This is a genomic window from uncultured Kordia sp. (assembly GCF_947489565.1).
Lineage (GTDB): Bacteria > Bacteroidota > Bacteroidia > Flavobacteriales > Flavobacteriaceae > Kordia.
The window spans coordinates 173,015-230,685 of the sequence record NZ_CANLEA010000004.1 but is presented as its reverse complement, the minus strand read 5'-3'; the positions used below and the strand labels follow the sequence as shown (position 1 = coordinate 230,685).

At 33.3% G+C, this 57,671-nt stretch carries 56 protein-coding genes (1 of these 56 cut by a window edge); 39 read left to right on the top strand and 17 right to left on the bottom strand.

All coding sequences use genetic code 11. The features are described 5' to 3' along the window. The first annotated feature begins 236 nt into the window (after positions 1 to 236). From Q0845_RS07060 to Q0845_RS07035, 6 genes are all read left to right on the top strand, one after another. Positions 237 to 1,958, top strand: a complete 1,722-nt coding sequence (locus Q0845_RS07060; protein ID WP_298511148.1) for a Calx-beta domain-containing protein — start codon at positions 237 to 239, stop codon at positions 1,956 to 1,958. Between the two features lie 28 nt (positions 1,959 to 1,986). Beyond that, positions 1,987 to 2,349 (top strand): hypothetical protein, encoded by a 363-nt coding sequence (locus tag Q0845_RS07055; RefSeq protein ID WP_298511146.1) that lies wholly within the window; start codon positions 1,987 to 1,989, stop codon positions 2,347 to 2,349. Positions 2,350 to 2,364: 15 nt separating this feature from the next. Continuing rightward, the gene (locus Q0845_RS07050) at positions 2,365 to 4,230 is read left to right on the top strand and encodes a cellulase family glycosylhydrolase (protein WP_298511144.1); all 1,866 of its coding nucleotides are present in this window, start codon (positions 2,365 to 2,367) and stop codon (positions 4,228 to 4,230) included. 15 nt (positions 4,231 to 4,245) lie between these two features. Beyond that, on the top strand, positions 4,246 to 5,490 hold the full coding sequence (locus tag Q0845_RS07045; protein ID WP_298511142.1) for a T9SS type A sorting domain-containing protein: 1,245 nt from the start codon (positions 4,246 to 4,248) through the stop codon (positions 5,488 to 5,490). An 87-nt stretch (positions 5,491 to 5,577) separates the two neighbouring features. Further along, positions 5,578 to 7,167, top strand: coding sequence for a solute:sodium symporter family transporter (locus tag Q0845_RS07040; RefSeq protein WP_298511140.1), 1,590 nt, complete (start codon positions 5,578 to 5,580; stop codon positions 7,165 to 7,167). 11 nt (positions 7,168 to 7,178) lie between these two features. Continuing rightward, entirely contained in the window at positions 7,179 to 8,993 is a 1,815-nt protein-coding gene (locus Q0845_RS07035; protein WP_298511138.1) for a T9SS type A sorting domain-containing protein, read from the top strand. A gap of 140 nt (positions 8,994 to 9,133) precedes the next feature. Here Q0845_RS07035 and Q0845_RS07030 read toward each other — a convergent pair whose 3' ends face one another. Continuing rightward, positions 9,134 to 10,612, bottom strand: a complete 1,479-nt coding sequence (locus tag Q0845_RS07030) for a hypothetical protein (RefSeq protein WP_298511136.1) — start codon at positions 10,610 to 10,612, stop codon at positions 9,134 to 9,136. Positions 10,613 to 11,187: 575 nt separating this feature from the next. On the opposite strand from Q0845_RS07030, the gene Q0845_RS07025 reads away from it, so the two are divergent. Together Q0845_RS07025 and Q0845_RS07020 are read left to right on the top strand one after the other, a co-directional pair. Continuing rightward, on the top strand, positions 11,188 to 11,337 hold the full coding sequence (locus Q0845_RS07025; protein ID WP_298511134.1) for a hypothetical protein: 150 nt from the start codon (positions 11,188 to 11,190) through the stop codon (positions 11,335 to 11,337). Between the two features lie 350 nt (positions 11,338 to 11,687). Further along, positions 11,688 to 11,849 (top strand): hypothetical protein, encoded by a 162-nt coding sequence (locus tag Q0845_RS07020; protein ID WP_298511132.1) that lies wholly within the window; start codon positions 11,688 to 11,690, stop codon positions 11,847 to 11,849. A gap of 1 nt (position 11,850) precedes the next feature. On the opposite strand, the gene Q0845_RS07015 is transcribed toward Q0845_RS07020, so the two are convergent. Further along, a complete protein-coding gene (locus Q0845_RS07015; protein ID WP_298511130.1) occupies positions 11,851 to 12,276 on the bottom strand; it encodes a hypothetical protein in 426 nt (141 codons plus the stop codon). A gap of 206 nt (positions 12,277 to 12,482) precedes the next feature. Here Q0845_RS07015 and Q0845_RS07010 point away from each other — a divergent pair, with 206 nt between their 5' ends. The 4 genes from Q0845_RS07010 (at position 12,483) to Q0845_RS06995 (ending at position 15,487) form a co-directional block, all read left to right on the top strand. Then, positions 12,483 to 13,865, top strand: coding sequence for a hypothetical protein (locus Q0845_RS07010; protein ID WP_298511128.1), 1,383 nt, complete (start codon positions 12,483 to 12,485; stop codon positions 13,863 to 13,865). Between the two features lie 62 nt (positions 13,866 to 13,927). Continuing rightward, on the top strand, positions 13,928 to 14,497 hold the full coding sequence (locus Q0845_RS07005; RefSeq protein ID WP_298511126.1) for a PoNe immunity protein domain-containing protein: 570 nt from the start codon (positions 13,928 to 13,930) through the stop codon (positions 14,495 to 14,497). Continuing rightward, entirely contained in the window at positions 14,497 to 15,243 is a 747-nt protein-coding gene (locus tag Q0845_RS07000; RefSeq protein WP_298511124.1) for a hypothetical protein, read from the top strand. Before Q0845_RS07005 ends, Q0845_RS07000 begins: the two co-directional genes overlap by 1 nt. A gap of 73 nt (positions 15,244 to 15,316) precedes the next feature. Beyond that, positions 15,317 to 15,487 carry a hypothetical protein gene (locus Q0845_RS06995; RefSeq protein WP_298511122.1) on the top strand — a complete coding sequence of 57 codons (171 nt, stop codon included), beginning with the start codon at positions 15,317 to 15,319 and terminating at the stop codon, positions 15,485 to 15,487. A gap of 1,708 nt (positions 15,488 to 17,195) precedes the next feature. Here the strand turns inward: Q0845_RS06995 and Q0845_RS06990 are convergent. After that, positions 17,196 to 18,515: a site-specific integrase gene (locus Q0845_RS06990; RefSeq protein WP_298511120.1), complete on the bottom strand. Its 1,320-nt coding sequence runs from the start codon at positions 18,513 to 18,515 to the stop codon at positions 17,196 to 17,198. Positions 18,516 to 19,169: 654 nt separating this feature from the next. Between Q0845_RS06990 and Q0845_RS06985 the strand changes: the two genes are divergently transcribed. The 11 genes from Q0845_RS06985 to Q0845_RS06935 all read left to right on the top strand — a co-directional run bounded on the left by Q0845_RS06985 (position 19,170) and on the right by Q0845_RS06935 (position 32,778). Beyond that, positions 19,170 to 20,444, top strand: a complete 1,275-nt coding sequence (locus tag Q0845_RS06985; protein ID WP_298511118.1) for an alginate export family protein — start codon at positions 19,170 to 19,172, stop codon at positions 20,442 to 20,444. 2 nt (positions 20,445 to 20,446) lie between these two features. Continuing rightward, entirely contained in the window at positions 20,447 to 21,043 is a 597-nt protein-coding gene (nrfH, locus tag Q0845_RS06980; protein WP_298511116.1) for a cytochrome c nitrite reductase small subunit, read from the top strand. A gap of 11 nt (positions 21,044 to 21,054) precedes the next feature. Further along, positions 21,055 to 22,557, top strand: a complete 1,503-nt coding sequence (gene nrfA, locus Q0845_RS06975; RefSeq protein ID WP_298511114.1) for an ammonia-forming cytochrome c nitrite reductase — start codon at positions 21,055 to 21,057, stop codon at positions 22,555 to 22,557. A 74-nt stretch (positions 22,558 to 22,631) separates the two neighbouring features. Next, positions 22,632 to 25,754 carry a cytochrome c biogenesis protein CcsA gene (ccsA, locus tag Q0845_RS06970; protein WP_298511112.1) on the top strand — a complete coding sequence of 1,041 codons (3,123 nt, stop codon included), beginning with the start codon at positions 22,632 to 22,634 and terminating at the stop codon, positions 25,752 to 25,754. A 33-nt stretch (positions 25,755 to 25,787) separates the two neighbouring features. Continuing rightward, positions 25,788 to 27,626, top strand: coding sequence for an SLC13 family permease (locus Q0845_RS06965; RefSeq protein ID WP_298511110.1), 1,839 nt, complete (start codon positions 25,788 to 25,790; stop codon positions 27,624 to 27,626). Positions 27,627 to 27,642: 16 nt separating this feature from the next. Continuing rightward, positions 27,643 to 28,812 (top strand): acyloxyacyl hydrolase, encoded by a 1,170-nt coding sequence (locus Q0845_RS06960; RefSeq protein ID WP_298511108.1) that lies wholly within the window; start codon positions 27,643 to 27,645, stop codon positions 28,810 to 28,812. Between the two features lie 21 nt (positions 28,813 to 28,833). Beyond that, entirely contained in the window at positions 28,834 to 30,117 is a 1,284-nt protein-coding gene (locus Q0845_RS06955; protein WP_298511106.1) for an acetyl-CoA hydrolase/transferase C-terminal domain-containing protein, read from the top strand. A 171-nt stretch (positions 30,118 to 30,288) separates the two neighbouring features. After that, the gene (locus Q0845_RS06950) at positions 30,289 to 30,648 is read left to right on the top strand and encodes a hypothetical protein (RefSeq protein WP_298511104.1); all 360 of its coding nucleotides are present in this window, start codon (positions 30,289 to 30,291) and stop codon (positions 30,646 to 30,648) included. 17 nt (positions 30,649 to 30,665) lie between these two features. Further along, on the top strand, positions 30,666 to 30,914 hold the full coding sequence (locus Q0845_RS06945; protein WP_298511102.1) for a hypothetical protein: 249 nt from the start codon (positions 30,666 to 30,668) through the stop codon (positions 30,912 to 30,914). Positions 30,915 to 31,010: 96 nt separating this feature from the next. After that, complete coding sequence (locus tag Q0845_RS06940) at positions 31,011 to 31,967, top strand: ROK family protein (RefSeq protein ID WP_298511100.1); 957 nt, start codon at positions 31,011 to 31,013, stop codon at positions 31,965 to 31,967. Positions 31,968 to 32,049: 82 nt separating this feature from the next. Then, positions 32,050 to 32,778: a hypothetical protein gene (locus Q0845_RS06935; RefSeq protein WP_298511098.1), complete on the top strand. Its 729-nt coding sequence runs from the start codon at positions 32,050 to 32,052 to the stop codon at positions 32,776 to 32,778. Between the two features lie 550 nt (positions 32,779 to 33,328). On the opposite strand, the gene Q0845_RS06930 is transcribed toward Q0845_RS06935, so the two are convergent. Next, complete coding sequence (locus tag Q0845_RS06930) at positions 33,329 to 33,967, bottom strand: hypothetical protein (protein WP_298511096.1); 639 nt, start codon at positions 33,965 to 33,967, stop codon at positions 33,329 to 33,331. A 77-nt stretch (positions 33,968 to 34,044) separates the two neighbouring features. Here Q0845_RS06930 and Q0845_RS06925 point away from each other — a divergent pair, with 77 nt between their 5' ends. After that, positions 34,045 to 35,067 (top strand): trypsin-like peptidase domain-containing protein, encoded by a 1,023-nt coding sequence (locus Q0845_RS06925; RefSeq protein WP_298511094.1) that lies wholly within the window; start codon positions 34,045 to 34,047, stop codon positions 35,065 to 35,067. 93 nt (positions 35,068 to 35,160) lie between these two features. Next, entirely contained in the window at positions 35,161 to 35,991 is an 831-nt protein-coding gene (locus tag Q0845_RS06920; RefSeq protein WP_298511091.1) for a universal stress protein, read from the top strand. A 76-nt stretch (positions 35,992 to 36,067) separates the two neighbouring features. On the opposite strand, the gene Q0845_RS06915 is transcribed toward Q0845_RS06920, so the two are convergent. Continuing rightward, positions 36,068 to 36,493 (bottom strand): TerB family tellurite resistance protein, encoded by a 426-nt coding sequence (locus Q0845_RS06915; protein ID WP_298511090.1) that lies wholly within the window; start codon positions 36,491 to 36,493, stop codon positions 36,068 to 36,070. Positions 36,494 to 36,654: 161 nt separating this feature from the next. Here Q0845_RS06915 and Q0845_RS06910 point away from each other — a divergent pair, with 161 nt between their 5' ends. Then, positions 36,655 to 37,713 carry an adenylate/guanylate cyclase domain-containing protein gene (locus Q0845_RS06910; RefSeq protein ID WP_298511088.1) on the top strand — a complete coding sequence of 353 codons (1,059 nt, stop codon included), beginning with the start codon at positions 36,655 to 36,657 and terminating at the stop codon, positions 37,711 to 37,713. Between the two features lie 81 nt (positions 37,714 to 37,794). Here the strand turns inward: Q0845_RS06910 and Q0845_RS06905 are convergent, their stop codons facing one another. Genes Q0845_RS06905 through Q0845_RS06895 form a run of 3 tightly spaced genes read right to left on the bottom strand, consistent with a single transcriptional unit; the run spans position 37,795 to position 39,930 of the window. Then, positions 37,795 to 38,490 carry a hypothetical protein gene (locus tag Q0845_RS06905; protein ID WP_298511085.1) on the bottom strand — a complete coding sequence of 232 codons (696 nt, stop codon included), beginning with the start codon at positions 38,488 to 38,490 and terminating at the stop codon, positions 37,795 to 37,797. Between the two features lie 56 nt (positions 38,491 to 38,546). Further along, positions 38,547 to 39,692: a hypothetical protein gene (locus Q0845_RS06900; RefSeq protein ID WP_298511083.1), complete on the bottom strand. Its 1,146-nt coding sequence runs from the start codon at positions 39,690 to 39,692 to the stop codon at positions 38,547 to 38,549. Beyond that, a complete protein-coding gene (locus tag Q0845_RS06895; RefSeq protein ID WP_298511081.1) occupies positions 39,676 to 39,930 on the bottom strand; it encodes a potassium channel family protein in 255 nt (84 codons plus the stop codon). Before Q0845_RS06895 ends, Q0845_RS06900 begins: the two co-directional genes overlap by 17 nt. 507 nt (positions 39,931 to 40,437) lie before the next feature. Here Q0845_RS06895 and Q0845_RS06890 point away from each other — a divergent pair. Continuing rightward, positions 40,438 to 41,649, top strand: coding sequence for a site-specific integrase (locus Q0845_RS06890; protein WP_298511079.1), 1,212 nt, complete (start codon positions 40,438 to 40,440; stop codon positions 41,647 to 41,649). A gap of 4 nt (positions 41,650 to 41,653) precedes the next feature. Here the strand turns inward: Q0845_RS06890 and Q0845_RS06885 are convergent, their stop codons facing one another. Together Q0845_RS06885 and Q0845_RS06880 are read right to left on the bottom strand one after the other, a co-directional pair. Beyond that, positions 41,654 to 42,214 (bottom strand): DUF6705 family protein, encoded by a 561-nt coding sequence (locus tag Q0845_RS06885; protein ID WP_298511077.1) that lies wholly within the window; start codon positions 42,212 to 42,214, stop codon positions 41,654 to 41,656. Between the two features lie 10 nt (positions 42,215 to 42,224). Next, the gene (locus Q0845_RS06880) at positions 42,225 to 43,712 is read right to left on the bottom strand and encodes a hypothetical protein (protein ID WP_298511075.1); all 1,488 of its coding nucleotides are present in this window, start codon (positions 43,710 to 43,712) and stop codon (positions 42,225 to 42,227) included. Between the two features lie 186 nt (positions 43,713 to 43,898). On the opposite strand from Q0845_RS06880, the gene Q0845_RS06875 reads away from it, so the two are divergent. From Q0845_RS06875 to Q0845_RS06850, 6 genes are all read left to right on the top strand, one after another. Further along, complete coding sequence (locus Q0845_RS06875) at positions 43,899 to 44,369, top strand: JAB domain-containing protein (RefSeq protein ID WP_298511073.1); 471 nt, start codon at positions 43,899 to 43,901, stop codon at positions 44,367 to 44,369. A 413-nt stretch (positions 44,370 to 44,782) separates the two neighbouring features. Then, the gene (locus Q0845_RS06870; RefSeq protein ID WP_298511071.1) at positions 44,783 to 45,307 is read left to right on the top strand and encodes a hypothetical protein; all 525 of its coding nucleotides are present in this window, start codon (positions 44,783 to 44,785) and stop codon (positions 45,305 to 45,307) included. A gap of 12 nt (positions 45,308 to 45,319) precedes the next feature. Beyond that, positions 45,320 to 46,129, top strand: a complete 810-nt coding sequence (locus Q0845_RS06865; RefSeq protein ID WP_298511069.1) for a hypothetical protein — start codon at positions 45,320 to 45,322, stop codon at positions 46,127 to 46,129. A gap of 90 nt (positions 46,130 to 46,219) precedes the next feature. Then, positions 46,220 to 46,489 (top strand): helix-turn-helix domain-containing protein, encoded by a 270-nt coding sequence (locus Q0845_RS06860; protein ID WP_298511067.1) that lies wholly within the window; start codon positions 46,220 to 46,222, stop codon positions 46,487 to 46,489. Positions 46,490 to 46,492: 3 nt separating this feature from the next. Continuing rightward, a complete protein-coding gene (locus Q0845_RS06855) occupies positions 46,493 to 46,762 on the top strand; it encodes a hypothetical protein (RefSeq protein ID WP_298511065.1) in 270 nt (89 codons plus the stop codon). Between the two features lie 210 nt (positions 46,763 to 46,972). Beyond that, complete coding sequence (locus Q0845_RS06850) at positions 46,973 to 47,335, top strand: DUF3768 domain-containing protein (RefSeq protein WP_298511063.1); 363 nt, start codon at positions 46,973 to 46,975, stop codon at positions 47,333 to 47,335. Positions 47,336 to 47,366: 31 nt separating this feature from the next. On the opposite strand, the gene Q0845_RS06845 is transcribed toward Q0845_RS06850, so the two are convergent. The 4 genes from Q0845_RS06845 to Q0845_RS06830 form a co-directional block, all read right to left on the bottom strand. Beyond that, a complete protein-coding gene (locus tag Q0845_RS06845; RefSeq protein WP_298511061.1) occupies positions 47,367 to 48,740 on the bottom strand; it encodes a type IV secretory system conjugative DNA transfer family protein in 1,374 nt (457 codons plus the stop codon). Then, the gene (locus Q0845_RS06840; protein ID WP_298511059.1) at positions 48,737 to 49,405 is read right to left on the bottom strand and encodes a hypothetical protein; all 669 of its coding nucleotides are present in this window, start codon (positions 49,403 to 49,405) and stop codon (positions 48,737 to 48,739) included. Before Q0845_RS06840 ends, Q0845_RS06845 begins: the two co-directional genes overlap by 4 nt. Before the next feature lie 27 nt (positions 49,406 to 49,432). Beyond that, the gene (locus Q0845_RS06835; RefSeq protein WP_298511057.1) at positions 49,433 to 50,104 is read right to left on the bottom strand and encodes a hypothetical protein; all 672 of its coding nucleotides are present in this window, start codon (positions 50,102 to 50,104) and stop codon (positions 49,433 to 49,435) included. A gap of 96 nt (positions 50,105 to 50,200) precedes the next feature. After that, complete coding sequence (locus Q0845_RS06830; protein ID WP_298511055.1) at positions 50,201 to 51,211, bottom strand: hypothetical protein; 1,011 nt, start codon at positions 51,209 to 51,211, stop codon at positions 50,201 to 50,203. A gap of 321 nt (positions 51,212 to 51,532) precedes the next feature. Here Q0845_RS06830 and mobC point away from each other — a divergent pair, with 321 nt between their 5' ends. Both mobC and Q0845_RS06820 read left to right on the top strand, forming a co-directional pair. Continuing rightward, positions 51,533 to 51,880 (top strand): plasmid mobilization relaxosome protein MobC, encoded by a 348-nt coding sequence (mobC, locus tag Q0845_RS06825; protein ID WP_298511053.1) that lies wholly within the window; start codon positions 51,533 to 51,535, stop codon positions 51,878 to 51,880. Further along, a complete protein-coding gene (locus Q0845_RS06820) occupies positions 51,870 to 52,943 on the top strand; it encodes a relaxase/mobilization nuclease domain-containing protein (protein ID WP_298511051.1) in 1,074 nt (357 codons plus the stop codon). The genes mobC and Q0845_RS06820 overlap by 11 nt, the downstream gene beginning before the upstream one ends. On the opposite strand, the gene Q0845_RS06815 is transcribed toward Q0845_RS06820, so the two are convergent. Then, entirely contained in the window at positions 52,861 to 53,232 is a 372-nt protein-coding gene (locus Q0845_RS06815; protein WP_298511049.1) for a hypothetical protein, read from the bottom strand. The genes Q0845_RS06820 and Q0845_RS06815 overlap by 83 nt on opposite strands. Before the next feature lie 46 nt (positions 53,233 to 53,278). Here Q0845_RS06815 and Q0845_RS06810 point away from each other — a divergent pair, with 46 nt between their 5' ends. The 3 genes from Q0845_RS06810 (at position 53,279) to Q0845_RS06800 (ending at position 54,521) form a co-directional block, all read left to right on the top strand. Continuing rightward, positions 53,279 to 53,944 carry a hypothetical protein gene (locus tag Q0845_RS06810; RefSeq protein ID WP_298511047.1) on the top strand — a complete coding sequence of 222 codons (666 nt, stop codon included), beginning with the start codon at positions 53,279 to 53,281 and terminating at the stop codon, positions 53,942 to 53,944. A gap of 15 nt (positions 53,945 to 53,959) precedes the next feature. Beyond that, entirely contained in the window at positions 53,960 to 54,259 is a 300-nt protein-coding gene (locus tag Q0845_RS06805; RefSeq protein WP_298511045.1) for a hypothetical protein, read from the top strand. Between the two features lie 64 nt (positions 54,260 to 54,323). Further along, the gene (locus Q0845_RS06800; RefSeq protein ID WP_298511043.1) at positions 54,324 to 54,521 is read left to right on the top strand and encodes a hypothetical protein; all 198 of its coding nucleotides are present in this window, start codon (positions 54,324 to 54,326) and stop codon (positions 54,519 to 54,521) included. 143 nt (positions 54,522 to 54,664) lie between these two features. On the opposite strand, the gene Q0845_RS06795 is transcribed toward Q0845_RS06800, so the two are convergent. Together Q0845_RS06795 and Q0845_RS06790 are read right to left on the bottom strand one after the other, a co-directional pair. Next, positions 54,665 to 55,525 (bottom strand): restriction endonuclease, encoded by an 861-nt coding sequence (locus Q0845_RS06795; RefSeq protein ID WP_298511041.1) that lies wholly within the window; start codon positions 55,523 to 55,525, stop codon positions 54,665 to 54,667. Between the two features lie 139 nt (positions 55,526 to 55,664). Beyond that, complete coding sequence (locus Q0845_RS06790) at positions 55,665 to 56,336, bottom strand: hypothetical protein (RefSeq protein ID WP_298511039.1); 672 nt, start codon at positions 56,334 to 56,336, stop codon at positions 55,665 to 55,667. 196 nt (positions 56,337 to 56,532) lie between these two features. Here Q0845_RS06790 and mobF point away from each other — a divergent pair, with 196 nt between their 5' ends. Further along, positions 56,533 to 57,671, top strand: the beginning of a protein-coding gene (mobF, locus tag Q0845_RS06785) for a MobF family relaxase (RefSeq protein ID WP_298511037.1). It continues 1,474 nt past the right edge of the window; the window shows 1,139 of its 2,613 coding nt (coding positions 1-1,139); its start codon is at positions 56,533 to 56,535; its stop codon lies beyond the right edge, outside the window.

Genomic DNA, 57,671 nt, shown 5'->3' with positions numbered 1-57,671 from the left:
CAAAACATCAAGATCAAATCATTAATTTGAGTTTACTTGTGTACATTCCGTAAAGAAGCTTTTGAAAATTACATCGTTTTCGACACTTTTGAGAATTCTACAAAAAACACACCCAAAAATCGTCAAATGCTTAATTTTAGGGTAGTTCTGCACGCTAAACAAACGCTATTTGACAATAATCGAACCTATAAAATCATTTTTTTAATCAATTTTACACCATCAATTTATAACGAATTATGAAACCAATCAAACTATACATCTCATTCGTTTTTTTACTCATCATTTTTTCTTGTAATGATGATGAAGAAAATTTTTCTGGAACTGGAACGGTGAATTTTTCACTTGAACAACTTCAAGAAGTAGAAAATGCAACCAGCGCATTGGCGATTAATATCGGAGTCGATAATTTTAATCACGCAGGCGGAACAATCTCAGTAGCAATTTCTGGAGCAACCTACGGAACTGATTATGAAACAAGTTCAGGAAGTGACAATTTTACTTTAACGATTGGAGAAGGCGGATTGATTACAAGTTTTTCTATTCAACCCATTGATAATGATGCAATAGAAGCAAATAAAGAACTTACCATCACATTAACAGATGCAACTGGCGCGTTGATTCTTGGTGAAAATACAACACTTTCTTTTACGATTTTAGAAGACGATGATCCATTAGTTGCGGTAATTGCTTTTGAAAATGCAGCTTTGACAATTCAAGAAAATGTAGCATCGGCAACAACAATTTTTATTCCTTTTGACCAAGAAACTACTGAAGGAGGTACAATTACGATTGAAGCCACAGGTGATGCCGTTTTAGGAACAGATTATACCATAACAGGACAAACAACAACTACATTTACACTTCCAGTTTCAAGCAATGCAACCAATGTAAGTTTTGAAATTACAGCGATAGACAATACTGTTTTTGAAGCAGACAAATCGGTCGTTTTTACCATTACAGAAACTACTGGAGGACTTACTATCGGAAACATTCCTCAACTCACTGTTAGCATAGAAAATGACGATTCCCCACCAAATCCCCTAATTGATTTTGATGCAGCAAATACGCTTACGTACAATGAAGATACAGGCACAATTACGCTGAACTTTGAATTGAGCAATACAACAACCTCAGACGCAGCGGTTGAATTGACGACTTCTGGAACAACAGATGCAAACGATTTTAATTTTGGCGGAAGCAACGCAAATCCGTATAGTTTTACAATTCCTTCTGGAAGTAGTGCAGGAAGTGTTGCGATTACGATTACAGATGATGCTGTGGTTGAAATGGACGAAACACTCACGTTGACAATTACAAATGTTTCTGGAGGATTGGACGCAGGTGTAAATTTACAACAACAAACACTTACCATTACGGATAACGATGCGATGGCGTTTAGTTATGTAGAAGATTTTGAATCTGGAACCGATTTAGCAACTCTTGGCTTTGAAAACATTCTAAACGGTCAAACGGTTGATCCTACTAAAATTATAAGTCTCATCACCTCTAACGGAAATTTTTCAGATGTAAACAACGTCAATGGTACTTCTAATAACGGACTCAACATGTTTTACAATGCAGGAAGTGGAACTACTACCACAGAACTTCTAGACAACGTATTGGTATCTCCAATAATGAATGCTTCTGGTAATATGGAAGTTATAATAGACAACAGTTATGCGTTTTTTAACCAAAATTCAGGAACAGTTACCTATTACTGGTCGCAAACGTATAATGGTTCAGGAACATTTAATGAAGCGGATTGGACTGTGATGGGAACCGAAACTGCGGCAAATATGAATGGCGAAGGTTTTGGAAACAATACGTATAAACAACAACAATACAATATCAATCCTTCGGCGAATTTCTACATAGCAATCCGAGTTTCACAAACTATGGACGCAAGTAGTTACAGAACTAGATGGCGTTTTGATAATTTAAAAGTAAACTCTTTATAACAAGTAAATTAACATTAAATATAACACAATGAAACAATTCCTATGTACATGTATTATCTTTTTAAGTCTAACGATGATTGCTGTTGGACAAAACAAAAAGATGGTTGCGAAAGCAGAAAAGAAGATTGAAAAAATTAATACGCAAATTACAAGTATTGATGCTTCTTTAGCACTTTCAGAAGCACAAAAGAAAGAAATAATAGCGATTGAAATCAAAAAACTAAAAGCGATTAAAGTAGCTCGTAAAGAGATGAACGATAAAGATGCTTTGAAAGCAAAAGTTAAGGAATTGAACAAAGCCGCAGGAAAAGAAGTTTCGCAAAATGTACTAACTAAAGAACAGCGAAAAGCGAGAAGCAAAGCAAGAAAACAGAAAAAAAATAAAAACTAATTCACAACTCACAACATGCGTTTCATTTTTTACATATTTGTATTTTGTTTGACACTTCCTGTGTGTGTCTTTGCACAAGCGACTCCACAACAAATGGTGGCTAGCATGGGCAGAGGTATCAATTTGGGAAATGTATTAAGCGCTCCGTATGAAGGGAATTGGGCGCCTGCAGTTGAAGAAAGTTACTTTGATGATACTGCTGCGGTAGGTTTTAAAACCGTTCGTATTCCGATTCGTTTCGACAAGCAAACGACTACTTTAGCAAGTGTAGCATATACAGACGCTATCACAGGAAACTATATTGGTTCAGATACGGATTATTCAGTAAATACTTCATATTTGGACAGAATTGAAGAAGTAGTTGATTGGGCATTGAGTAAAGGCTTGGTAGCAATTATTGATGTACATGGCGATCACTGGTTTTGGGAAAGTTATGATGCTTCAAGTTCGCATTACAAAACTGGAAATGACCGTTTGGCTGCTGAAGATCGCTTTCGAGCAATTTGGCGTGATATTTCAGTACGATTTCAAAATAAATCTGAAAACCTCCTTTTTGAAATTATGAACGAAGCCTACTTTAGCATGTCAGCGACAGAAGTTGATGTTGTAAATGCAGACATTCTTTCAATTATTCGTACTACAAATTCAACTCGAAATGTGATTGTAAATGGTGGTGGACTGAACTCATGGGAAGCGCCTTTGCAAATGTCTAGTACATTTTTAAATAGTGATAATTATTTAATTGCGACTTTTCATTACTACAAACCATTCAGTTTTACAAGTTCTTCCAAACCACAACACAACAATTTTTCTTGGGGAACTACGGCTGATAAAAACTCCGTCGACACACATTTTGACAACGTATTGACTTGGTCGCAAACCAACAATATTCCTGTGTTATTGGGTGAATTTGGAGCAGATAATGAAGGTGGATACAATTATTTCAACCAAACTTATGGAACAGATGGCGGACCCGATAATGCGTCACGTGTAGCTTATCATGAATATGTGGCAGAAGCAGCAATTAATAGAGGTTTTGCCTTTACTGTTTGGGATGCTGGTGAAAAATCTAATAAAACTATTTACAAAGTAACCAACAGGAATTGGGTTACTGACGTACGAAATGCAGTATTGGGAATTGATTGTTTGACTTCGGGAATTATTGCAAATGCTGATGTTGAATGCGGATTTAACAATGATTGGAGTATATGGACACAAACTGCTGTAACTGCTTCTCTAACCAATGCAGAAGCTGCACAAAGCTATAATAGTAGCACTTCTTTAAAAGTGGATGTTACCAATGCAGGTTCAGGATTTGGGCAGGCAGTTCTGAGAAACCAAGTGGTTTCTGATGCTTCTTTAGCAGGAAAAACATTTACTTTTTCATGCAAAGCAAAAGCAAGTACCAATACACAACAATTTAAAATACGTCTCAAAGCAACAGTAAACGGAGCTTCGCAGTTAACAACATCTAACACTTTCGATTTATCTTCAACGGCGTATGGAATTCATAATTACACATATACCGTTCCAGCAAATACGACTGCTTTACAATTTCAAGTTTTAGTTGGTAAGGATACAGGAAATTACTTCTTTGATGATTTTCAAGTACAAGAAGTGGAATCGCAAGTATTATCAATTCAACACATAGACAACCAAAACACGCTCATTATTTACCCAAATCCCGCACGTGATTATTTGCATATACAAACAACTAAACAACTTCTAAACCTAGAATTATATACTATTGAAGGCGAAAAACTAATAACAACAAGGACTACGTCTTTTAGCATAAAGAACTATTCAAACGGATTATACATTCTTAAAGCAACCTTTATTGACAATTCAAGTCAATGCCAAAAAATACTCATCAAAAAATAATTAATAGACTTCATTATGAAAAAAATTACACTTTTATTATGCATACTTGTACCACTTTTTGCCTTTTCGCAAAACGTTGTCTACAACTTTAACACTACGGGTAATGTAGAAGGATTTACGCAAGGAGGAATCGGTTCTTTCGACGTTCCAGCACCTGGCGGATCGTTAGATTGTACTGGTTGGACAGGCGGATTTCAACAAATTCGTACTCCAGACGGATTAAACCTTGTAGAAGCAAATTATACCATTCTTCGTATTGTAGTAGAAAATGCAACCAATAATGATCTTTGGCAAGTTATTAATTATGATACAGGAAATCAAAGTGCTGGTCAAGGAGAACGTACTGATTTTACCATGCCAATAGTAACTTCTGGATCAGGATTTTCTACCATCGATTTGCCAATTCCAACAAATCCTGATAACATGGGAACGATTGATAGAGTGGGAATTCGCGTAAAACAAGGAAATACGTTTGGAATGAGTGGAACGTTAAAAATAGATCAAGTTATTATTTTAAACACGATTGTAGAAGATATGTGGGTAAGTAATCCTGATTTTGAAGCGTCTTCTAGTTGGACAGCTTCTGGTGGAGAGGCAGCGGCTTCTTTTTCAACAATGTCTCCGCAGGAAGGAACGCAATCTGGTGTATTGACTTTTACTGCTGACCAAACTGCTAATCAATTTTTAGAAAATAGTATATATGATTTTGGTATGGAAGTAAACCCTCAAGAAATCAATAGTACATTTTGGGTTCGCGCTAGCAGAGCTGGTATACAAGTACAAATTACGTATGATTTATTTGATGCTGCTGGAGTCAAAATCACAGGAAGTAATACAGGAACTTATACTATTACAGCAGCTGATGCTTGGGAAGAAGTGAGCTTTAACAAACCAATTACAAATACATTTAATCAAATTCAATATCGACTAAAAGTACGTTCGGCATCTAATGCTTTAACTGGTGATGTTGTAATGTTTGATAATGTTACGGCAAGCTTTACATACACAACTTTAAGCAATGCATCATTTGAAAGTGCACCAAGCTTTACAATGTATCCAAATCCCGTAAAAAACGAATTGTTTATCTATAGTGAAAATAATATTAAAACTATTGAAATCTTCAATATCACAGGACAGCGAGTTATAAACACAACGAATAACTCAAGCATCAATACTTCCAGCTTACGTACAGGAATGTACATGGTGAAAATTACAACAAATAGCGGTGGAGTTTCCGTTAAAAAGCTCATTAAAGATTGATTTTCTGATAGTTAATTGCCCCCTGATAGCAGAGATTCCTTGGTAATAATCTCTGCTATCTTTTTTTAAATCTTAAATATTTAGTACATGCTTCAAATACTTTCTTTTGTTGGTTTTACAGCTTTAGTAGCAATTATATCGTATTATGCAACGCGTTCAACGGACGAAACTTCTTCGGATGGTTATTTTTTAGGAGGAAGAAGCCTTACGGGAATCGTGATTGCTGGTTCGTTACTATTGACAAATCTTTCTACAGAACAAATTGTAGGACTCAATGGTTCAGCATATAAAGAAGGAATTTTGGTTATGGCTTGGGAAACTTTAGCAGCTATTGCCATGGTACTTACAGCGATATTTCTTCTGCCAAGATATCTAAAAGGTGGTATTGCAACGATTCCAACATTTTTAGAACGTCGTTACAACAAAACGACCAAAGCATTAACTTCTGGATTATTTTTAACAGGATATGTAGTTGTACTATTACCTATCGTATTGTATTCTGGTGCATTAGCAATTAACAGTATGTTTGATGTCCCGGAAATATTGGGAATCTCTAAAACAGCTGCGCTTTGGGGTACTATTTTTTTTATTGGAATTGTGGGTTCTATCTATGCTATTTTTGGCGGATTAAAAGCGGTAGCCGTTTCTGATACTATCAATGCTGTTGGATTGCTCATCGGAGGTTTAATGATTCCGTATTTCGGGCTTACCTATATTGGAAATGGAAGTCTATCTGAGGGAATATCAACTTTACTGGCTGAAAATCCTGAAAAATTCAATGCTATCGGAAATCAAGAATCATCCATCCCATTTGCAACAATCTTTACAGGAATGATGTTGGTTCAATTATTTTATTGGGGAACCAATCAAGCAATCATTCAACGTGCATTAGGTGCTAAAAATTTAAAAGAAGGACAAAAAGGGTTAATCTTCGCGTCATTTATAAAAATATTAGGCCCTTTAATTGTTGTTGTCCCTGGAATCATTGCATTTCACATCTTTCAAGGAAACTTAGCAAATGCTGACGAAGCGTATCCTGAATTGGTGACAAAAGTATTGCCAGCATCATTAGTTGGTTTCTTTGCTGCTGTATTATTTGGTGCAATTTTGAGTTCGTTCAACAGTGCATTAAACAGCTCAGTAACACTTTTTGGAGTTGATATTTATAAAGAATTCATCAACAAAGAAGCCAATGAAAAACAAATTGTAAAAGCAGGTAAACTATTTGGCGTGCTTTTGGCAGTATTGGCAATGGTTGTAGCACCATTCATTGCATACGCACCTAATGGTCTTTTTGGATATTTACAAGAAGTTAATGGTTGTTATAGCATTCCTATTTTAACGATTATCATTGTAGGGTATCTTACAAAGCACGTTCCTGCAAAAGCGGCAAATATTGCTATTATTTTAGGAGCAATTTTGTATATTATAAGTCAATTCGTATTAAAACCATACGTTTTTGGAAAGAATAACTATCCACATTTTTTACATGTTATGGCAATACTATTCATCATCAACATTGTTATTATGTTGTTGATTGGTAAATTTTCGCCACGTGAAATTGCTTACGAACAAAAATTTACAAAAGAAGTAGACATTACACCATGGCAATATGCTAAACTATTTGGAGTAGCCATTATTTTTATTGTAATTACAACCTTTATATATTTTTCTTAATAAAGACTATTATGAGTACTATTAGCATAAAAAACCTAATTACCTTATTTTCTCTTTTGTGTTTGATAAATAGTTATGCACAAACAAATTATTACGTAGACCAAGAAAATGGCAATGATTCCAACAATGGATCAACGCCTGCAACTGCTTTCAAAAACATAAACAGTACTGTTTTAGGATTACTTACTGGCGGAGATACACTTTTTATCATTGGAGAATATTCCAACACAAGTTACAACGAAAGTTATGCGTATAATGCTCCAAACGACCCACATTTGTGGCATGCTGAAAATACAATATTGATAAACAATTTAGACGGAACGCCACCAATGAATGGCGAACCTGCAAAATACATCACTATCAAAGGATATGATAGCAATACCATACTAAAAGGTGATGGAGGTAATATATTTAGAATGTTCAATTCGAGTTATGTTATCATTGAAGATTTAAACATTCAAGGAAATAGCAACATTCCATTAACAACAGCAAACGCCCTACAATTTGTATACATTGATGGGGATACAACTGCTGATGTAAATGCTCCGTTACTATCAGATATCAAATACAGAGATCAAGATTGTGTAAGCAATTGTGTCGCAAACTCTGTGGCTGACGGAGAAATCTACACTGATATTGGTGGAATGGATGTTAAAAGACCCTCATACATTGATACAAGAGGTTTGTATGCAAGCAAAGTAGAAAATATTATTATTCGTAACAATACGATTAGTTATATGCCTGGTGGTGGATTACGAATTGCAGATGCGGAAGATGTAGATATTATTGAAAATGAAATTAGTTACTGTTCTAGAAGATCGTATTCGGGTACGCACGGCTTGGTCGTAACAAAGGCTACAAGTACCAGAGTAGGTGACGATTACAGAATTCGAATTTTACGAAACAAAGTACATCACAATTTTAATGAACAATTTTCTTGGGCTCCAACAAAAACGGTCATTACACCACATATTGATGAAGGTAAAGGAATTTCACTTCAACGAAATGAAACGACATACAACACTGATGGTTCTATTAAAGTAAATTGGGAAAATGGAAGAATTTTAGTGCAAAACAACGTATGTTATTACAATGGTTTTAGTGGTGTTCATAGCAATGATGGAAACAGAATAGATATTATCAACAATACGTGTTATTACAATTCTTACACAAAATCTATTACAGAAGGTATTACTTCTAGTAATAATGGTGGAAATATTGGAATTAGTGCCAATGGCGGTGTTGATGTTAAAATTTTGAATAACATTAGTATCATAGATTCTAATTTAAGCAAATCTGCCATTGCTTCGCCTATAACGGCTGCAGAAGGTTTGGTTGTTCGTGATAATATAATTTATGGAACTACAGGCACTATTAACGAAAATGCAAATGTAGCATCGTTGCAAGTCAACACACAAATGGTAGATCCTTTATTTGTAGATGCAACAAATTTCGATTTTAACTTACAAGAAACTTCTCCAGCAAGAAATCCTTCTACTGCTTTACAAGACACGCCAACTGTTGATTTCTTTAATACAACAAGAGATAGTAATCCAGATATTGGCGCAATTGAATACACTGCAACACTTACGCTGGAAGATGAAGAACTAAAAGCCTTTTCTATCTACCCAAATCCTGCGACTCATCACATTTCGATTGAAGGAATTCAGTTTGATATTACAAAAACTAAAATATACAATATGTTGGGACAGGAAATAAGTAACACTCAATTCATTTCTAGCAATACAATAGATATAAGTAACTTGTCTTCAGGGATGTATTTCCTTGCTGTTCAGGGAACTGTCAAGAAGTTTTTTAAAAAATAAGCAGAAAGAATATCTTTTTTAAGCATTATTTAGAAATTTCCTTAGACTTCTCTATCCGTATAATTTAAAATAAAACACTTTATTTTTATTTGTAAAGTAAGTCTGTTTAGCTTTTTTTAAGTATCATCTTAATTATATAATTAAGATGATACTTTTTCAATATATAACTCAATAACACTCTTAGAATTCTTTAGCTTTTTAATAATCTTAGCAGTATAACTATTCTTTATTTCATTATAATTATTCTCACTAAAACTAACATTTTCAAAATTATGCTTTTCAGTGTAGAAGTTTTCAGATCTATACTCAATCTGATCATTAATAATTTCAATTCCTTTTTGTAAATCTCCTAAGGGTCTATAATTTTGAATAACAGTATGGTATTTATTAAATGAATATTCATCAGGAAGTATATCTTTTAGCGTTGATATTTGGTAATGTACATCGTATAAATAGACGTAAGGATATTCCAAATCTGTCGGAAATCCTAACTGTTCCAGAAGAAGCAAACCATAATTCTCCCATTGATTAGCAATCTTAAAATCTGGAACTTTTATTTGGCGACTAGGTTCTTCAAACTGAGAAATTTGATATATTTCTAATGCATTTAATGCCTCAATATTATCGATTTTCTTTGAGTCAAATAAAAAGAAATTAGGGTAAAAATCTTTTAGAACATATAAGTCTTGTGGTCCTACAAAACCTTTATTGAAAATATCAATACCAAAACTAGGGACGATTACATTAGGTATTATAAAATCATAATAATCAAGCGTCGTTACGATAGTTTTAAATTCTTTTGATGTATCTAAAAATTCCTCTAAAGGATGAAAGATGATTTCAATAATATCTCTAGTTTCTATCTCTAGTTTTTTATAACAATTGAAATACAATCTTGTTAATTTTGAAAAATATACTTGAAGTTGATTTTCATATATAATTTTTTTACCTCTTTCTAATTCGTCGATCAATAAATTGATTATCTCTTCAGGAATTTCATCTTTACATTCTTTAAAGATTGTTAGTTTGTCAATTGCGACATTAAAATAATGGATATGCTTATGAAGCTTTACTATATCTCTTTCATGAAGCGAATTAAAATTTTCAAATTTGATTAATTGAGTCACATTTTCTATAGAATGTATAATTCTCTTTCGATAAAACAAAACCTTAGCTCTATGTTTATAATTTCTTGGTAAAATGGTAATAGATTCAACGATGTTTCCGAAGTTTCCATAAGCAAAGCGTTCAGCAATCACATTAGCTACTCTTTTGTAGTTTTCGAAAATGATATAATCATGCTGTATAATTTTTTGATCAACTTTTATGTGTATCTCTGCAATACAAAACTTTAAATTTTCAATATTGGTAAATGATATTTGAAATGATGGATTTATGTCAATTGATTTCCAATCGGTATTATTTTCTATAGCTTTTTGTAAATCGTAAGCAAAGTTTACATGCGCAGGATGATAGTCTGCATACCATTTTAATGAGTTGTTGAAAAGATGCTTAAAACCTAACTTTTGTAAAAAATCTATTAATTCTGTTTCAACAGGATTAGAGAATAAAATTTCAATTCCATTTTTAGCCGTATTGTGTGTTACTTGTACATTCATTTTTTTACGATTTTATGTTTGAAACACTAAGCTAAAAAGCAGAGTTTAAAAATCATTTGTCAACTTTTGTCACTCGGACAATTAAAACAATAATATTTTTTGAGCATGCATTAATAAATGTTTGCAACACCCTTAAAACATTGAGTTTTGCATTTTTTTATTAACGCAATTGAAATTGTTTAGTGCGACAAAAGAAGTTTTGTTAGTAAGCAGCTATGGTCTTTTTATTTTTCTATTTCCTTAGTTATTTCAAACACTAAGCTACAAAGGGAAATTGGAAAAAAATTTGTAAAATTTTGTGTAGTACACAAAATTAGTTGGGAGTCAATTTTTGATCATTATTTTTTACGGGAATCCGTAAAATCTCTTGATGTTTCTATTTTTCGTGTTAATTTTTACTTCTAAAGGTCAATATTTTACCCTTTTAAACAAATTATTACTATAAATTATTTATGTTTGTTGTTGTTATTACTTACTAAATAGAACGAAAGGACATTAAAATAAATAAGTGTATTTCTGTTTTATATATGTAAATAGTAGATTTGAGTGTAACAAAAATCTAAAATATTTACATTATGAAGACAAGAACTTATTTTTTAGCAGTAGTAGCTTTATTTATTTTTAGTACGTATGGCTGTACAGAAGTAGATTCAATAGCAGAAGAAGATTCAATTAATAATATACAAGGAATTGAGGACGGCGAAATCACGGATGACGATATATAAAATAGTTGCTTTTATTGTAGTAACTACATTACTTATTTATCTACACGATCTTATACCCAAAGGGAGCGGTAAAATTGGAAAGTCGTCCCTTCGGGTATATTTTTATACAGTAAATTCAGAATTAAGATTTTTATTAGTTTGGTTTCTAGTATATGCACTTGCTAAAGGTAAAATATGGCGATTCGTAATCTGGTTGCCAATTTTAATGACAACATATCAATTATTAATACGAGTATTTAGTTTACAAGCCACCACCTACAACGACTTCAATTTTAAATTCGTTATTTCATTACTAGTATTTATAGCCTTAATTATATTTTATTTTACCAAAAAGCGAAAAGAATATACGAATGAGTAATAAAAATATTTTAAAGGAAATAGAATTCTTTTTAGAAAATAAGACAGCATATTCTTTAGAAGAAAGAAAAGCTATCAAAAAAATTCTCAGAGAAGCACTTAAAAATTTAGGGGATTCTGTTGTAGATTTTATTGATAAGGAGAATGAAAAGTAAATTATTTTTTTTCTTTCTCAACTTGTTCTTCTTTGTAGTCATCAAAGTCGAGTCTGAGTTCTCCAATATTTTTGACTAACAATTTAATATCAGTCCTCATATCATCGAGCAAAGGACTTACAAGCTTTACAACACTGCTTGCAATTATAGTTTCTATGGTACTTTCATTTTGAGAGTTTACTTCAGAAGCTTCGGATAACTCACTAAGCATATTACCTTTCCCTAGTAACAACCAATATGGGTTCATATTTTTGTAAATAGTCAAAATAGTAACTATTTTATCACCGCCTAATTCACTCTGAGCACCTTTTCCTTTAAAATTTGATGCAGAAATTCCTGTTTTTTCAAAAAAACTTTTCTTTGTTAATCCTTGACTATCAATATATTGCAGTACTCTACTTTTAATAGGAGATAAAATTTTGTCCATTTCTTTGTGAAAAGTCTAAATTTAGACTATTTTTGATGTGTTACATTGTAAATCTATGAAAAAAACACGAAAACTTATGTCAAAAGCAGAAGTTTCGTGGTAATACCCTATAGCCTTTTCATAATATGATGTTTGTTACACTTTAGAGATTCCCCAATTCCCTTTAACTGTATTGCTTTAATAATAATTTATTTAATGCGAAGATTATGAAGCAAAAACTTGCAAACTATTTCAAACTAGGAATCCTTTTTATAGGACTTTCTTTAGTATTACAAAGCTGTCAAGATGATGAACAGATTGTTGTACAAAACGAACATTCTCATTTGCAAAAGGGGAGAATTGAAAACTACAGTAAGCTCAACTCTTTTGTAGAAAAAATTAAAAAGAAATCAGACACCATAACTGATGGCAAAACAACTTCTTTAGAACAAATAAACGGTTTTGATATCCTCTACAATCAAGACATGTTTATACAGGACGAGAATGGTCTTACTACCTTTTCTATTCCAATTTACAAACACAACCAAGAGGGGAAAACATTTAGTAACCTTATCGTAAAATTCAGTGACACTGCACCAACGGAAGCATTTATTTTAAATTATTATCCAACGGATGCGTATATGGATGCAGTAGCTGTTGATGAGCAAACACCGTTTGCAGGGAAAATAAATTCAGAGCCCGTGAGTTATGACGGTAGTCTTGACCACATAAAAAGTTTGGGAGAAGACTGCACAACAATTATCGTAAAATATTGCAATTTTGGTGAAGAAGATGGTGGTGTACATTTAGGTGGACAAAATTGTACGGTCGGTTATTATTGGTTTGAAACCTATACCTTATGTCCCGATGATGAACCTAGTTTAGTGGATACGCCATCATCACCAGGAGGTAGTGGGGCAGAATCTACAACGAATCCTATTGATTATTCAAATGCAGGTACTAGTTCCAATGGAAATACAGTAACACAAAACCCTGTGGTAGTACCTAATGCGCCAAACATTTATAATAGATTACCAATAGATGGCTTGTCTTCGGAAATAATTGAATGGTTAAATAATAATCCAACAGTTGAAGAAGAACTTTTAGAATTTCTCGAAGAAAATAATTGGTCTGATGGTGCTAAAGAAGAAGTTAGACTGACGTTACTTTCAGAATCAATAAGTGATAATGATTGGGATTATTCTCGTACGGGAATGCTCAATGGACATGAAGCATTAGAATATATTGCTGCTTATGATGGATTTGATAGTGGCGCATATACAATGTATAAACTTGCTAGTGGTCATGTTGTTTGCGAGTCTACTATTCGAAGAAATATAAACCCCGAAGATGCAAATACGATCGGAAGCCAAGATAATGCCCTGCAAAATTACTTTTATGTAAAAATTAAAGACTTTCCAAACGCTACTGAAGAACAATCAGAAATAAGTGGTAGATGGTATCATTATAAATTACCCGCTGAAGTTACCAATATTGGCTGTTTTTCATGTGATATGAATTATCTAATTTCGTCACTATTGGAAGACTCACTTGTGTTTTTTGGTCGCTATGTTGTTCCTTTAGAAGATGTGTTAATTGTTGTCACGTAAAAAGTTTCAGAATTGGTTTATACAAAAACAATCTAACAGCGAGATACTCTTTAGGTGCTGATATGAATTCAAATCAAGTAAAGTCTGATTATATTAATGCTGTTGAACTGATGGATGAAGTTTGGTCGCCGAAAGTATGGAATATGAAACATACAGTTAAAAAAGAGGTAACTACACTAAATCAATATACTTTTTCAGGTTTTTTAGATTTTTCAAAAATGTTATCGCTTGGTATTCCAAAAGAATATGTTTTAAAACTTGTCGAATTCATTGATGGCGATGAAGTAAAGGATTTCTTTTTTGAATTTCTAATTAGATATTTTATACCAACTAGGGAGAAGATTTCAGAAGAAAGTTATGCCGAACATTTTCATGTAAATGAACGGTATAGTATTTTAAAAGAAATAATAGTTGAAGAAGATAAAATTACCGCGCAACAAAAATTGAAACATTTTCTTGATAAAAAATGGTATGCTTCTTTAAAAGGAACACCAATGTATAACCAACACAATAATCCACATAATACGTATGTGGGTTATTGGTGTTTTCAAGCGGCTGCTATCACAAAATTGATGGAGTTGGATGATAGTAGTTACAGAGATAATACATACTACCCAAAAGACATCCTATAATGAAAAATATAGTTTTCTGTATTCTATTTTTAGCAACTAGTTTGTGTGTGTATTCACAAGATCAATCTAAATTAGGAATGATTGTTTTTGAGTCAAGTAGATATACTGCTAATATGCATTTAGCACCATCTGAACAAGAAATTAAAGAAGAAAGGGGGAAATTAAAAAAGTTTGTTGAAGAAAATATTGATTCAAAAAAAACCGATGCGTTTATAAATCCGATTCCAAAAGCTGAAATACTAGCTTATGGAGATTCATTAAAATGCATCTACACATTAGAGATATACAAAGATGTTTATGATTCGAAAGTATCATGTGAATATTTCAAAAAGTCAGATATTGAAAATTATAAGCAAATCAATAGGGAAACTCTTGAACTGAATACTGTCAAAAGATATGTAAACACTAATAAATATACCATATTTTCTAAAAGAAAAATAGATCAATTTTCCATTTCCGATACCTACAGGATTACTGAACACAGAGACGATGTAAAAATTATATTAGGTTATAAATGCTTTAAAATTGTACTTGAAAAGAAAAGTCCAAAAAACGCACATTTAGATGTTTATAACATAGAAATGTTTGTTACAGAGGATATAAAACTTAACTATAGTCCCATAATTAAATATAAAGATATTTTAAACAAATACTATCCGCTTCAAGTTGCTAAAAAGCCTAAAAAAGAGAGAATGATTGAAGTGGTAGTTTGGAAAGCAATACAAATTGATCTTAAAAATCTATAAAAAATAAAATCAATCATTTTCCCCAAAAGTTGATTTCTAGCCATAAAAACCAATCAACTTTTAACCCTAAAAAATGACAACGAACAACTTAAAAACTGTACAAGCAACATCAGATGTATTTACCACATGGGAATTCATTATGATAATTATTGGAATAGGATGCTTCGGCATTTTGATATTACTATCCATAGTAATATACAACTATGTACACCGTTTTGATTTAGATGATGAATTACAAAGATAAAAAACACGTCCGAATGCAATCATTTTTTTAAGTTCTTACTAGCAAGCACTTTCCCTTTTTTTTGGTGCTTTACATTCAAGACGTGTTTCTATGCAGAATTTTAGTCAGTTCTGCTGTTTAGGGCAAGGCGATTGATGGTAAGGTTAAAACTTGTCGTCTTGCTACTTTTTACAAAAATAACTAAATGATGTCTTTAAAAAAATTAGATCGTATAAAATGGTTTATTTTCGGCTTTTTTATAGGCTCAATAGTGACTTGTTTAGTATTTATTTTAATAGGTTTATACATGATTAATAAATGAAAGAATAATTTACCTAAAGAAACCCAATTATCGTAAAACTAGAATTATTCTTTTACCCGAAAGCTTCAATTGTAATGATTGGAGCTTTTAATTTTTGTAGAGCAAATAATTTTTTGAACTAATCGTTAAGCAGTAAGAATTTTTTAATTGCAGAATTAAAATTTTAGATGTAATCAATTGCATTTTTATTTCAATTCATCCCTGAGTGATAAGCTGGTTTTTTCTTGATTTGTTTTACTTATCGTTAAGCGATGAGTATTTTTTTGAAACCAAATTACAAACTCATCATTAAGTGATAAGCTGTCTATTTCTTGATTTTTTTGCTTACCGCTAAGAGATGAGCATTTTTTTTAAAACAATTATCAACTCACCACTAAGCGATAAGTTGTTTTTTAGTATTTTTTTTACTTACCGCTAAGCGATGAGCATTTTTTTGAAACCAAATTATCAACTAACCACTAAGCGATAAGTTGTTTTTTTCTTTACTTATTTAGCGCACAATGAACAAAATATGAAATCGTAAAATACGTGTTAAATCGAAAATATTATTCAAAATATTTATTGATTATTCTATAAATACATTTCATTTTAAAAAGGAAAAATCTTTCTTTTTGTTAACTCCTACAATTTCTTCTTACAATTCGTGTGTATTCCACAAAATTTTACAAATGATTCTTCAAAATTAATTCAAATCTTTACGCTCGTGATACTTTAGAGAGTATTGCAAATAGTGTTTAGCATGGCAATCTTAATATAAAGATTACTTCCTATTCCTAATCAGAATTGTGAACTCATTAAAAACTTATACAAAACAGTAGAAAAGAAAAAAGAATGCGCTTCCTATCTAAAAGAGGAAGTAATAATAAGAAATATTGTTTCATAGCCAAGTACTACGGCGGATTGTTTATTCTTAAAAATAAAACCATAAAAGTAGCTTGTTTAATGACTGTAGGTTCAAGTTACAAAACTGAACAAATGATTCTTCAATTATCTTTTAAATCTTTGTTTTCAAAGAAGCTAATAACAAGTTTGAATTACAATAAAAAATAATCCTAAAACGATTGTCGCGCGCGACAAAAGTGTGCAAATGATTACACAAATCATTGGTTAATATTTGTGTAAAATATTACAACAGAAGTCTATTTGTCTAATCAAGAACAAGCTCATAATTAAGAAATAAATTTGAAAGCCGAAACAGCATATAATGTGATTCAAGCGCTCTCCTCTGATGAGAAGAATCGCCTGTATAGTCTGTTAGGCGTTGAAACTCCAAAAAAGAAACAAAATATACGTATAAACAAGAAAGGCAAAGTTATAGAAGCTATGGATAAAATATTGGTTCAATATTTTAACAAGCGAAGAAACTATTGAAATCATTTATTAAAAACCTAAATTCAATTTTTCAGCTTAAAAAACAATAGAATATTTATCTGAATAATCTTTTGGAAGTGTTGCTCCGATCTCACGCAAGTAATTTTTCAATCCTGCTTTTGATCTGTGTCGAGTAATTGACATTAAGTGCATCAAAGCACCTTCTTCGCTTTTTCCTTCTGCTAACAGAGAATTATAGATGTTAGTAGCTGCTGTATGGCGAACAGAATACAATGAATAATCATCAGAATATTTTAGTGCCTTTTTTACTTTTTTGAACTTTTTAGAAAAATAATTGGTCTTATTATTTTCATCAATATCCCAATTTGCAGGTTTTTCATAACGAGTAACAACAAAATCGGTAGGAGCGTAGTTTTCAAGTTTCATACCTCGCAAAACGGTCTCTAATTCGCCAATAATAGGAACTATGGCAAGCGGAGCAGTTTTAGAGCGCACATACAATCGTTTAGATGCTAAATCAATATCTTTTACTTGCAAACGACAAACTTCTACGTTTCTCAAAAAGGCATACGACATGAATTGAATGAAAGTTCGCAAATATGGATCGTTTTTATCTAAATATTCACGTATATCAATAATTTGCTCTTTTGAGAAAGGTTTATTTTTCTTTGGAGTACTCTTATTTATCTTGATTTGCGTAATAAAATTACGTTCTATAATTTCATCTTCTTCTAATTGGGCAAATAGGGTAGAGAGTGTTGCTCTAAAATTATTCCGTGTTTTTGGACTTACAGGAACTAGTTCTTCTCTTAATTGCTTTTGTTTTTTTGTTTGAAGCTTGGTTAATGAGTTTAAAAATGTGGAAACATCACGTTTTTTCAGTTCTGAAATATTTCTGTCAATTAACTTATTTGTAGTTAACCATTCAATAAATCGATTAAAATGACCAACCATTGTGCCCGCAGTTTTCTTTTTCCAATGCGGTTTACGTTGCTTTAAAGCAAAAAATAAAGCCTCTTTTACAGTATAATTTTTTCGTTGACTGTCAATTTCAATGCCTTCTTCTTGTATTTTTTGTTGTTCAATACGTTTATCAGTTTCCTTATAAGTTTCATAAGGGTTATATCCTTTTTTCAGTAGCTCATGTAATGCTATTCTATTAATAACGAGCATTTCCATGCGTTCTTTTTTGGTCTTTAACCTGTTGACTCCCATGTATAAAGGTGGTTGTAAGACTAATTTTTCTGTTACGGGATTCCTATAGTAGTAGTACACATACCAACGTTTGGAAAGATCGCCATCTGCATCATAAATTTTTGGTTCTGTGTATATGTTCTTACTCAAAGTATATGCGTTTCTATATGCGTTTGTTAAAAGAACTTGTAATTTAGACATAAAAAAAAGGTTTTCCAAATGATGGAAAACCTTATAAACGTTGACAAAACATAGTTTTTTGTCTTTGTAGCGAGATCGGGAATTGAACCCGAGACCTCCGGGTTATGAACACACAATCTCGGAGCGTTATTTTATTGATTAACAATTTGTTACGTTTTTCAGGATTTTCCAAAACTATCCTTTTCCATCCTTTTCGACCCTTTTTGATACCCCAAAATGGTGCTCCTAGTGTTTTTAATATACGTATCGCTTTGCGTTATTGTTAGTAGTGTATTTCCCCTAAAAATATATTAAATGAATTTTTAGAATATAATTCAACTATTTACACAAACGAATTCACAACAAGGAATATATTAGTTTTCACTTTCGTAAACATCAAAGCATACAAATCTTTTCTTTCTCTTACCTAGTATTGAAACCCAAATTATTTGTAATTTCTTTTTTACAAAATTAATTTTTAAAATCTGTGGATATAAAAATTCTCCTTATTTATGTTCAATCAAATATAGCAATTCAAGGGTATAATTTATCTAAAAAAAACAGGCTACAGATAAAAGACACGAATTATTAAATCTAAATTATCTTAAAATAAACAATTTGCAATTCAAGTTTTTACACTGTATATTTACTTAATAACCATACCATAACCAATCAATGCAAATACGATTCAAAAGAATCTGTATTATCGGTATTTTTCTTTGTTTATTGAATGTTCATGCACAATTAGAAGTTGACGCAGACATAAGATCCCGATTTGAATACAGACACGGATTTGGAAATCTATTTCCTGATGATGCTGATCCCGCAGCATTTGTCGTACAGCGATCACGTTTAAATATGAATTACAAGATGGAAAAACTCAAAGTAATGTTGAGTTTTCAAGATGTAAGTGTTTGGGGAGATACTCGGCAAATTGACGCCACAGATAGCAACAATTCTTTTTCCTTATTTAATGCTTGGATCGAATATCAATTTGATGAAAATTGGGCAACAAAACTAGGAAGGCAAGTCATTTCGTACGACGATCAACGCATATTTGGAGGATTAGATTGGGCAATGCAAGGTCGTTTTCATGATGCAGCATTATTAAAATACACTAAAAACACATTCAAAGCAGATATTGGTTTTGCGTTTAGTCAAGAATCACAAAATCAAACAGGAACAACTTTTTCATTGCAAGGCGCATTTACATACAAAGCAATGCAATATGCTTATCTAAAGAAAGATTGGCAAAAACTATCCGCAAGTTTTCTATTCTTAAATACAGGTTTCCAGAAATTTAAAGGTGTCAACAATGATGAACCAGATGGCGTGTTTTACAGACAAACGACAGGTTCCTACTTTTCATTTCCAGTAAATACTATAAAATTTAATGGTTCAGCCTATTATCAATTTGGTAAAGCAACGGCTACGACCGATTTAAGCGCGTATCAAGTTTCTTTAGAAGCCATCTACAAGCCAAAAAATACACTATTTGGACTAGGTTTTGAAATGTTAAGCGGAACCAATCAAAATGGTGATAGTAAAAACAAATCGTTCTTTCCATTATATGGAACCAATCATAAATTCAACGGATACATGGATTATTTCTATGTAGGGAATCATGCCAATAATGTTGGATTAAATGATTTGTATGCAAAAGCGGTATTCAAAACAAGTCCAACATCGACATTGCTTGCAAAGGCGCATTATTTTGCAGCGAATGCAGATTTGACAAATAATGCAGATAGTTACTTAGGAACTGAGATTGATATCGTATTTTCGAAGAAGGTCTATAAATTCATAAATCTAAACATTGGTTATTCACACTTATTTGCATCAGACAGTATGAGTTTGATTAAAGGTGGAAGACCAAATGACAATGTAAATAATTGGGCTTGGGTTCAATTAAAAATAACACCAAAACTATTTAACAGCGCAAAAAAATAAATTTGAAATTCAAATTCAACATATTACCCAAAAATCCTAAATGGAGACAAGCCGCTTGGTTTTTCATAGCTGTTTTCATAGGTATGGGAGCGTTTATAGCAAAAGAAGCAGAATTGACTTCGTATTTATCAGATGATCCGCAAGCATGTGTTAATTGTCATGTAATGACACCTGTATATAATAGTTGGATGCACAGTTCGCATCGCGAATGGGCAAACTGTAATGATTGTCATGTTCCGCACAACAATGTATTCAACAAATACTATTTCAAAGCAAAAGATGGATTGTATCATTCCTATGTATTTACATCGCGTACAGAACCCGATGTAATTCACATGAAAGAAGCATCACAAGAAGTTGTACAACAAAACTGTATTCGCTGTCATATACAACAAGTAACACAAACAAAATACGATGGTTGGTTAGACAATCACAGAGAAAATAGAACAGGACGTCAATGTTGGAGTTGTCATAAACAAGTTCCACACGGAAAACTACATGGTATTCTAACCATAAAAACAAATCTAGCGCCTTTACCAACAGATCAAGAAGAAGCAGTAATTCCTGATTGGTTAGCAAAAAAAATAAATGAAGAGTAAATCATAGTATTATGAAGAACAAATTACTATTTGTCATAACCATTATTGCGGTCTTTTTATTAGGACTATTAGCTTCAAGCATTATCAATAGAAAATCTGAAGCAAAATACAAATATGTTCCGCAAGTAGAAATATCTGAAAACGAACCACGAAATGAAGTATGGGGAGAAAATTTTCCCTTAGAATATCAATCTTCATTGCAAACGAAAGATACCACCTTTGTATCTTATCAAGGTGGCGCACGAATGCGAGATGTTTTAGAAGAAGATCCAAATTTGGTCATTCTGTTTGCAGGATATGGTTTTTCTAAAGATTACAATCAAGGTAGAGGTCACTCGTATGCAATCGAAGACATTCACAATACCTTGCGAACAGGCGGACCAAAAGGTGATGGTGACGGACCAATGCCAGCAACATGTTGGACCTGTAAAAGTCCTGATGTGCCTCGTTTAATGAATGAAATTGGAATAGCTGAATTTTACAGCGGAAAATGGGCAGACAAAGGAGCAGAAATTGTAAACCCAATTGGTTGTGCCGATTGTCATGATCCTAATAGTATGAAACTCCGTATTACCAGACCAGCGTTGGTAGAAGCGTTTGATGCGATGGGAAAAGACATCAATCAAGCAACACATAATGAAATGCGTTCGTTGGTTTGTGCGCAATGTCATGTAGAATATTACTTTGATAAAAAAATACCAGGAAAAGAAGGTGTTCCGTATTTAAAATTTCCTTGGAAAGATGGTATGAGTGTAGAAGCCATGGAAGATTATTATGATAATATTGAATTCTCAGATTGGACTCACAAACTGAGTAAAACTCCAATGTTAAAAGCGCAGCATCCAGGATATGAAACATTTGTAACGGGAGTTCATGCCGATCGTGGTGTATCATGTGCCGATTGTCACATGCCGTACAAAAGTGAAGGCGGACAAAAATTTACAGATCATCACATACAATCACCTTTAAACAATACCTCAAATGCATGTCAAGTATGTCATAGAGAAGAATCTGACAAGCTGATCGAAAATGTATATCAAAGACAACGAAAAGCTTCTGAAAACAGGTTAAAACTAGAAGGACTTCTAGTAAAAGCACATTTAGAAGCAAAAAAATGCTGGGATTTAGGCGCTACAGAAGCACAAATGAAACCAATTCTAACAGACATTCGTCATGCACAATGGCGTTGGGATTATTCAGCAGCTTCACACGGAGCTTCTTTCCATTCACCTGTGGAAACTGCTAGAGTTATAGGTAGCGGATTGGTGATTGCACAAGAAGCGCGTGTTAAACTAGCCCGAATGTTGGCTACTTTAGGACACAATGAAGCTATTGCAATGCCAGACATTTCAACAAAAGAAAAAGCACAAGAATTTATTGGTTTAGATATGGAAAAACTGCGTGCAGAAAAAGAAGCATTCAAACAAAACCTATTGCCAAAATGGTTAGAAGAAGCAAAAGCACGTGAAGCAACATACGAAACTAAAAAAGCCGTAACTTCTACAGAAAAATAATAATAAAATCACATATATAAAAGATACCTTCTATGCAAATAGGCAAGGTATCTTTATGTTTATAAAACCATCTAATGAATAGACTTTACCGCTTTTTGGCTTCCCCAATATTAGCTGTTTTATTACTCTTTACTTTTGCAGTAGCAATGGCAGTTGCCACCTTTGTAGAAAATGATTTTGGAACAGCAACTGCTTGGCAACTAATTTATGATGCATGGTGGTTTGAATTGGTCATGCTAGGTTTGGGAATTTGTTTTATCATGAATATTTACAAATACAAACTATGGAGATGGAACAAATGGCCATTACTCATGTTTCATTTGGCGTTTATTGTAATTCTATTAGGTGCAGCAATTACACGTTATACTTCCTATGGCGGAATCATGCGAATTAGAGAAGGAAGTTCGTCCAATACAATTATCTCTGATAGAAACTATCTTCATATACATATAACTGATGGAAATACTACAAAAACCGTTCGCAAAAAGCTAAACTTTACACCTGTTAGCAATAATGATTTTACCGTTACAACGGATTTTAAAGGAAAACCTGTAACCGTATCTTACAACGAATTTGTTGCAGATGCAGTTCCCGAAATAGAAGAAAATACTGAAAACGGAAAACCACTGATTCAAATGGTGGTTTCTGCGGGAAATGGACGTGAAAACATATTCCTAGAAAAAGGAGAAATTGAAAGTATTGGACAACATCAACACAAAATAGGTTTTGAAGTCAATCAACCTGGCGTCATTAATATTATTGAAAAAGATGGCGAACTAAGCATTCTTTCACCAAGAAACTTAAGTTCGTTTATCATGGCTACAGAAACGGCAAGTACAATCAAAAAAGATAGTTTGCATTCTATGAGTCTACGAACATTGTACCGAGATGGAGATGCTTCTTTTGTGCCATTGGCATATTTTCCAAAAGCGGAAATTGTACTTATCAGCGAATCTGAAAAACCAAAAGATAATGACGAACTAAAAGATGATGTACTTATTGTAAATCTGTCAATGAATGATAAGCAAGAAGAAGTTCGTTTACTATACAGACAAGGTTTTTTACCAACGCAGCACGATACAAAAATTGATGATATAACAGTTTCACTTTCCTATGGCGCGGAACCTGTTATGACACCATTTTCAATTCATTTAGACGATTTTCAATTGGAACGTTATCCAGGTTCTACAAGTCCGTCAGCGTATGCGAGTGAAGTAAAAGTGTTAGACAATGACACAGAAATGCCGCATCGTATTTACATGAACAATGTGTTAGATTATAAAGGATATCGTTTCTTTCAAGCAAGTTATGATACCGATGAACTCGGAACGGTGTTGGCGGTAAACTATGATACTATTGGGACAAATGTTACATATTTGGGCTACTTTTTAATGATGATCGGAATGTTTTTTACACTCTTTGGAAAAACATCACGTTTCACACTCATCAATAAAAAATTAAAAAAGCTAAAAAGTCTAACGGCGTTATTGCTACTATTTACACTATCACAAACAAGTAATGCACAGAATGAACGTCCAGAAATTACCATTCAAACCATCAAAAGTCAACGTGTAGATCCGCAACATGCAGAACTATTTGGACGTTTAATGGTACAGGATTTGGATGGACGTATAAAACCACTCAACACACTAGCTTCTGAATTTTTACGGAAACTATCGCGAAAGCCATATTTCAAGTTTACAAAAAATGGAGAAAGTATTCGTTTAACTGCCGATCAAGCATTCTTAGCAATGCAATCTGCTTCAAATGTGTGGCAGTTTATTCCGCTGATAAAAGTTGATCCAATAAAAGGAGGCGAGTTATTTTCAACCTTAAAAATAAGTGAAGATGGTTTGGTTTCGTTTGTTGATTTATTAGACGAAAAAGGAAATTACATCTTAGAAAAAGTTGTAGAAACAGCAAACAAGAAAAAACCTGCGGAACGGAGCGAATTTGACAAAGAAGTTATAAAAGTTGACGAACGTTTCAATATTCTATACAATGTCTTTTCTGGGAACTATCTAAAAGTATTTCCTAATAGCAATGATGAAAACAACAAATGGCACAGTCATACACATCATTTTCAAGATTTCCCTGAAGAAGATGGAAAGTTTGCTCAACAAATTATACCTAATTATTACAAAGATGTAAACGAAAAAAAGTGGGTTGAAGCCAGTGATAAATTAGCGTACATCAAAACGTTTCAAGATGTATTGGGAAAAGAAATCATTCCAAGTCGCAAACGTGTAGAAGCGGAATTATGGTACAATCAACTGAATCTTAACTTTTGGTTATTTCAAGTCTTTTTTACGCTTGGCGCGATATTACTTGTACTATCTATCATAAAAATATTTACACAAAAGAAAATCATAGAAATCATCTGGAATGTGTGCATTATTGTCACATTGCTCAGTTTTATTCTATTCACAGGAAACATCATTCTACGTTGGTATGTGGCACAACATGCACCGTGGAGTAACGGATATGAAATGCTCGTTTTTGTCGCGTGGGTGTTAATGCTCTGTGGTTTAATGACGTTCCGAAAATCTGACTTCTCATTGCCCTTAGCAACCTTATTTTCAGGAGCCTTACTATTTGTGAGTTATCTAGATTGGCTAAGTCCAGAAATCACGAATTTAATGCCTGTATTAAAGTCTTTTTGGCTAAAAGTGCACGTAGCAACCATTGTAAGTAGTTATGCGCCACTCGCATTATCTGGAATTCTAGGTTTTATGGCGTTACTTCTGATTATTATCAGAACAGAAAAAACAAAAAAAGTCATCAATATTCGCATCAAGGAATTAAGTTATATCAATGAAATTTCCATGACTATTGGTTTGTTTGTATTAACCGTTGGAACTTTTTTAGGCGGAATTTGGGCAAACGAATCTTGGGGACGTTATTGGGCTTGGGATCCAAAAGAAACATGGGCTTTAATCAGTATTATAGTCTATGCGATTGTATTACATTTACGATTCATTCCAGCGTTAAAAAGCAGGTATGTATTAAATACGGCAAGTGTATTTGCTTTCGGGTCTATCATTATGACCTCATTTGGAGTAAACTATTACTTATCTGGATTGCACAGTTATGCTGCGGGCGATCCATTACCAATTCCAACATTTATTTATGTATTAATTATCATAGTGGTTTTGGTAAGTTTGTTAGCATATATTCGAAAACGAAATTTTTCATAAAAGGTATAACACAAATAGACTAATAATTACAATATGTCTGTACTACTTATCATATTAATCATCACCATTGCACTTTTTGTTTGGGGGAAATTTACACCAGATATTGTTGCGCTCATGTCAATGTTAAGTTTATTCTTGACAGGAATTTTAGATTTAGATGAAACATTAAGCGGTTTTAGCAATCCGACCGTAATTATGATTGCAGCTTTGTTCATTATTGGCGAAGGACTTTCGCAAACAGGATGGACAGCATTAGCAGGACAGAAATTTGTAAAATGGGCAGGAAAAAGTGTACCAAAACTATTAGTATTGGTCAGTTTGGGTTCGGGAGTATTATCAGGATTTGTAAGTAACACAGGAACTGTTGCTACCTTATTGCCCGTCAGTGTTTCGGCTGCTTGGAGTATTGGAACTGTGCCTTCCAAAATACTAATGCCTGTTGCATTCGGATCAAACACAGGAGGATTACTAACACTCACAGGAACGCCACCAAACATCATTGCCAGTAATGCATTAGCCGAAAATGGATTTGAAGCATTTTCATTCTTCGAATTTGCTTTGATAGGAATTCCGTTATTAATCATTTCCATTCTATATTTCCGCTATGTTGGATTTAGATTACTTCCAAAAAATACCACAGACAATCAACCAATCAACATAGATTCAGAAATGCATCAATGGATTGAAAACTATAGCGTAGGCGATAATTTGTATCGTTTGCGAATTCGTTCCATGTCACCATTAATAAATACCACCATTGGACAATGGGATTTTGAAAAAAACAACAACTTATCCATAGTTCGGTTGCGAAGAAGATTTCCAAATCCGTTAAAAGGAATCAAGCGTTTTGTAGAATTTCCAACCGCAGATACAGAGTTGCGTTACCATGATATCATCACGATAAAAGGAAGCACGGAAGACATTGATAAATTGATTCTAAAATTTCATTTAGGAATTATTCCGTTCAAAAATGACAATGGTGATTTAAAAGAAGAATTCATCAATCAAGAAGTAGGAATGGCAGAAATGATTGTCACACCAAAATCATTATTTCTTGGACATAACATTCCAATGGGATTGTATTTAGAGCAAGCTGGAATTCAACTTTTGGCAGCTTCTCGAAATAATAAACCATTAAAAGACAAAAATGTTGCTGTTAAGGCGGGTGATGCGTTTATCATTCGAGGAACTTGGGAACGTATTGAAGCATTGAAAAATGTATATAAAAACCTCGTAATTTCTGGAAGTCCAGAAAGTATGGCAAAAAACGTAGACAAGCTCACGTATAAGTCGTACATCTCATTAGCTATGCTTTTGCTAATGATTACTTTATTAGTGTTTAAAATTGTCCCAGGTGCTATTGCAGCGATGATTTGCGCAGGTGTTATCTTAATCACAGGTTGCGTGCCAATGGCAAAAGCGTACAAAGGCATTAGTTGGATTAGCGTCATTATGATTGCCGCCATGATTCCGATGGGAATTGCATTGCAAAAAACAGGCGTTGCAGAACTAGCCGCAAATAGTTTAGTTGCAAACTTGGGAAGCATTCATCCAATTGTATTATTAGGTGGAATCTTTTTATTGACTACAGGATTTAGTCAAGCCATAAACAATTCGGCAACAGCTGTATTAATGGCGCCAATTGCGATTCTTGCGGCACAATCGTTGGGAATTTCTCCTGAACCATTTATGATCGTAGTTGCCATAAGTGCATCTACTGCGTTTTTAACACCTGTAGGAACGACCACAAATGCAATGGTGATGGCGGCAGGTGATTATAAGTTTATGGATTATTTAAAAGTTGGAGCACCGTTATTGCTCATATTCTTTATCATATCATTAGTATTAGTGCCATTAATTTGGCCGTTTTAATTTAAAAAAAATAACGATGAACAAAATTTCAATTCAAAACAGTATGCTAAAAATAGTTGCAGTTTGTGTTATTTCTCTTTTCTCATCAATGTATGTAGCAGCACAATCTGAAACAAATAATAGGTTTCGATATATCGAATTAAAAACCAATTACGGTTCTTTTTTGTATTCTGATAATAAATTAGGAAATGCTGGGTTATTAGATCAAAGTTATGGAGGAATTAGCTTAAAATTAGGTTGGACATCTTCTGATCCTGAAGGTTGGGCAAGCAAATACGGATATCCGTCGTACGGAATCGGTTTGTATTCTGGGTTTTTAGGAAATGCAAAAGTATACGGAAATCCGAATGCTATATATGGTTTTATTCGTTTTCCGATAACCGATTCGAGCAGACGAAACGTATTTAGTATTGAGCCTTCTTTGGGATTAACCTATAACTTAAACCCTTTTAACTCGGTTGAAAATCCTTTGAATGATGCCATCGGAGCAAGAATGGCAGTTTATTTTAATCTTGATGTAGGATTTACGTATAAATGGACACGCGAAGTAGATATATTATACGGTGTTGATTTTAGTCACTTTAGTAATGGTTCAACGTTTACACCAAATAATGGTTTAAATTTATATGGAATCAATCTAGGAATACGCTATCACTACAATGCCAATCAATTTAAAACGAATAATGATCCTTACAATAATGAAGAGCTACTTCCTGTACGATTTAAAAGACCTTCAAAAACAACAATAGAACGAAATAGAGAACAAATGATTTCTGTGTATCTCGCAGGAGGCGTTTCGCAACGAGATGAAGATGAAGGAACAAATACCTTATTTGGAACTTTTTCTGCGGTATTCGATTATGAATTCCATTTTAATGAAATGCATGGCGTAAATGCAGGTGTTGACTTCTTTTATGACAACAGATTGCAACAATTTGATACGAGCAATCGCTACCATTATGGAGCACATATTGGATATGATTTTAAATTTTACAAACTCGCTGTGAAGTTTCAATTAGGAACTTATTTGGGCGATGATAAAAATAAAGGTGCTTTTTTCATGCGTCCAGCACTTAGATACAACTTTAATAAATCGGTTTTTGCGCAAGTAGGATTAAAAACCTTAGCAGGCGGATCGGCAGATTATATAGAATACGGAATCGGATTTAAACCATTTAAGTGGTAATTACTAAAATATACTTGACTTATGAATAATGCATTAAAAATAGTTTCTTTAGAAAAAGCAGTTGAAGCCGTAAAATCAGGAGATCGTGTCTTTTTTCAAGGAGCGGCAATGACTCCAAATATATTAATTGATGCATTGTGCAATCGTTACAAGGAAGTAAACAATGTAGAAATTGTACAAATTCATACGGATGGAGAAGCAAAATATATGGAAGCTCCGTATAGCAATTCATTTCGATTGAGTAGCTGTTTTGTAGGTGGAAATGTGCGTAAAGGTGTGAACACAAATAACGGTGATTACATTCCTATTTTTCTAAGTGAAGTACATCAGCTTTTTAGACGAAATATACTTCCGTTAGCTGTTGCTTTTATTCAGGTTTCACCGCCAGACAAACACGGATATTGCTCGTTAGGTGTTTCTGTCGATATTACAATTCCTGCTATTGAACGTGCAAAAATAGTCGTGGCATTAATCAACAAGCAAGTGCCGAGAACGCACGGAGACGGAATTATTCATAGTAGTAATATTGATTTTGCCGTTGAGGTAGATACACCAATTCATCAATCGATAGTAAGTACACCTTCTATCATAGAAGCACAAATTGGGAAACATGTCGCTGCTTTGGTGGAAGATGGCGCAACATTGCAAATGGGCATCGGAAACATTCCGAATGCAGTATTGAATAATTTAACCAATCACAAACGCTTGGGAATACATACCGAAATGTTTTCAGATGGCGTTCTTCCGTTAATTGAACAAGGAATTATTACAGGAGAAGACAAAAAAGTAAAACCTGGAAAAATATTGACCACTTTTGCTGTTGGTTCGCAAAAACTATACGATTATATTGACGACAATCCTGTAGTGCATTTCAAAGAAGCTTCGCATACCAATGATACGTCGATCATAAAACTCAATCCGAAAGTAACGGCTATCAATAGCGCTATCGAAATCGATTTTACAGGACAAATCTGTGCAGATACCATTGGTTCGTATCAATATTCAGGTGTTGGTGGACAAATGGATTTTATTAGAGGTGCTTCACTTTCCAAAGGCGGAAAAGCGATTATCGCTATGCCATCTACCACAAACAAAGGCGTTTCTAAAATTGTTCCGTATTTAAAACATGGCGCAGGTGTAACGACGACACGCGCACATGTACATTATGTAGCCACAGAATATGGCGTTGTCGATTTGTTTGGAAAAAGTTTAAAACAACGCGCCAAAGCCTTACTTAATTTGGCACATCCTGATCATAGAGAGGAATTAGACAGAGAAATGCACAAGCGTTTTAAGTTGTTATAGTATGTGTTTGATAATAAGTCCTAAAATCTTACTTTTTACTTTGATTTCACATGAAATTCATTTAGTTTTCCTTTTTCCTAAATTTAGATATCGAAATGGAATAAATCCTTGTTATATTTAGGTTGTGCATAATACGTAAAAAGTTCACTGCAAAATTATAGATTTGAAATAATGGACACAGCAATTTGGATTTTTCAAATAATATTGAGTATAGGATTTTTAATTTTCCTAGCATATCTATGGGGGCTTTTTACCGATTGGCTTGCAAAAAAGTCGAATAGTAACATTTCATATAAAGGACAAATAATCTCAAGACCTGACGACCACGATAGAAATATGAAATCTATTGCAGACGCTAAACAAAAACTAATTACCAATTCAAAAAAATTGATTGAGAAAATCAAATCGAATTCTGTAGAAAAAATTACAGCTGCCGAAAAAATCAAAGCTCTAAAAGATTTAGAGGAGTTGAAAAATCAGAACGCAATAACTATTGAGGAATACAATTCTTTGAAGTCAGATTTACTTTAATTAAAATAGAAAATTTAATGAGAATAAACGTACTAAATGATATAAATTCAGAGATATTTTCTGTATTGCTTGAAATTAGAGAAGTTAATGGAGAAGTAATTTACAAAGTGACATTTGACGATATAAGAATGCGAGAAAAATATGGAACCTTTGAAATCGTAAAAGGATTAGATTTTTGGAAATTACCAATGACAAATGACAGGAGTTTAATTTCTATGTCAAGTGAAATTATTTATGGAATAATGGAATTGGAAAGCAACCAATAAAATTAAAACATAAAAACTAACTGGAGAAACTTCTAATCACTTTAAACCAACTTGATAAAATAAAAAGCATTTTTATCAATAACTAAAAAAACACCAATGGATTTAGTCGTAGGAATAGATATAGGAGGCACTAAAACGAAAATTGGACTTGTAAACCAACAAGGTGATAATGTCGCTCAGAACTTTTTTAGAACAAAAGAGTATCCTGAGTTGCAAGATTATCTAGCTAAAATTGCGACATCCATACAAGAACTCACAGCAACTATTAATGCATCTCACAATTTAATTGGGATCGGAATTGGCGCACCGAATGCTTCTAGTGTAAAAGGAACGATTGAAAATGCAGCCAATTTACCTTGGAAAGGAAGTGTTCCGTTTATTGAGGAATTGCAAAAACACATCGCATTGCCTATAAAATTGATGAATGATGCCAGTGCAGCCGCATTGGGCGAAATGCTTTTTGGTGCCGCAAAAGGAATGACTGATTTTATGGTGATTACTTTAGGTACAGGTTTGGGTTCAGGAATTGTGGCAAACGGACAATTGATTCAAGGCTATGATGGTTTTGCAGGCGAACTAGGACATTTTGATCTTACATTTGGTGATGGAAGACTCACAGGACTTGGCGTAGATGGCGGATTGGAAGCCTATGTTTCGGCAACAGGATTAAAACGAACCATCATGTATATGTTGAGCATGCACATGGATCAAAGCAGGTTTAGAGATATTGCATACAGTGATTTGCATGGAGAAGAAATAACACAAGCTGCGGAAGAAGGTGATCCAATTGCTATCAAAGCGTTTGATTATACAAGCAAAATTTTAGGACATGCCTTGGCAAATTTTGTTACGTTTACACAACCAGAAGCAATCTTTCTTTTAGGTGGTTTAACCAGTAGTGGAAAATGGATTTTTGACACGACAAAACACTATATGGAAAACCATTTGCTCGATGTTTACAAAGGAAAAGTAAAATTACTACCGTCTGGAATGCATGGAAAAAACGCCGCCATACTTGGTGCCGCTTCCTTGATATGGAATGAAGTGAAATAATTGTGATGCTTTCTAAGGAAGAAGGTAAGCAGCTGAAATTTAGTGTTTTACAAGTTACATGAATATACCTTATCTTTAAAATATGAAACTTCTCAAAACCATTTTAATCAGTACGATTGTTTGTATGTGTGTAACACAAAATTGTTTTGCGCAAGACACAGATACTTCCGTTCCTAAAAACTTTATCAGCTTAGATCCGTTTCTTCCTATTTTTGGAACCTATCAACTTTTGTATGAGCGCGGAATTGGCAAGAACATTTCGGCGGCTGTTTCGCTTGGTTATAAAGGTTCGTCAGGGTTATTTGAAGTCGCGAATGTAGATTTTGATCGTTTTGAATCGAATACCTTGAATTTTAACGGGTATAAAGTAGTTCCTGAATTCCGATGGTATTTTCAAAAAAGTAAAATGGGTTTTAATGGTTTGTATGCAGGTGCGTATTTTAAATACCAAGACGCAAGTGCGGATTTAGGTGGACAATATACTTCGCGCGATGCTATTGACAGTAACATTTTGATAGATGCAAGATTACAATCGGTAGTCTTTGGATTTCAACTAGGTTACAAATGGCAACTACAAAGCGGATTCTTTATAGATTTAATTTTCGCAGGACCAGGATTTAGTAGCAATACCATTACGCTTACAGAAATAACGCCTGTACCAGAAGCTTTTTATGATGACTTATCAGAATCATTACAAGACATTGGGATCATTGACTTTATTGACCCAGATTTTAGAGTAAATGGAAATCAAAAAACCAAAATTACATTGCCCGCTTGGCGCTATGGAATTAAGATTGGCTATGCTTTTTAGGGTTAAAATTCACTAATAATAAAAGAGTTTTTATTTTCATTAAAGAAAAAATATACTTTATAAATCTTATAATACTTAATGTGAGTTCGACGTAAAAAGTTTAGTTTGATACTTTTCTTTTCCGCAGTATAGCAGGGATTTTTCATTAAAAATTTTTGAAGCCTTGGAAAAAATTTAGAAAAATTCATGCGGTTTTAGTTTTTTCCAGAAAGAAAAACTAAAAATACCTCTGGAAAAGTTCCCTTTCTTTTGTTTCTTTTCTTTGGGAAAGCAAAGAAAATGAAAAGCTGAAAATGTGGTTTATAACAGAGAGCTTCTAAACTTAAATTGTAAATATAAATTGAATCAGTTATATTGAACTGACGTTATTTAGCTAATTAAGGTTTCCTAAAATGTAAAATCGAGCACAGTCGAGATTCAATAAAAATGATTATTTTCTTTAGCTTCTCGACTGCGCTGGAAGTGACAATTACTTGTTTAAGTACGTTAACAGTTGTTTTTATTTATGTAGGACTTAGGTTGAAAACCTAAATTTTAAATTATTAAACCTCTAAGGCACAACCACTTCATCCTTCAAAATTTGTCCGACCATTTGACTACAAAATTTATTAGCCGCAGATTGTAATGAATACGGATCAACTAACGAAGATTCTCCTGTCCAAACCCAAGTATCTTTGTCAACGGTCAGTTCACCTTTAAGGTTGTACAAAACAGCTTCAATCACATACGATTGCGTAGGTACATAATAACCAGGTTCTCTTACCGTTACATAACGTCTGTAAATGTATTTTCCAACTCTGTAATAACCAGCAGGCACCGAATATGTTCTGCCTGGCGTATAGCGATGACTGTCTTTTTCATCAATCAAACTCATGGTAATGACACCATCTAAGTTGTTATCTTTTATAATTTGGATAAAGTTTTCAGGCGTTTGTGCTTCTTTAGGCATATTCTGAGGAAACATACTAATTCCGCTCACGGCATTAATTCCATTTGCTTTCAACAATTCCACCGCTTTATTTTCAAAAGCCAAGCGCGCATTCAAATCATTACTAATTCCAATAACGACAATTTTTTTATAGCTTTTATCTGTATATCCGTCTTTTGTATAACTTGTAGACAATAGCGGAGAACAACTCACTAAAAAACAGGAGATCAATACTATCAATAATCCAACTTTCTTGTTCATAATAAAGGGGTTTTAATATAAATAATAGTATTTTTAAATACTTATATAAAGATACGAATTAATTCCTCAATATTAGTATGAAAAAAGTCGTCTTATTAGCACTTCTAAGCGTATTTCTGTTAGCACCATTACGTGCACAAGACTTATCAAAAGTATATGAAAAAGTAAGTCCAGCAGTGGTGGCAATTTTGACCAAAGAGAACACCATTGTTACCAATGCAAATAATGTTTCTGAATCCGTTGCAACGGGCGGTTTGGGTTCTGGATTTATGGTTTCCGATCGTTTGATAGTAACTGCTGCACATGTGGTAAGAGTTCCTGAAAGTATCATGGTTCAGTTTTCCGATGGCGAAGTAATTGCAGGAACTGTGCTGACTTCTTATGAAAGTGCTGATATTGCTTTAATTGGTTTGTCGCGACCTAAAAAGAACGCTACCATTGTTACTTTTGCTGATTCTGACAAAGTAAAAATTGGAGAGCAAGTTTTTGTCATTGGTGTACCGCTTGGTGTCGGATTTTCATTGTCTTCAGGCTATGTAAGCGCTTTTAAACGACAACCCTACGGAAAAAACCCGTTTGTATCTTCAGAATTTATTCAAACAGATGCAGCCATCAATCAAGGGAATTCTGGCGGACCAATGTTTAATATGAAAGGCGAAGTGATTGGTGTTGTAAGTCATATCAAATCGAAATCTGGTGGTTCTGACGGCATCGGATATGCAACAAGTTCCAACTTAGCCACAAAGCTACTTTTAAATAATACAATGCCTTGGTTTGGTGCTGAATTCTTTTCATTATCAGGAAAATATGCCAAATTGTTCAATCTGCCACAAGCAAACGGATTGTTAGTTCAGCGTGTGGCTACGAATTCTATTTTTGGAAGAATGGGCGTGCATGAAGGTGATACAGAAGTGATGATTGGAAAGCAAAGATTAATTATGGGCGGCGATATTATATTAGCGTTCAACGGAATTACGTATGACATTACAGATGAAGCACTGATCAAGTTAGCAGCCTTTGCCAACAGTCTGGCTAAGAATCCATCATTTGAAATAAAAGTATTACGTCAGGGGAAAATCATCACGCTAAAATCAAAATAATCATTTAGATATTTTAGCAACTGACAATTAATTTATGTAAATTTCGTTCTTAATAGAATTTACTAAACAAAAACTCAAATTACCAACTACATTATGAAGAAGATTATCCTTCCTGTTGATTTCTCAAAGCATTCGGAATATGCTTTAGAAACAGCTGCCGCACTTGCTAAAAAGCACAATTCTCAATTGATTGTTATGAATATGTTAGAGTTGTCTGAATCGATTGTTTCTAATTCAAGTTCTGATAGACAAAATGAGATGTTGTTCAATTTAGCATTAGCAAATAAAGAATTTGAATCGTTCTTAGATAAAGAGTATTTAGAAGGTTTAGATGTGGTACCAATGATTAAGCACCACAAAGTACTGAAAGAAGTAGATGCAGTTGCAAAGTCTGAAGGTGCTGATTTAATTATTATGGGATCGCGTGGACACAGTAACCACGATGGAATATTTACAGGATCGAATACAGAAAAAGTAGTTCGTTTTAGTGAAACTCCAGTACTCGTAGTAAAAGGAAAAAATACAGACATTAATTTTGACAATGTAGTGTTGGCTACTGATTTTTCAGAAGAGAGCATTCCTGCATTTCAAAAAGCAGCTGGCTTATTAGGAGAATTGGCAAGCAATGTTTCTTTATTACATGTAAATGTACCAAGTAATAAATTTAGAAGTTCGGAAGAGATTGAAGAAAAAGCGGCAAACTTTTTGGCAAAAGCGAATGCTGAAAACTGGAAAGATAAAGTGAATTATGTAGCGGATTATACCGTAGAAGACGGAATCTTAAATCATTCCAGAAGATCGGGAGCAAAAGCAATTGCCATGACAACACACGGACGTAAAGGATTGAGTCATTTCTTTGGTGGAAGTGTGACAGAAGATTTGGCAAATCATGCAAAATTGCCTGTACTGACCGTTAAAATGTAATTTTAAAAAATATATACCTCATAAAAAGACCTAACGAATTCTGTTAGGTCTTTTTTTATATACAATTGTAAGATTGTTAAGTATTCATATTTTTGATCGCTTCTTTGTAAGCTGCCAAATCTGTTCCATCTCTAAATAAAGTTAGCGATTTAGCAACAATATACTGTACATTACTAGGATTGAATCCCATAGCTTTCGCCATACGTTCGAGCCACATTGATTGGTTTTTTCCTTCAATGTCTTTATCCTCATAAATGACTTGTACAACTTTGTAAAAATTTTCTAAACGTTCGTTATAGGTATATGGCGCTTCAATAGCTTGATCCATATAATTATCACTAATAATTTTATATTCTGCATCAGAAATTCCAAGTTTGGTTGCTAAGTATTTCAAAAAAACTTTTTCATCTTCTGTAGTGTCTCCATCTCTAAAAGTAATTTTCATTATCGCTGAAAAAGCATCGTGATATTGACTGCGCGAATGGGCATTTTGTGAACTCATAAACTATAGTTTTAGTAGTATTCAATTGATGATACAAGATAATTAATAAACTGCTACAATCATAATTATTGTAACATAATAATCGTTAATTTGAAACGAAAGAAGTATGCTGATTTAGGTATAAATCACTATCTTATTTTCCTGAAAATGAAAACCATTTTATGAAACTGAATTACAAATATTCAAGTGTTTTAAAAAGTTATGTAATCGGGTGGTTTGTGGCAAGTATTATTTGGCTTTTGGTTTCTAACACTAACAAAGGAAAAATTACCTTTATAGAAACTAGCTATGCTAATGAATTGATTATTTTCTTGGTCACATGGTTGTTACAAGCATTTGTATACGGCTTTTTGCAAATAATAATCAATAAATTTGTAAAGAATAGAGTACCATTTTTCAAACTACAAATCTACTCTTTGTTACTGCAATTGATTACCGCCATTTTTATCGTTATTAGTGTATTTGTCATTTTTAAAAGTGCAAACATCTTAGAAGAAGGCACAGATATCCTTACTTTTTTAAATGATTTGGATGGATTGTGGGTTGTCTTTGTATTTGCTTTGATTGTCAATTTTACTATAAATACAGTTGATTATATTGACTTGGTTTTGGGAAAGGGAAATCTTTTAAAAATGATTAAAGGAACATTTTACGCACCGCGCGAAGATGAAAAAATATTCATGTTTTTAGATTTAAGAAGTTCTACTACCTACGCAGAGAAATTAGGTCATGTATTGTATAGTAAACTGATACAAGATTGTTTTGATGATTTGGCAGTTGTGAATGCATATGAAGCTGAAATTTACCAATATGTAGGAGATGAGTCAGTGTTAACATGGTCTCCCAAAGATGGTTTGAAAAACAACAATTGCATTCGTGCTTTTTTCGCTTTTAAAGATGCCATACATAAACGAGCATCGTATTATATGGATACGTACGGCGTATTGCCCGAATTTAAAGCAGGACTCAATACAGGCGTTGTCATGGTGGCAGAAGTTGGAAAGTTAAAACGTGAAATTGCGTATCACGGAGATACCATCAATACCGCAGCACGATTGGAAGGTGAATGCAATCGTTTAAAAGCCGAAATGGTGATTTCTGAACATCTAAAAAATGCACTCAAATTAGATTCAGATTTTAGCGCGCAGTTTGAAGACGAAATTATTTTGAAAGGAAAAAATGTTGCTTTGAAAGTGTATTCTGTGGAGCGGATAAGTTAGCAAAAGGAAACAAATTAGGGAGAATTCTGTAAGGTTTTCAGATTACTCACAGAAATAGCAATTGGCTATACACCTCATAAATTAGTATTTTATTTTTTTTAATATATCATCTAAATTAGGTATGTCAAAAAAATCTCGAACAAAGTTTGATGTATTTCTATCTTTATGAATTTCTTGATTGAACCATCGTGTTTTTAACTCAGATATAGGGTATTTTAAGTGAACTTTTTTCTTTACTAGTAATTCTTTAGTGACATCAATACTATCTTTATTCATACAATATGCTAACCAGTCATTCGGTAATTCGAAACCATAATTAAGAAGGTTAATTGTTATTTCCACTTTATTATAGCGAATGGCTTTCCAAATAGGATTTTCACCTATTTTAGGTTCGTTGATTAAATATTTAATAATATTCCAATTTTCATTTATTGTTGCCTCCTCTAAAGCAAATCCTATCATTTTTTTTGAATCGACAAAATTATCTTTAAGCATATTTAGGTCGCCCTTTATTGCTCCAGATATCATCTTATTTTTCTTTTTGCGACTTACAATGAGCCTAAATGAATTCTCTTTGTTTTCTATTTTGTAAGAAAAAAGGCTGTTTTCATTTTCCGAGAAGTATAAATCAGTTTCAATTTCAATAAATTCACCATCAGAATATGAAATGCTATTCGCATTAGTAGGTGATTTTTCAATTTCTCCAAATTCAAATGAGTACATTTTTTCTAAAGCTTTGTTTTTTGTCTCAAATTCTTGATTAAAAATATCTCTCATTTTTATTTAGTATTGTTATCTTAAATTATAAACAAAGGTTTTATACAACGTGTTAGCTATAGTTTTTTTCGATTTTTTCTACAAAGTAATGTATCAATTTTACCGAATGAAGTATTAAAATAATATCTTTCTTCACCTTCAATAATTGAGATTTTAAATTCGGTTTGATGCAATTGAAGTCCACCACCTGTTTGAGTTTGCCTAGAAACTGGATTATCTAGCAATTCTTCCAATTCTAAGGATGAAGGTTCAGATAACTTAAAGTTTTTCTTTAAAGTAGAGCAATAACCATAAGTTGTATTTTTCTTTATAGGAAAAACATAATTGTAAGCATCCACATTTTTTAGACTGTTATAGTTGATTTTTGTTGATGGAAATTTAATTCCATCAATATTTTCATTTCGAGCAACATATTCGAGCAACATTTGCGGAATGATATATTCAGGTTTGAAATTTCCTTTTCTATCATAAACCTTTATTGAACAAGCTATTGATATTGGAAAATAGATAAAAAATTGAAGAATAAAAAAAGTTGTAAAAGTAGGGTTACTATCGAACTTCTCAATTAATTTAAATAAGTCTCCTATTCGAAGTATTTGAATGATATTCAATTTTTCCGTGTTTTCAAATACCGAAAAAAATAAATTTTTAAAATTTGGTCTATCAAACTCTTCCCAACAAGTGTAAGAGTTGGTTCCCAAGTATAGAGCGGGTGTTCCTGGGATGCTGTATCTAGTTGTAGATACTTTTGTTCTTTTTTCAAAGGGAATATGAAATAAATCTTTTTTATCAAACTGTTCTTCAGATTTTAATCGTGCTCTGAAGAATAAATTATTTTCAGGTGTCGTTTCTTCTAATCTTATTTGCTCATAATTGATTTGATTTAACGATTCATTGAAAATTTTACTTGCTTCATATGGTTTTCCTTCTAGATATTTATCTACTGTATTAAGCAATCCTTTATTTAACCCTTCTATTTTTGGAGAGATTTCTGAAATATTAATTTTATTAAATGTAATTCCTTTGCCTTTTGTCAAAGGCACAATCTCTTTATTAAAAAACGATAAGTAATCTTTTAGTTTTTGCTCAAGTAATTCCCTGAAATTCCCACTTTCATTATTTATAGGGATTTTTAAAACTTCTATTTCCTTTTCAAATAGTGTTTCAATCTCTTTAAAAAATAATTCAGATGGTTTTTTCATTTGTTTGTGCTAATTGATTTATATATTTTCCAACAATAATAGAGGTAATGATCACAAGGTAAATTTGTCCAATTAATCCAATTAAAATCGTTGCTTTTCGAGCAATGGCAGTTACAGGAACAATATCTCCATATCCAATGGTTAACAAGGTAATATAACTAAAATACATTAATTGTTCTAGCAATGTGTCGCCATGAGAAGCATCTAAGATTCCTTTGAATGAACTCGGATCAATCATTTGTATGGAAATAAAGATACAGGTTTTTTATCTTCTCATACTTCAAAAGAGGTGTTAAGAAGGCATTATATTAATGAAAATCTAGTATTGAAAGCTATGAGACATGTTGAAATATTTAAGAAAAGATAGTAATCCCGAGGTCTTACCTTAAAGCTCTCTCTTGTAAAAGCTTGATTAAGTGATTTGTAGAATGAGTAAAAAAGAACAAAACAATACTCCTAAACGTACTGGAGTATTGAAAATGAAGCTGTTAAAAATGAAATAACCCACTCAATATGAGTGGGTTATGTAGTAGCGAGATCGGGAATTGAACCCGAGACCTCCGGGTTATGAATTCGGTGACAATTGGTCTCTATTGTTGCTAAATGATTTGTAATCAGCTGTTTTTGTTGGGATTGCGCGTAGTTGAGATTCAATAAAAACTGCTAAAAACAGCAAAATGTTTTAGGTATGTTTTAGGTAAAATGAAAATTCAGCCGTATCTTTAATATAAATAATGACTATGTTATGGCTTCGATAAAGATACTGCTTTGGAAACATGATAAGAAGAAAAACAATACATTTCCTTTGGCAATTCGTATTACAAAAAACAGAAAAACGCGCTATGTGTTTACAGGCGAATATATAAAGGAAAAAGATTGGAATGAAAAAGAAGGATTGGTTAAAAAATCCCATCCCAATTCCGCGCGGCTGAATAACTTCTTACAGAAAAAACTAAGCGAAGCGCATAGTATCGCTTTAGATGTCGAAACCACCGATAAAAGTAAAACCGTTAAATCCATTAAGAAGAAGATCGTCAATGATAATAATGCGGATTTTTTCGCTATTGCTGATATATACCTCAAAAACTTAGAAGAACGTAAAAAGTTCAATCAAAGCAATAATGATAATGGGCGATTGGAAATTTTTAAAACCTATCTTGGTAAAGAACATCTTGATTTTATGGACTTGGATGTGACGTTATTGGATAAGTTTAAAACCTATTTGATTTATAAGCTAAAACGTTCCGAGCGCACAGTAGCTAATTATATGATCTTAATTCGTACGATTTATAATATGGCGATTGCACAGGGTATTACGGATAAAAATAATTACCCGTTTGGGCGTGGTAAATATCAAATCAAAATCCCAGAGAGTGAAAAGATCGGCTTAAACAGAGAAGAAATTCAACTTTTAGAGAATGTTGACAATATTACACCTGCGCAACAACACGCTTTGAATGTTTGGTTGTTCAGCTTTTATTTTGCAGGGATAAGAGTGGGGGATGTGCTGAAACTCAAATGGTCTGATTTTAAAGATAACCGTTTGTATTACCGTATGGGTAAGAATAAAAAACTGGTTTCTTTAAAAGTACCACAAAAGGCACAAGCGATTTTAGATATTTATATCAAGGATAAAAAGAAAAAAACAGACTTTGTTTTTCCGAACTTAAAAGGTGTGAATTTAAAAGATGAAAAAGCACTTGGCATCCGTATTAAAACCATTACGCGTAATTTGAACCGCCGTTTAGCTATGGTGGCTGAAACACTAGAGATTGATAAAAAGCTTTCTATGCATATTGCGCGCCATAGCTTTGGCAATATTGCAGGCGATACGATTCCAATACAGATGTTACAAAAGCTCTATCGACATTCATCCATTACCACGACCATCAATTATCAGCAAAATTTTATGCATAAAGAAACCGATGATGCCCTCGATAAAGTGATTGGGTTTTGATTATTTAAAGTGGTTGTTTAACCAATGTCATATTTTTTGGAATTTGATACGGTGGGGGTGTTGGTGAACCTTGCCAAACATCGCGTTGCCAAATGATCGTTGGCATTTGCCCAATACTCGTTACGGGTACGTATTCCAATTTAAGGCGTTTATAGCGTGATTTATAAGCAACTCCTGGTTCATGATATGACATCTTAATTTTGTTAGTATCATTAGGCTCGCTAAAGAAACCACCGAAAAAAGTTAACGAATTAATTTCTTGATATGTGTTATAGATTTCCACGCCATTTTTGATGTATTTGAATTTGCTTTCTAATCTATCTTCAGAATAACTTCCTCTGTTTTTATCAGCAATTAGATAAAAAGTTATTTGAAACGTTTCAGTGGATGTCTCATATTTCCATGTTCCTGTAAATTTAGCTAAAGCACCATTGACATCTTTGTAATAATAAGTTACGCCATCTTCTTCTTGAAACCCCTTTTCATTTTCAATAGGGACAATTGTTTGTGCTGTTCCACAACTTGTTAATCCCAATAAAGTAAGTATTAATAGATATTTTTTCATGTCTTTTATTTTATAATCTTTTCCAACGTGTAATTTGTCCATCTATGATGACAGCTTGATAAATCCGAATGCCAAGTGTTTGATTGCCTAATTCTTTATGTTTGTCTTTTAAAAACTCAATAAATTCTCTAACAAGACATTCATTATCATTACCACATTTATCTAAAACTCTATCACTAAATGAATCAGTAAAATCATCCCAATTTTGAGTAGGGTTATATTCTGGATCATCTCCTAAAGCGGTAAAAGCTTCATCCATCTTTTCATCATCCCCAACAGCCAGAGCGTAAATACCTGTTTCACTGGCAAGCATGGCGACAATATCATCATCATTATTGTCTGGGATATTCTCATCTGTATCTTTTCTAAATTTACGAAACTTCAAGAATTTATGAATATCAATCTTTGAAAATATCGGAGAAATCTCTTTAAGAACTGGAGCATCTCCGCTGTAATCCCAAGCTTTTTGTTGGTGCATGTGTAAAGATACAACTTCACCTATTTTAAATTCAGGAATAAATTCTGTACCTGCTTCAATTAAAACATCAGGTGGACGATCAGTATATTGACCATCAGCTTCTCTTTTATACATCGCTCCATCTTCAAGATGATAATTGGGATCGAAAATCTTCTGTCCTAATTCAGATAGTTTATTTTTGATTTTAGTCGTATTGCTATATTCTAAAAGTTTACTTTTAATATTTGCATCACGTAAGTCAAAAACAGGCACAGTTTCTATTGGATCATCTGGGTTGGTATCATCGGGATTATCGCCACCGCCACCTCCTGCTGTGCCATCACTTCCATCACCTCCACTTGGTGCGCTTCCGCCTGTACAACTCCAAATACTCACAGTTTGCCAATCACAAGTATTCGTAGGCATTGTACAATAGTTTAAATTAGCACAAGGACATTGCTCGCCCCATTGATGACGTTCAGGTCCAGTGCATCGTGTTGTTTCACAAATATATTGTTGCTCTGTGCCAACCAGTTCAGGTGTGCCGTCCAAACATGGACGCGGTTGTCCAATACCACTTTTTTGAAGAAGTGTATTACCATTAACGGCTTCCATGACTGAATTTGTATAATCTAGACCATTTGCAAGGCGTGGATATTTAATCAAGAATTGATAACTGTCTCCATTATCAAATTCAAGGAGCATATAATTAATGAGATAATTATTTTGTTCGACATGTCCAATAACAGGTGTGGTATATTGTGTATAGGTATTGCGCTCTATAATTTGTATTTTGTTTAAATCTAAAGAATAAGGTGCGCCATCATTATTTTTAGCAATATGCGATGATTGATTCAGCTTTTGATACACGCTTGGATATGTGGCGCGTAAATGTTCGCCAGACTCCATTTTAATAATAAAACTGGCATCTTGCGATTTTATTTGTTCATCAATGCGTACAGCATCATCATGCTGACATGCAATAACGGCAATGAGTGCAATAAAGATGATAAAGGGAAAAACTTTCATAATATATTTCATAAATAACTTTTGTTTTAAATTGTAAAAGTTAGGCTTTAGGGAGAAATAAATTCTTTAGCTAATATAGTCAAAAACGTCTTTGTGAGAGAAAATATTTTATAAGAGTAAAATTTTTCTCATAAACATATTTTTTTATAAGACTTTCTGTGCGTATTTAGATTGTTTGTTTTGTGTCATAGTTTCTTCATGACAAAAGAATTTCACACGAATATCAGCCAAATCACCTTGCAATATCAGCGCAAAGTTAAGGCGAATGAGCGCCCCAAAATAAGTAGTGCTTTACGCGCTTATCAATTATTCCGTGCTAATTGGGATGATATGACCATTAACTTGTTTGAAGAATTTAAAATCTTGCTTCTTGATCGCAATAATCAATGTATGGGTATTGTGCCGATTGCTAAGGGTGGTGTTTCTGGTGTTACTGTTGATCCAAAGTTGATTTTTGCCTCTGCGCTCAAAGCACGTGCTTGTGGAATTATTTTAGGTCATAACCATCCATCGGGTGGATTAAAGGCAAGTTCAGCGGATAAAGCCATTACGCGAAAAATTGTCCAAGGCGCGCATTATCTCGATATCAGTATTTTGGATCATTTGATTGTCACGGATGATGAATATTACTCTATGGCTGATGACAATTTAGTGTCATTTACTCTCTAAAAAAACTTTTTGTTTATAGTGATTGTGACGTTTAGAATGCCTAATTTAGATTCAAATAATCAAAAATCATAAACATATAAGAGCAAAGTCTTAGTGTAAAAATATTATACAAATTTAAGCATTAGCTACAAATTTCGTTCAAACCCGAAAACTGGTAATTTTCTCTGATCCGAACGAAAGGCATGTAGACTAATGCCCATGTCTTAGGCGTGGGCTTAGTTGTTGTCTTTGGATCACGGTATACCAGTACCACGGGTTTAGGGCACACTAAGTTTCACGCTATTTTTTTTAAAGCCATGGAAACACCTAAAACCACAATTCGCTCCCCGTAGTCGCTTCTAAGCCGCCCTTTGATGCGTTCCCCTAAACCTTCAACTCAAAATAATTTCTAACAACTTAAAACGTATCAAATAATGAAATCATACACATATTTAAAACTCTTTTTTATCAGTTCATTGTCATTTATTCTCATGGCAGGGTCATGTAGTAATGATGATGACGATATTACACCTGAAACTGAAACTTTTATGCCTGTGACCATAAATCTTGATGGTCTTGGTATAGATGTCGATGATACATCATTTACTACACAAGGATTTGATTTTACGGTTTTTAGGGTAAGGTCAACGGATGCTTACATTAATAATGGAATTCTTCTAGCTTTTCCACAAGATGGAAACCCAAGTACTATGGAACTTGATTTAAGTGATGTTAGCGGGATTTCAAAGATTACAATTCCTCTTTTTAATAATTGCGCTAACGGTTGTACAGTTATTCAAGTTCTTAATAATAATGAGGTTATACAACTACTCAATACAAATGATGTAATACCACAAGGAGAAGCACAAGCTATTATTAATCTTTCTCCAAACCAAGCGATTACACGTTTAAAAATGTCATCTTTTGAAACAACTTTTTACTCTATAACAATTGAATAAATCACGTAACTTATGAAAGCAAAAACGATATTTTTAATCTTTCTCACTTTCTTGATGCTTGGATGTACAAGTGAAGATGAAACAAATAATAATGATGAAAATCCAACAACACAAAATCCAAGTAATGAGAATTATTCAGCCGACGGCATTACAAGAGAATTCTCTTTGGAGGGTATTTATATTACCCGTGAAGATATCAAAACTGATAATCCAACAGTTGATCGACTTATTCGCTCTAGTGTTAATTATTATTACAATAATAACCTTGTAAGCCAAGATGCTGTATTTGTTTCAGTGGCAGGACAAGTCATGAACCAAGACAAAGACGTATTCGACTTACCCCATGTTACGAATTTTGGATATAATGTTGTTACATTTATTTATGGCGATGAGATTACCAATTCTCAATTAACACCCAATGCAATATTGAGAAGAATTGAGTCTGTTGTTTATAGTACAGCACCAGGCAATCAAGGAACGGATATCAACGGACAAAATGTTTCTAAATTAACAAACGGAAAATTTAAAATCATTGCGAATTCAACAACTGAGGTTCTAGGAATTAATAGTCAAAGTGATAAAGTTGAAGAAGTTACCTATACAGTTTCACCTAACGATTTTCCAAGATTACAAGATGGTGTTTTGAGTGGTTTAAATGTTAATGCGCCAGCTGTTTTAATTGACGTTTTTAATCCCACTGCAGCAGTTCAAGATATCCCTATTTTTATTATTGAGCTAAGTAACGCCAACCCTAATTTACCTGATAGTAACCCTGACCTTACGGGACAGCAAATGTATTTTACTCGCTTCCTCAATAATTGAACATGAAAAACCTGCCACATGCGCAGGTTTTTTTATACTTTTTCTGACAATTTATTTGTATCTTTTTTCTTTGTTTTAAAAACGAAGTATATGGAAGTTATTTGTTTAGAAGAAGATGCGTTTTATAAGCTCTTTGATCGCGTCACCGCCTATATTGACCAAAAATACCAAGAAGATTCTTGGGTTTGGGTGGATGGTAATGAAGCAATGAAACTCTTGAATATTGCTTCAAAAACGACACTACAGAAACTCCGTGATGAGGGAAAAATTCGTTTTTCGCAACCGCAACCGCGCGTCATACTTTATGATAAAAATTCGATTAATGAATATCTCAATACGAACGCACGCGAAACTTTTTAAGCTATGGAAGATTATACAACTGTCGATAAAGAATATCTCAAAGCCTTTAATCAAGGTTATATTATAGCCCAAGAAACAGGCTTAAAAGCTGATACATTGGATAAAATGAAGCCAGAAAAATTGCAAAAGCTGAATATCAATTCAACACGCCTTAATGTCGTCAAATTAGGCATGAAACAATATGAAACGGATAAGCTCCAAGAAAAAACCAAACAAAAAGACCAAGCCTTAGAACAAAAGCGTGATGATCGCTCCAAAGATCGTTCACGTTAAATCTCACTCTTTATTTTTACACTGTTTTCTGTGCGTAGTGTCATCAACACCTTTTCGTTATTCCTTGTCGTGTTCTTTAGGGAATGTCACTTAAAAGCAGATTTTATCGCGCCACGGGCTCGCACCTGACCGTATGGTTCTGCTCAAAAATTCTTTGCTTTTAAGTCAATTCATTCCTCAACCACTAACAGTCAAGAAAAGGAAAATTTGATGACCGACGACATTAAAAAACGCATTGCTGAACAAAATGATCTGTTTCGGCAAAACTTTGCTGATACCAACGCACAAAAAGAAACTGGGATAGAGGGACAATATTGTGTCACGCGAGGTATTTCTGAATTGCCAGTACATGATCAATTACTCATCACAAAGAAAGTCCGTGAATTTGATAATTTCAATCCCGATAATGATCCTTACGGCGAACATGATTTGGGTAGTTTTAAGCATAACGCAGAGACCATATTTTGGAAGATTGATTATTACGATACCAATTACCAATATGGCAGTGATGAGCCAAGTAATCTCAATAAGACACGGCGTGTTTTAACTGTTATGCACGCCCATGAATATTAAGCTATCATAAGAACTTAATGACAAAGGCCACTTAATCGTGGCTTTTGTTTTCTCTAATATAATTGTGATAGGCTTTTATTCCATAGAATAATGGATTAGGCGCAATTCTGTGTTCTAAATTTTTCATTTTAAAATAGGGTACACGCTCAAATATAACCGCTTCATTTTGCCCGATAAAAACGAAACTTCCTTGTTCCTGTTCGACTTCCGAACGTGTTTTACGGTAGCGTTCAATACTGGTGCGATATTCATTTGTATTATAGTTTTCAATAGATTTGGAATATTTATCGAGTTTTTCAGAAACATATTTGGCTGTTTCATCTTTGACATTAAAGAAGAGTGAAACACCACAATTTTCAACAATTTCTTGGCGTCCACTTTTGCCGTAATTATTTTCTAATTGATCGAGGTTTTGACAGATAAACCAAAATCGAACGCCGTAACCTCGTAAGAACGCCGCATTATTTTTAATCAAATTGAATGTTCCCAATTGCGGAAATTCATCTAGGACAAATAAAACAGGTTTTAAAGGGGGGGTGTCAATAAGCCTTTTTATAAATGATGTTAAAACAAGCCTTAACCAAACGCGGGCAATATTCACTCTATTTTGTGGAAAAGAAATATAGAGATCGTTATGCAATTCGTCTTGTTGAAAGAGTTCATTAAGTAAATTTCTTGAATGCTCGGCTTCATCATCAACAGCCATTGAGAGTATTTTTCCACGAAATGCTTTTAAAGCTTTGGCAATGGTGGTTTTTATGCCTCTAAATTCGCCATTTTCCCCTCCCGTTGTCACACCCATCATAGAAAGAGCCGATAATTTAATCGCTCGTTTAATGGCTTCATCGGGATGATGGACAGCCATCATTTGATCACAGAGTGAGCGAAAGCCATCAATGGATGAAAGGTTGATAATCAAACTTTCGTATAAACTCGATGGCGTGGGTACTTCTGGGTAATCAGAGACAACCATATAGAGTAAAAATGAACCAATAAAATCACGTGCCATTTCATCGAAATGCTCGCCTGTATCGGATTGATTACCCTTTTCGGGAATAATAGCCGATGCAAAGTCTAAACAATCTTCATAAATACTGTCATTATACGCATCGAGTAAACAAAACGGATTATAATTGATGGACGGCATATCAAAAATATTCCAAGGATTAAGGCGAAAGGTTTTGCCTAAATTTTCTTTTTCTTTCCAATGCGAACACACGGCTGAATTTTCGCCTTTTAAATCAAGGATGATTTTTGTGCCTTTGAAAGCATCATGAAGTAAATTCGGCATTATGAGTCCTGTATTTTTCCCTGCACCCGATTGAGCGATGGTTAAGATATGGACATCTTTATCATAAGCATAGGATTTTCCCTCTTTGTCTTGACCAATATAAACACCTTTCATGATTCTATTGAATTTAAACCGTCTATACCTGAGATATTACGATGATTATTTTGAACTTCATGTCCTTTAGAAATCAGCTGATTGTGGATTTTATTCGCTTGTGCAATCATTTGATCGCACAAGCTAACTTTTCGAATAAACTCTCTTTGAATTTCGGAGCGTTCATGGTTGAAATATATTGCTGTACGTCTTCCTAGCTTTTTTCTTTCCCTAATATCCCAAAACTCCTTATCATTTGGTATAGGAATGGTTTGCCATTCTTTTTGCTTTAATTCAATTTTTGCCTTTTGTTCATGGAGATAAGCTAAATCTTTTTCAATAGCTATGGTAAAAGCTTTATTACCAATGCTATCTAAAGTTTGAGTAAAAGTTTGTTGTTCTAATTTTTTAAGCATTGATGGCTTTTCAATTACAAAGTATTTCGGCAACCATGAATCATTATTTTCAAATTCTTCTGCATATTTGTAGAATTGATCAATTCTATAAATTTTATAAAAGACAAAACAAAAGAGAATAAGAAAGGTTATAAAACTTATATTTGAAACTGGATGGTTATCAAGCTTAATAATAGCTAGAACAAATACCATTGCAATAATCATCATCTTAAATAGCCTGTTTAATCTATTTTTACGACGGCGCTTTTTATCGTGGAAAAAAGGAAACATAGTTTATGATTTTAAATGTTGATTATTTTAAGAATTTAAGCCCTCGATATTGGATATGTTGATATTACCTCTTTGTATCTCAGAACCTTTATCAATCGCTTTATTGAGAAGCTTATTAACTTTGGCTATAAGTTGATCTTGATAGTCGATTTGATCGATAAAATCTCTTTGAATATGCGCACGTTCATCGGCAGAATAAATAGCCGTTCTACCACTAAGATTCATTCGTGTTTCAACTTTCCAAAATTTTTCATTAATTGGAATCTGTATAGTCTGCCATTCATTTTGTTTTTTTTGTGTTTTTCGTTTATGCTTGTGAATAAACTCTAATTCTGCTTCAAGGGTTTCTACATATTTTTTTACGCCCATTTCTTCACGGACTTCATCAGCACTGCTATCCATGATTTTTTGTATGGTTGTTGGTAATTTAATCTCAAAATTTTTCGGTAGCCATGTATCATTATTCTCAAATTCATCTGCATATTGGTAGAATTTATTGATTTTACGTGTGTGAAAGACACCCGCAGTGAAAACTGCAAGTACAATAAATAATAGAAAAAAACCAGTATTGGAAGATGCGGAAAAAGCACTAATTACGCTACTAACTATGACACCGAGTATGATATAGCCTAAAATGGCATTTTTACTTTTGAGTTGATTTTTTAATCGACGGTTTTTGTCATGATTTAAAGGATTCATAAAATGTATTTTGTTGGTTATTCAACCATGAAAATACAATAAATAATTATTTAAAAAGTAAGAAAATTACTTTTTTGGATAAAATGATTAACTGAATTAAAGTGATTGAACAAAATTGACCGCTTGTTTAACACCATTGGCAATTCTTTGACCAAATGAAACGTCTTGGGAATTTTGTTGAAAGGGATTAATACAATCATCTTGATTAGGCACATTGCGAATATCCATTGTTAGGAGTTCAACACTAACTCCATATTCTTGGGCTTTTTGCTCATAATGTGCCTGTCTTACATTTTCATCTTCAAGGGAACGATATTCAGGATAATCCACCACGACTTGATTTTCAATGAGCGTTCCCATGATAAGATCATAATCGAGTGTTCTAAAGGCTGCAAAATTATTAGGAACGATGCCCGCCTCTCTCAGTGCCCAAAAGCTGTGTTTTTGAAAATGTAGCTTTTCTAAAAAATCAGTCCCATCTCCATATTCATTGAGATTAACTTTGCCATGCTCATCACGCAGAAATGAGTGATTAAGTGCCTCATGCGCCTCTCTAAGTCTTTCTAGCTCGATTTGTCTTTGTCTTGCTTTATAGGCTTTATATTCACGTTCTCTTGGATGGATATAACCTGGCATATGATCTAAAACTTCACCTGTTGGAGAAGAATTTATTCCGTCTATATTGTCAAGTCGACTGGTATCTCGTAAATAACTATCATAAAAAGCGGCATCCTTTGCATGTCCTCTCAAACGCGCTACATAATGAGATTGTGCATTTTTAGGAAGATTTTTTGGAATGTCATAATTATAAAGGGTTGAAAGTTGATTTTCACTTTTTAAGTGTTGTGTCAAACCATAGATAATCGTGTCTGGGTTGGTCTTCAAAAAATCGGCTTTAGTTTCAGGTAAATCATATTGACCACCGATGACATCAAAACTCTTATTAATAAGTTCTTGTCTTTCTTGATGATCTATTTCTTCATCACTCAGTAGCAGAAAATCAATTGCCTCTTTGACTTTGTTTAATCCTTGAACGAAGTCGATGGCATCATTTGATGCAGGCATTAATAATTCGATTAAGTTTACCCGAAAAGAAAACGCGTCCATGACAATTCTCTGTTGTTACAGTTTCTATTATTATACATATTACAGAGTAAGAGTCAAGAAAATCTTAATAGTATTGAGGCGAAGCATTGCCCCCCAAATCTTACCAGAATTAATACTATTTCGTGCTTTTGGTGAATATTTTTAAAGTGCTAAGCGAATGGTTTTTACAAATAAATCTTTATCTTTATATAAGAAAAAACCTCTATATAAGAGCGTATGCAAGGTATGGGGCGGTAATACCGCCACCCTTGTAAAGGAGGGGGCAAACTCCCCGTCCGTTTAATCCTCCCCGATAAGGGTTGAGTTATTTTTCTTGAGATTATGAAGAAAAAAAGAAGTGAAAAGCGACAGCGCAATGAATTGGTGCAATTCCGCCTCACAGCTGAAGAAAAACAAGATTTTCTTGAACGCTGTGAACAAGCGGGATTAAGTGGCGCAGATTATTTTCGCAAAACCGCCCTCAAATCCAAACCACTCAAATCAGGCGTGGAAACCGTCCTTTTGATTAAGCTCTTGGCTTCTTGGGGTAAGATTGGCGGGAATATCAATCAAATCGCCAAACATTACAATAGTGGTAATCCAACAGATGTCGCATTAGGGCAATCTTTATTAGAAAAGATTGAAACCATACGTACAGATCTCCGTCAAGCTTTAGGATATGATCTGTAAAGGAGGCAAGCGCTCAGGTGGCGCAAGTTTAGCCAATCATCTACTCAAAGATGATAATGAACGTATTGTGGTTGTTGAGATTACGGGCACAGCCACACAAGACTTGACACAAGCTCTTAAAGACATGGAACTGACCGCAAAGATGACCAAAGCCAAAACAGGGCTTTATCATGCACAAATTAATCCTGCCATGGGTGAAACCATGACACCGCAACAATGGCAATACAGCGTGGATGAAATGGAAAAACGCTTGGGATTAAATGATCAACCGCGTGCGGTTGTTTATCATGAAAAAGGTGGGCGTGCGCATATTCATGTTGTGTGGCAACGCACCGATATTGAACAGGGAAAAGTCATTGACACTAAAAATGATTATTACATTCATAAAAAGCTAGGACGTGATCTTGAAAAACGTTTTAAGCACAAACAACTCAAAGCTGAATTTGGTTCAAATTGGGACACGATGAATGAACGCCAACAAACCATTCGTGATGGCTATACACCCAAGCAATTGAAAGCCCGCGTAAAAAAACTCTATCAACAGCATTCCAATCCAAAAGAATTACAACAAGCTTTAAAAAAAGCAGGTTTTGATTTAGCCATCGGTCGCCGTGGTGTTGTCTTGGTCAGTGATAAAAACCAAGTCCATTCACTGATGCGCTTTACAGGCGAGAAGAAAAAGCACGTAGAGGAAAAACTGCAACCAATTTTAAAGCAACTCCCCAAAGTTGAAGATTTAAAAAAAGATCAAACACAGCTTAAAGAAAAGAAAACCGAACAAAAGCGAGACCAACAATACAAGAAAAAAGTGATGGTTGAGAATGCTTTTGACATGGTTACAAAAGATGAAATCGGACAAGCCAGTGCCAGATTTGATAAACTTATTCAAGATTTTAAAGAGGAACGTTGGGAAAAGAAAAAAAGTGAATTTAATGACAATGACGATGGTATTACACGTGCGCGAACGATTGACGATGCCTTTAGCCAAGTAAAAAAAATACTAGACATCCAAGAAGACAAAGAGAGAGAAAACCAAGTCCAAGATAAAGATAGGGAACGCTAGGACGTTTTTTCTCTAAGAGATAAACTTGTTCTGGAACACGTCTTCTAATCATTCCACGAATTGCATTGCAAAATACTTCTAAACATTCTTTAAAATCTTTTTTTGAAATTTTTCCAGTTTCAACGTTTTTTATTAATTTTCTAATTAACAACTCGATTCCTAGTGAAGCTTTGAGATTAGGTTCAAAGCCTAAATTTTTGATAACGAGTTTACGTGCCTTTTCTTTGAATTCAATATTTTCCGTATTATAGGTTTTTAATCTTTCTGGTGTTTCAACAAAATCACTCATTTTTGCCTCTCATTTAATTATTGTAACTTAACATAAAACTCATTTTGTGTCAACAGATTACGAAGAATTACAAGAAATAGCACTTAGTGCTCCAGGTATACGGAAATTATTGGAAGAGCGAAAAAAAATAGAAGCGGATTATCATAAAGATATAACCTACAACAAACCTGATCTAGTATTAAAACCTATAAATGAAAGGTCACCTGCAAAAACCTATACAGTTAATAAATCTAAGGACAAGAAGAGTAGAGAGAAACACTATGAAAATAAGCTTTATGAAAATGCTAAAAAAATAGAAAAAACTGTTCTTGATTACTGCGATAAAGCACATGTTGGAGAATTGAAAAAAGATTATAAAAAAATCCCTATTCACGAATTACCAACTTTTATTGAAAAAGGTTGGGATGAGGTTTTAAAAGAAAGAGAGACTAAAAAGCACCAAAAACAAGAACCTAGAACTTTAGAACAAACTCAAAAAGATTTTAAAAGGGAAATACTTTCGTTTAAGTCTGAAACAACAAATGACTCTTTTAATAATTCGCAAGAATTAATGAAAAATCGAATAGAAGATTTTAAGAAATCACAAAATCAAGAAAAGCTTAAAGAGCAAAATAATAAGTTTGACCAAGCCTACGAAAAGTTAAGAGAAAGCCAGTACAAAGAGAACCAAAAAGAGATTGAGCATAAACGAGATCGCGGTTTTAAGCGTTAAAAATTTACAAATACAATGGGAGATAAAGATTTAACTCTTAAAGAAATTAATGATTTAATTGAGCTAACGAAGCTTGAAATCGAAAAAATGAAAGAGCATCGTGCGCAAGCATACGCTCATCATGACAAAAACCTGAAAAAAGAGGATTATAATACCATGAAGATTGATGAACAATATTTTGGTAATAGAGCTAAACAATTAGATACTAAACTATCTAATTTGGTAAAAGACAAACAAGAATTAATGAACAGAGATAAAGATTTTAGTAAAAAAAATGAGAATAAACGTGATAACGAAAAGGAACGAAGCCAATAAATATTGACATAATGTAAAAAATATGGTTTACTCTAGTTGCTAACAAAGTAAGGAAGATATTAAAGTGACCGATAATAATGAAAATTCAAAAAGTGACAATTCAGATAAAACGCTTGAAGAAATTAATCAGCTGATTGAAGAAACTCAAAATGAATTAGCTGAAGTTGAAGGGCATCTGTTAATCATTAGAGGGCATTTAATGCAGATGGAACGAAATGGTGTGTCTTGGGGATATGAAAGAGGAAAAGAAACTAAGCATTAATAAACAAAAACGTTAGGTTTATTTTGAAAATCGCTCCCGCTAAAAAACGCGGGGAGATGTCTGATACTAAGAGATACTGCGCGAGATTTTTCAAAAGATACTGCGTGAAAAATGATTCCACCCTTATTTATACTATTTTTATTTTACTTATGTTTTGCAATCAGTTCCATTAAATTATAATAGTCATTTAAAAATATTCGATTACTAAGTTGCTTTGTAAACTTCTTTGCTGGCTTGGTAAAAAAAGAACTTGTTACAAGGATCCCTCCAGTTAATTTTTCATGCTCTACTACTCCATATAATTTTTGTAAGATTGGCCTTCCTACTTTGTTATTTTCACTAAATCTTTTACACTCAACAGCAAATAATTGCTCATTAAAAAAGTCTTTCTTATATGCATAAATGTCTTTTCCTCCATCATTGGATGCCTTAGTTAGTTCAACATAATAACCCTCATATTTAAAAAGCTGTGCTACTAGCTCTTCAAATTTTCTAGGATTAATGTTATAAATTGATTTTGGGTTTCTTGATAGGTATTCTAATAAATTTGAATTTATTATTTCAATATCATTTTTAACTGCTAATAACTTGTTATTATTATTTTCATCATAAATTAATTTTGTAAATACCTCAATAGATTGAGTAAGTTTTTCTGGGCCCTCCATAGGAGACAAAAACATAATATTATCTTTGTCATTTATAGGGATCATGTTTTGAAAGACCTTTGAACCTAATTGAAATGTAGAATAGAATATGATTTTAGCGGTCTTATTTTTTGTTTTTATTATATTATATATATCTAATCCTCTATTTTTCCCACCTATTATATAATCTAATATGTATATTGAATTATTATTTAAAATATCTATATTTTTTATAAATTCATCATAATTTGTAAATGAAGCTACATTTAATTTTGACTCAAATGAGCTAAATAATACATTTTCTTTTATATAATGATTCATCATTAAATCATCTTCTATTATTACTATATCTTTTGTCATTTATATTTTTAGTTAAAAATTAAGTTGTTATAAAGTAGGATAGTCCTAATTATAACGAATAGCAGAAAAGCGTTTCTTTCCTTATATTTTGAAAATTAAACCTTTAAGGCTTATTTATATTTCTAAGAATTATTGTTCATTAAAATCCTAATGCTTCTAAGACCTCAAGTTTTGAAAGTTCCTTACTTAAAACATCATCTATCCAGATACCTGATTTATAAGTTCCGTTTTTATAATATTTTATTCCATATCCATGTCGAATGTTATTTTTATGCTCTCCTACATATTTGATTAATGTTTTGTCATCATGGTTTCCATTTATCCATTCATTAATTCCGAACCCTTCTCTTTTATGATTTTTCCAATAACCATTATAAATTGAATTGTCACTCCAAATATATATACCTAATCCTGTTATGGAATCATTTTTATACATACCAAAAAACTTGCTTCCACTTGCCCAAAAATAAGCTCCAATTCCATTTTTTCTTCCATCAAAAAATTGACCTGAGTAATAGCTGTTATTATCTGCATATTTTGTAGTTCCAAAGCCTGATACATATTCACTAGAATTTATTTGACCAGTATACCAACCACCATCTTTATATTCCCATTTAACAAGATTGTTTTTGCTATAATTTGACTTAGTATTTGAAGAATTAAATAACCAATTCCAAGATTTAGATTTTTGTTCTCTAGACTGTTGATTTTGATAATAAGCATCAGCACGCCTTTGTTGTTCTGTGGTTTGTCCTAAAATCGTTTGTAATCCGATTAATAATAATACAATGATTAAAGTTTGTTTTTTCATTATTAGTGGTTTTAATTAAAGGTAAAAGTTAAATAAAGGTATTATTCAAATGTAGTAATTTCGTAAATAAAAATAGTATTTAAGAATAAATATAATAAGGATATTTACTACAAAAAATCTTGATTTATTTGTGCGTACACAATTTTAAGTCAATACTCTAAAAAATCACTGTCATCAATTTTAGTGGAGATCAGCAGTGATACGAATATTTCAAAGTAAAAATGCCAACCAAGCTAAAAAGTATTTTCAAGACAGTCTTGCAAAAGCGGATTACTATATCGAAGATGTTGAAACCAAAGGCGTGTTTAATGGTAAAATAGCCAAGCGTTTGGGGTTAGAAAACAAACCCATCGACAAACATATCTTTCATAATTTATGTGACAATATTCATCCCCTAACAGGCGAAAACCTAACACCACGCAATATGCCAGATAGACGTATAGGTAATGATATCAGTTTTCATTGCCCGAAATCTGTTTCAATCTTTTTGTGTCTGTGCCCTGATGAAAACATCAAACAAGCGGTTGATAACAGTGTCTATAAAACCATGTGCGAGATGCAAGAAAATATGTTCGTGCGTGTGCGTACCAATGGCAGAAACGAAGACAGACGCACAGGTGAAATGATTTGGTGTAACTTTCCGCATTGGACAGCACGAGCTGTTACTGGACATGCGCCAGACCCGCATTATCATATTCATTGTGTGACGATGAACCTAAGCTTTGACACACAAGAAAATCGTTATAAAGCGGCGCAGTTTTACTATATCCGAAAAGATATGCCGTATTATCAAGCGCGCTTTCATAAGCGATTAGCCAATAAGCTAGGCGCATTAGGCTATGACTTGCGTAAAACCAAACATGGTTTTGAAATGACAGTTATTCCAAGCAAAGCGATTGAGTTTTTTTCAAAACGCACCAATTTAATTGGACAAGTGGCGAATGATAACAACATCACAAACCCTAAGATGTTGGATAAATTAGGTGCAAAGACCAGAGAGAAAAAAGATAACAGCCGGACAATATCCCAATTACAAGAGATTTGGCATGATGAACTATTGAAAGAAAACATCACTCCTAGCACAAGTGAAGAAGAACCAACAACAGATAGTAACCTAACAGTTGAGAAAACAATAGAACACGCAGTTGAACATTGTTTTGCGCATTCTTCTGTAAAGCGTCAAACACAAATCCTCTCACAAGCTTATCAATACAGTATTGATAATTCTAATATCTCATTGGCACAGATTGATAAAGCTTTGGATAATAGAGATGAAATATTTAAAGTCACGGCTGATCATCAAATCTATTGCACAACGGAAACTATTAAGAGCCA

Coding starts and splice junctions, on each gene's coding strand:
- Q0845_RS07060 (WP_298511148.1), top strand. CDS start 237: ATGAAACCAATCAAACTATACATCTCATTCGTTTTTTTACTCATCATT.
- Q0845_RS07055 (WP_298511146.1), top strand. CDS start 1,987: ATGAAACAATTCCTATGTACATGTATTATCTTTTTAAGTCTAACGATG.
- Q0845_RS07050 (WP_298511144.1), top strand. CDS start 2,365: ATGCGTTTCATTTTTTACATATTTGTATTTTGTTTGACACTTCCTGTG.
- Q0845_RS07045 (WP_298511142.1), top strand. CDS start 4,246: ATGAAAAAAATTACACTTTTATTATGCATACTTGTACCACTTTTTGCC.
- Q0845_RS07040 (WP_298511140.1), top strand. CDS start 5,578: ATGCTTCAAATACTTTCTTTTGTTGGTTTTACAGCTTTAGTAGCAATT.
- Q0845_RS07035 (WP_298511138.1), top strand. CDS start 7,179: ATGAGTACTATTAGCATAAAAAACCTAATTACCTTATTTTCTCTTTTG.
- Q0845_RS07030 (WP_298511136.1), bottom strand. CDS start 10,612: ATGAATGTACAAGTAACACACAATACGGCTAAAAATGGAATTGAAATT.
- Q0845_RS07025 (WP_298511134.1), top strand. CDS start 11,188: ATGAAGACAAGAACTTATTTTTTAGCAGTAGTAGCTTTATTTATTTTT.
- Q0845_RS07020 (WP_298511132.1), top strand. CDS start 11,688: ATGAGTAATAAAAATATTTTAAAGGAAATAGAATTCTTTTTAGAAAAT.
- Q0845_RS07015 (WP_298511130.1), bottom strand. CDS start 12,276: ATGGACAAAATTTTATCTCCTATTAAAAGTAGAGTACTGCAATATATT.
- Q0845_RS07010 (WP_298511128.1), top strand. CDS start 12,483: ATGAAGCAAAAACTTGCAAACTATTTCAAACTAGGAATCCTTTTTATA.
- Q0845_RS07005 (WP_298511126.1), top strand. CDS start 13,928: ATGAATTCAAATCAAGTAAAGTCTGATTATATTAATGCTGTTGAACTG.
- Q0845_RS07000 (WP_298511124.1), top strand. CDS start 14,497: ATGAAAAATATAGTTTTCTGTATTCTATTTTTAGCAACTAGTTTGTGT.
- Q0845_RS06995 (WP_298511122.1), top strand. CDS start 15,317: ATGACAACGAACAACTTAAAAACTGTACAAGCAACATCAGATGTATTT.
- Q0845_RS06990 (WP_298511120.1), bottom strand. CDS start 18,515: ATGTCTAAATTACAAGTTCTTTTAACAAACGCATATAGAAACGCATAT.
- Q0845_RS06985 (WP_298511118.1), top strand. CDS start 19,170: ATGCAAATACGATTCAAAAGAATCTGTATTATCGGTATTTTTCTTTGT.
- nrfA (WP_298511114.1), top strand. CDS start 21,055: ATGAAGAACAAATTACTATTTGTCATAACCATTATTGCGGTCTTTTTA.
- ccsA (WP_298511112.1), top strand. CDS start 22,632: ATGAATAGACTTTACCGCTTTTTGGCTTCCCCAATATTAGCTGTTTTA.
- Q0845_RS06965 (WP_298511110.1), top strand. CDS start 25,788: ATGTCTGTACTACTTATCATATTAATCATCACCATTGCACTTTTTGTT.
- Q0845_RS06960 (WP_298511108.1), top strand. CDS start 27,643: ATGAACAAAATTTCAATTCAAAACAGTATGCTAAAAATAGTTGCAGTT.
- Q0845_RS06955 (WP_298511106.1), top strand. CDS start 28,834: ATGAATAATGCATTAAAAATAGTTTCTTTAGAAAAAGCAGTTGAAGCC.
- Q0845_RS06950 (WP_298511104.1), top strand. CDS start 30,289: ATGGACACAGCAATTTGGATTTTTCAAATAATATTGAGTATAGGATTT.
- Q0845_RS06945 (WP_298511102.1), top strand. CDS start 30,666: ATGAGAATAAACGTACTAAATGATATAAATTCAGAGATATTTTCTGTA.
- Q0845_RS06940 (WP_298511100.1), top strand. CDS start 31,011: ATGGATTTAGTCGTAGGAATAGATATAGGAGGCACTAAAACGAAAATT.
- Q0845_RS06935 (WP_298511098.1), top strand. CDS start 32,050: ATGAAACTTCTCAAAACCATTTTAATCAGTACGATTGTTTGTATGTGT.
- Q0845_RS06930 (WP_298511096.1), bottom strand. CDS start 33,967: ATGAACAAGAAAGTTGGATTATTGATAGTATTGATCTCCTGTTTTTTA.
- Q0845_RS06925 (WP_298511094.1), top strand. CDS start 34,045: ATGAAAAAAGTCGTCTTATTAGCACTTCTAAGCGTATTTCTGTTAGCA.
- Q0845_RS06920 (WP_298511091.1), top strand. CDS start 35,161: ATGAAGAAGATTATCCTTCCTGTTGATTTCTCAAAGCATTCGGAATAT.
- Q0845_RS06915 (WP_298511090.1), bottom strand. CDS start 36,493: ATGAGTTCACAAAATGCCCATTCGCGCAGTCAATATCACGATGCTTTT.
- Q0845_RS06910 (WP_298511088.1), top strand. CDS start 36,655: ATGAAACTGAATTACAAATATTCAAGTGTTTTAAAAAGTTATGTAATC.
- Q0845_RS06905 (WP_298511085.1), bottom strand. CDS start 38,490: ATGAGAGATATTTTTAATCAAGAATTTGAGACAAAAAACAAAGCTTTA.
- Q0845_RS06900 (WP_298511083.1), bottom strand. CDS start 39,692: ATGAAAAAACCATCTGAATTATTTTTTAAAGAGATTGAAACACTATTT.
- Q0845_RS06895 (WP_298511081.1), bottom strand. CDS start 39,930: ATGATTGATCCGAGTTCATTCAAAGGAATCTTAGATGCTTCTCATGGC.
- Q0845_RS06890 (WP_298511079.1), top strand. CDS start 40,438: ATGGCTTCGATAAAGATACTGCTTTGGAAACATGATAAGAAGAAAAAC.
- Q0845_RS06885 (WP_298511077.1), bottom strand. CDS start 42,214: ATGAAAAAATATCTATTAATACTTACTTTATTGGGATTAACAAGTTGT.
- Q0845_RS06880 (WP_298511075.1), bottom strand. CDS start 43,712: ATGAAATATATTATGAAAGTTTTTCCCTTTATCATCTTTATTGCACTC.
- Q0845_RS06875 (WP_298511073.1), top strand. CDS start 43,899: ATGACAAAAGAATTTCACACGAATATCAGCCAAATCACCTTGCAATAT.
- Q0845_RS06870 (WP_298511071.1), top strand. CDS start 44,783: ATGAAATCATACACATATTTAAAACTCTTTTTTATCAGTTCATTGTCA.
- Q0845_RS06865 (WP_298511069.1), top strand. CDS start 45,320: ATGAAAGCAAAAACGATATTTTTAATCTTTCTCACTTTCTTGATGCTT.
- Q0845_RS06860 (WP_298511067.1), top strand. CDS start 46,220: ATGGAAGTTATTTGTTTAGAAGAAGATGCGTTTTATAAGCTCTTTGAT.
- Q0845_RS06855 (WP_298511065.1), top strand. CDS start 46,493: ATGGAAGATTATACAACTGTCGATAAAGAATATCTCAAAGCCTTTAAT.
- Q0845_RS06850 (WP_298511063.1), top strand. CDS start 46,973: ATGACCGACGACATTAAAAAACGCATTGCTGAACAAAATGATCTGTTT.
- Q0845_RS06845 (WP_298511061.1), bottom strand. CDS start 48,740: ATGAAAGGTGTTTATATTGGTCAAGACAAAGAGGGAAAATCCTATGCT.
- Q0845_RS06840 (WP_298511059.1), bottom strand. CDS start 49,405: ATGTTTCCTTTTTTCCACGATAAAAAGCGCCGTCGTAAAAATAGATTA.
- Q0845_RS06835 (WP_298511057.1), bottom strand. CDS start 50,104: ATGAATCCTTTAAATCATGACAAAAACCGTCGATTAAAAAATCAACTC.
- Q0845_RS06830 (WP_298511055.1), bottom strand. CDS start 51,211: ATGGACGCGTTTTCTTTTCGGGTAAACTTAATCGAATTATTAATGCCT.
- mobC (WP_298511053.1), top strand. CDS start 51,533: ATGAAGAAAAAAAGAAGTGAAAAGCGACAGCGCAATGAATTGGTGCAA.
- Q0845_RS06820 (WP_298511051.1), top strand. CDS start 51,870: ATGATCTGTAAAGGAGGCAAGCGCTCAGGTGGCGCAAGTTTAGCCAAT.
- Q0845_RS06815 (WP_298511049.1), bottom strand. CDS start 53,232: ATGAGTGATTTTGTTGAAACACCAGAAAGATTAAAAACCTATAATACG.
- Q0845_RS06805 (WP_298511045.1), top strand. CDS start 53,960: ATGGGAGATAAAGATTTAACTCTTAAAGAAATTAATGATTTAATTGAG.
- Q0845_RS06795 (WP_298511041.1), bottom strand. CDS start 55,525: ATGACAAAAGATATAGTAATAATAGAAGATGATTTAATGATGAATCAT.
- Q0845_RS06790 (WP_298511039.1), bottom strand. CDS start 56,336: ATGAAAAAACAAACTTTAATCATTGTATTATTATTAATCGGATTACAA.